At 61.1% G+C, this 55,633-nt stretch carries 55 protein-coding genes and 2 pseudogenes (1 of these 57 cut by a window edge); 33 read left to right on the top strand and 24 right to left on the bottom strand.

All coding sequences use genetic code 11. The annotated features are described in order from the left end of the window. From HMPREF3155_RS00515 to HMPREF3155_RS00505, 3 genes are all read right to left on the bottom strand, one after another. Window positions 1-724 carry the start of a hypothetical protein gene (locus HMPREF3155_RS00515; RefSeq protein ID WP_070432315.1) on the bottom strand. Its footprint begins 1,292 nt before the window's first position, so only the first 724 of its 2,016 coding nucleotides appear in the window; its start codon is at window positions 722-724; its stop codon lies beyond the left edge, outside the window. A 132-nt stretch (window positions 725-856) separates the two neighbouring features. Beyond that, window positions 857-1,513, bottom strand: a complete 657-nt coding sequence (locus HMPREF3155_RS00510; RefSeq protein WP_012715319.1) for a LuxR C-terminal-related transcriptional regulator — start codon at window positions 1,511-1,513, stop codon at window positions 857-859. Beyond that, the gene (locus HMPREF3155_RS00505; protein ID WP_070432314.1) at window positions 1,510-2,208 is read right to left on the bottom strand and encodes a sensor histidine kinase; all 699 of its coding nucleotides are present in this window, start codon (window positions 2,206-2,208) and stop codon (window positions 1,510-1,512) included. Before HMPREF3155_RS00505 ends, HMPREF3155_RS00510 begins: the two co-directional genes overlap by 4 nt. A gap of 110 nt (window positions 2,209-2,318) precedes the next feature. Here HMPREF3155_RS00505 and HMPREF3155_RS00500 point away from each other — a divergent pair, with 110 nt between their 5' ends. From HMPREF3155_RS00500 to HMPREF3155_RS00490, 3 genes are read left to right on the top strand one after another with little or no spacing between them, the layout of a single operon-like run. Continuing rightward, on the top strand, window positions 2,319-3,005 hold the full coding sequence (locus HMPREF3155_RS00500) for an ABC transporter ATP-binding protein (RefSeq protein ID WP_062037107.1): 687 nt from the start codon (window positions 2,319-2,321) through the stop codon (window positions 3,003-3,005). Further along, the gene (locus HMPREF3155_RS00495) at window positions 3,002-4,402 is read left to right on the top strand and encodes an FtsX-like permease family protein (protein ID WP_062037110.1); all 1,401 of its coding nucleotides are present in this window, start codon (window positions 3,002-3,004) and stop codon (window positions 4,400-4,402) included. Before HMPREF3155_RS00500 ends, HMPREF3155_RS00495 begins: the two co-directional genes overlap by 4 nt. A gap of 49 nt (window positions 4,403-4,451) precedes the next feature. Then, window positions 4,452-5,330: a S41 family peptidase gene (locus HMPREF3155_RS00490; protein ID WP_246815046.1), complete on the top strand. Its 879-nt coding sequence runs from the start codon at window positions 4,452-4,454 to the stop codon at window positions 5,328-5,330. 15 nt (window positions 5,331-5,345) lie between these two features. On the opposite strand, the gene HMPREF3155_RS13175 is transcribed toward HMPREF3155_RS00490, so the two are convergent. The 3 genes from HMPREF3155_RS13175 to HMPREF3155_RS00480 form a co-directional block, all read right to left on the bottom strand. Continuing rightward, a complete protein-coding gene (locus HMPREF3155_RS13175) occupies window positions 5,346-5,855 on the bottom strand; it encodes a DUF559 domain-containing protein (protein ID WP_235591242.1) in 510 nt (169 codons plus the stop codon). A gap of 12 nt (window positions 5,856-5,867) precedes the next feature. Next, window positions 5,868-6,179: a hypothetical protein gene (locus tag HMPREF3155_RS13170; RefSeq protein ID WP_235591243.1), complete on the bottom strand. Its 312-nt coding sequence runs from the start codon at window positions 6,177-6,179 to the stop codon at window positions 5,868-5,870. Window positions 6,180-6,374: 195 nt separating this feature from the next. Beyond that, complete coding sequence (locus HMPREF3155_RS00480) at window positions 6,375-6,848, bottom strand: inorganic diphosphatase (RefSeq protein ID WP_062037114.1); 474 nt, start codon at window positions 6,846-6,848, stop codon at window positions 6,375-6,377. Between the two features lie 116 nt (window positions 6,849-6,964). On the opposite strand from HMPREF3155_RS00480, the gene dacB reads away from it, so the two are divergent. From dacB to HMPREF3155_RS00415, 13 genes are read left to right on the top strand one after another with little or no spacing between them, the layout of a single operon-like run. Then, complete coding sequence (gene dacB, locus HMPREF3155_RS00475; RefSeq protein ID WP_070432313.1) at window positions 6,965-8,239, top strand: D-alanyl-D-alanine carboxypeptidase/D-alanyl-D-alanine endopeptidase; 1,275 nt, start codon at window positions 6,965-6,967, stop codon at window positions 8,237-8,239. After that, complete coding sequence (gene tilS, locus HMPREF3155_RS00470) at window positions 8,229-9,236, top strand: tRNA lysidine(34) synthetase TilS (RefSeq protein WP_062037121.1); 1,008 nt, start codon at window positions 8,229-8,231, stop codon at window positions 9,234-9,236. Before dacB ends, tilS begins: the two co-directional genes overlap by 11 nt. A gap of 12 nt (window positions 9,237-9,248) precedes the next feature. Then, on the top strand, window positions 9,249-9,836 hold the full coding sequence (gene hpt / locus HMPREF3155_RS00465) for a hypoxanthine phosphoribosyltransferase (protein ID WP_070432312.1): 588 nt from the start codon (window positions 9,249-9,251) through the stop codon (window positions 9,834-9,836). Window positions 9,837-9,862: 26 nt separating this feature from the next. Further along, window positions 9,863-12,205 carry an ATP-dependent zinc metalloprotease FtsH gene (gene ftsH / locus HMPREF3155_RS00460; protein WP_070432311.1) on the top strand — a complete coding sequence of 781 codons (2,343 nt, stop codon included), beginning with the start codon at window positions 9,863-9,865 and terminating at the stop codon, window positions 12,203-12,205. Then, on the top strand, window positions 12,195-12,785 hold the full coding sequence (folE, locus tag HMPREF3155_RS00455; protein ID WP_070432310.1) for a GTP cyclohydrolase I FolE: 591 nt from the start codon (window positions 12,195-12,197) through the stop codon (window positions 12,783-12,785). The genes ftsH and folE overlap by 11 nt, the downstream gene beginning before the upstream one ends. Before the next feature lie 2 nt (window positions 12,786-12,787). After that, window positions 12,788-13,723: a dihydropteroate synthase gene (folP, locus tag HMPREF3155_RS00450; RefSeq protein ID WP_070432309.1), complete on the top strand. Its 936-nt coding sequence runs from the start codon at window positions 12,788-12,790 to the stop codon at window positions 13,721-13,723. Then, window positions 13,723-14,097 carry a dihydroneopterin aldolase gene (folB, locus tag HMPREF3155_RS00445; protein ID WP_061924717.1) on the top strand — a complete coding sequence of 125 codons (375 nt, stop codon included), beginning with the start codon at window positions 13,723-13,725 and terminating at the stop codon, window positions 14,095-14,097. The genes folP and folB overlap by 1 nt, the downstream gene beginning before the upstream one ends. A 2-nt stretch (window positions 14,098-14,099) precedes the next feature. Further along, window positions 14,100-14,567, top strand: coding sequence for a 2-amino-4-hydroxy-6-hydroxymethyldihydropteridine diphosphokinase (gene folK / locus HMPREF3155_RS00440; protein ID WP_070432308.1), 468 nt, complete (start codon window positions 14,100-14,102; stop codon window positions 14,565-14,567). Continuing rightward, window positions 14,564-15,028, top strand: coding sequence for a DUF3180 domain-containing protein (locus HMPREF3155_RS00435; protein WP_061924713.1), 465 nt, complete (start codon window positions 14,564-14,566; stop codon window positions 15,026-15,028). The genes folK and HMPREF3155_RS00435 overlap by 4 nt, the downstream gene beginning before the upstream one ends. A 37-nt stretch (window positions 15,029-15,065) precedes the next feature. Continuing rightward, a complete protein-coding gene (locus HMPREF3155_RS00430; protein ID WP_070432307.1) occupies window positions 15,066-16,184 on the top strand; it encodes a DUF6779 domain-containing protein in 1,119 nt (372 codons plus the stop codon). Next, complete coding sequence (locus HMPREF3155_RS00425) at window positions 16,185-16,856, top strand: 6PGD fold domain-containing protein (RefSeq protein ID WP_210385626.1); 672 nt, start codon at window positions 16,185-16,187, stop codon at window positions 16,854-16,856. It begins immediately after the preceding gene. Then, on the top strand, window positions 16,853-17,620 hold the full coding sequence (locus HMPREF3155_RS00420; RefSeq protein WP_070432306.1) for a pantoate--beta-alanine ligase: 768 nt from the start codon (window positions 16,853-16,855) through the stop codon (window positions 17,618-17,620). The genes HMPREF3155_RS00425 and HMPREF3155_RS00420 overlap by 4 nt, the downstream gene beginning before the upstream one ends. A gap of 10 nt (window positions 17,621-17,630) precedes the next feature. Next, complete coding sequence (locus HMPREF3155_RS00415; protein ID WP_070432305.1) at window positions 17,631-18,545, top strand: 2-dehydropantoate 2-reductase; 915 nt, start codon at window positions 17,631-17,633, stop codon at window positions 18,543-18,545. A gap of 352 nt (window positions 18,546-18,897) precedes the next feature. Here HMPREF3155_RS00415 and HMPREF3155_RS00410 read toward each other — a convergent pair whose 3' ends face one another. Continuing rightward, complete coding sequence (locus HMPREF3155_RS00410) at window positions 18,898-20,988, bottom strand: PhoX family protein (RefSeq protein WP_070432304.1); 2,091 nt, start codon at window positions 20,986-20,988, stop codon at window positions 18,898-18,900. Between the two features lie 165 nt (window positions 20,989-21,153). On the opposite strand from HMPREF3155_RS00410, the gene lysS reads away from it, so the two are divergent. Beyond that, window positions 21,154-22,731 carry a lysine--tRNA ligase gene (lysS, locus tag HMPREF3155_RS00405; protein ID WP_062043275.1) on the top strand — a complete coding sequence of 526 codons (1,578 nt, stop codon included), beginning with the start codon at window positions 21,154-21,156 and terminating at the stop codon, window positions 22,729-22,731. 122 nt (window positions 22,732-22,853) lie between these two features. Here the strand turns inward: lysS and HMPREF3155_RS00400 are convergent. Both HMPREF3155_RS00400 and HMPREF3155_RS00395 read right to left on the bottom strand, forming a co-directional pair. Continuing rightward, window positions 22,854-23,927: pseudogene (locus tag HMPREF3155_RS00400) on the bottom strand (serine/threonine-protein kinase); the annotation flags it as partial. Window positions 23,928-23,970: 43 nt separating this feature from the next. Further along, window positions 23,971-24,411 (bottom strand): hypothetical protein, encoded by a 441-nt coding sequence (locus HMPREF3155_RS00395; protein ID WP_062037152.1) that lies wholly within the window; start codon window positions 24,409-24,411, stop codon window positions 23,971-23,973. A gap of 175 nt (window positions 24,412-24,586) precedes the next feature. Here HMPREF3155_RS00395 and HMPREF3155_RS00390 point away from each other — a divergent pair, with 175 nt between their 5' ends. After that, complete coding sequence (locus HMPREF3155_RS00390; protein ID WP_256374609.1) at window positions 24,587-26,011, top strand: MDR family MFS transporter; 1,425 nt, start codon at window positions 24,587-24,589, stop codon at window positions 26,009-26,011. Between the two features lie 7 nt (window positions 26,012-26,018). Here the strand turns inward: HMPREF3155_RS00390 and HMPREF3155_RS00385 are convergent, their stop codons facing one another. Further along, complete coding sequence (locus HMPREF3155_RS00385; protein WP_070432303.1) at window positions 26,019-26,645, bottom strand: hypothetical protein; 627 nt, start codon at window positions 26,643-26,645, stop codon at window positions 26,019-26,021. Between the two features lie 13 nt (window positions 26,646-26,658). Further along, entirely contained in the window at window positions 26,659-28,062 is a 1,404-nt protein-coding gene (locus HMPREF3155_RS00380) for a hypothetical protein (protein ID WP_083281212.1), read from the bottom strand. Between the two features lie 251 nt (window positions 28,063-28,313). Here HMPREF3155_RS00380 and HMPREF3155_RS00375 point away from each other — a divergent pair, with 251 nt between their 5' ends. Beyond that, complete coding sequence (locus HMPREF3155_RS00375; RefSeq protein WP_070432302.1) at window positions 28,314-31,034, top strand: ATP-dependent Clp protease ATP-binding subunit; 2,721 nt, start codon at window positions 28,314-28,316, stop codon at window positions 31,032-31,034. Between the two features lie 101 nt (window positions 31,035-31,135). Here the strand turns inward: HMPREF3155_RS00375 and HMPREF3155_RS00370 are convergent, their stop codons facing one another. Further along, a complete protein-coding gene (locus HMPREF3155_RS00370) occupies window positions 31,136-32,383 on the bottom strand; it encodes a lipase family protein (RefSeq protein WP_070432301.1) in 1,248 nt (415 codons plus the stop codon). Between the two features lie 195 nt (window positions 32,384-32,578). On the opposite strand from HMPREF3155_RS00370, the gene HMPREF3155_RS12400 reads away from it, so the two are divergent. Beyond that, complete coding sequence (locus HMPREF3155_RS12400) at window positions 32,579-32,749, top strand: DUF4236 domain-containing protein (protein ID WP_005529875.1); 171 nt, start codon at window positions 32,579-32,581, stop codon at window positions 32,747-32,749. Between the two features lie 47 nt (window positions 32,750-32,796). Continuing rightward, entirely contained in the window at window positions 32,797-34,065 is a 1,269-nt protein-coding gene (locus tag HMPREF3155_RS00365) for a threonine/serine exporter family protein (RefSeq protein ID WP_061924672.1), read from the top strand. Between the two features lie 9 nt (window positions 34,066-34,074). Here HMPREF3155_RS00365 and HMPREF3155_RS00360 read toward each other — a convergent pair whose 3' ends face one another. Beyond that, window positions 34,075-34,938 carry an HhH-GPD family protein gene (locus HMPREF3155_RS00360; protein WP_201057360.1) on the bottom strand — a complete coding sequence of 288 codons (864 nt, stop codon included), beginning with the start codon at window positions 34,936-34,938 and terminating at the stop codon, window positions 34,075-34,077. Window positions 34,939-34,985: 47 nt separating this feature from the next. Here HMPREF3155_RS00360 and HMPREF3155_RS00355 point away from each other — a divergent pair, with 47 nt between their 5' ends. Beyond that, entirely contained in the window at window positions 34,986-35,612 is a 627-nt protein-coding gene (locus HMPREF3155_RS00355) for a carbonic anhydrase (RefSeq protein WP_062037170.1), read from the top strand. A 71-nt stretch (window positions 35,613-35,683) separates the two neighbouring features. Continuing rightward, a complete protein-coding gene (locus tag HMPREF3155_RS00350; RefSeq protein WP_082778653.1) occupies window positions 35,684-36,421 on the top strand; it encodes a hypothetical protein in 738 nt (245 codons plus the stop codon). Here HMPREF3155_RS00350 and radA read toward each other — a convergent pair. Beyond that, entirely contained in the window at window positions 36,418-37,794 is a 1,377-nt protein-coding gene (gene radA, locus HMPREF3155_RS00345) for a DNA repair protein RadA (protein WP_061924661.1), read from the bottom strand. The two genes, HMPREF3155_RS00350 and radA, sit on opposite strands and share 4 nt — an antisense overlap. 106 nt (window positions 37,795-37,900) lie before the next feature. Continuing rightward, window positions 37,901-38,494, bottom strand: a complete 594-nt coding sequence (locus tag HMPREF3155_RS00340) for a hypothetical protein (RefSeq protein ID WP_061924658.1) — start codon at window positions 38,492-38,494, stop codon at window positions 37,901-37,903. A 219-nt stretch (window positions 38,495-38,713) separates the two neighbouring features. On the opposite strand from HMPREF3155_RS00340, the gene HMPREF3155_RS00335 reads away from it, so the two are divergent. From HMPREF3155_RS00335 to HMPREF3155_RS00300, 8 genes are all read left to right on the top strand, one after another. Further along, entirely contained in the window at window positions 38,714-39,298 is a 585-nt protein-coding gene (locus HMPREF3155_RS00335) for a CarD family transcriptional regulator (protein WP_061924655.1), read from the top strand. Further along, window positions 39,270-39,959, top strand: coding sequence for a 2-C-methyl-D-erythritol 4-phosphate cytidylyltransferase (gene ispD, locus HMPREF3155_RS00330; protein ID WP_061924652.1), 690 nt, complete (start codon window positions 39,270-39,272; stop codon window positions 39,957-39,959). Before HMPREF3155_RS00335 ends, ispD begins: the two co-directional genes overlap by 29 nt. Next, entirely contained in the window at window positions 39,956-40,438 is a 483-nt protein-coding gene (gene ispF / locus HMPREF3155_RS00325; RefSeq protein ID WP_061924649.1) for a 2-C-methyl-D-erythritol 2,4-cyclodiphosphate synthase, read from the top strand. The genes ispD and ispF overlap by 4 nt, the downstream gene beginning before the upstream one ends. A 79-nt stretch (window positions 40,439-40,517) precedes the next feature. Beyond that, window positions 40,518-41,951 (top strand): cysteine--tRNA ligase, encoded by a 1,434-nt coding sequence (gene cysS / locus HMPREF3155_RS00320; RefSeq protein ID WP_061924646.1) that lies wholly within the window; start codon window positions 40,518-40,520, stop codon window positions 41,949-41,951. Window positions 41,952-41,960: 9 nt separating this feature from the next. Further along, the gene (gene rlmB, locus HMPREF3155_RS00315) at window positions 41,961-42,908 is read left to right on the top strand and encodes a 23S rRNA (guanosine(2251)-2'-O)-methyltransferase RlmB (RefSeq protein ID WP_061924644.1); all 948 of its coding nucleotides are present in this window, start codon (window positions 41,961-41,963) and stop codon (window positions 42,906-42,908) included. 393 nt (window positions 42,909-43,301) lie between these two features. Further along, window positions 43,302-45,287 carry a hypothetical protein gene (locus HMPREF3155_RS00310; protein ID WP_070432300.1) on the top strand — a complete coding sequence of 662 codons (1,986 nt, stop codon included), beginning with the start codon at window positions 43,302-43,304 and terminating at the stop codon, window positions 45,285-45,287. A gap of 3 nt (window positions 45,288-45,290) precedes the next feature. Continuing rightward, window positions 45,291-45,917: a heme ABC exporter ATP-binding protein CcmA gene (ccmA, locus tag HMPREF3155_RS00305; RefSeq protein WP_061924635.1), complete on the top strand. Its 627-nt coding sequence runs from the start codon at window positions 45,291-45,293 to the stop codon at window positions 45,915-45,917. A 23-nt stretch (window positions 45,918-45,940) separates the two neighbouring features. Then, entirely contained in the window at window positions 45,941-46,537 is a 597-nt protein-coding gene (locus tag HMPREF3155_RS00300) for a helix-turn-helix domain-containing protein (RefSeq protein WP_141755992.1), read from the top strand. A 60-nt stretch (window positions 46,538-46,597) separates the two neighbouring features. Here HMPREF3155_RS00300 and HMPREF3155_RS00295 read toward each other — a convergent pair whose 3' ends face one another. The 4 genes from HMPREF3155_RS00295 to HMPREF3155_RS00280 are packed head-to-tail and all read right to left on the bottom strand — an operon-like array spanning window position 46,598 to window position 49,998. Next, the gene (locus tag HMPREF3155_RS00295) at window positions 46,598-47,398 is read right to left on the bottom strand and encodes a CE1 family esterase (RefSeq protein WP_070432299.1); all 801 of its coding nucleotides are present in this window, start codon (window positions 47,396-47,398) and stop codon (window positions 46,598-46,600) included. An 11-nt stretch (window positions 47,399-47,409) separates the two neighbouring features. Continuing rightward, window positions 47,410-48,366 carry a metal ABC transporter permease gene (locus HMPREF3155_RS00290; protein WP_210385625.1) on the bottom strand — a complete coding sequence of 319 codons (957 nt, stop codon included), beginning with the start codon at window positions 48,364-48,366 and terminating at the stop codon, window positions 47,410-47,412. Next, window positions 48,344-49,045: a metal ABC transporter ATP-binding protein gene (locus tag HMPREF3155_RS00285; protein ID WP_070432297.1), complete on the bottom strand. Its 702-nt coding sequence runs from the start codon at window positions 49,043-49,045 to the stop codon at window positions 48,344-48,346. Before HMPREF3155_RS00285 ends, HMPREF3155_RS00290 begins: the two co-directional genes overlap by 23 nt. Continuing rightward, window positions 49,045-49,998, bottom strand: coding sequence for a metal ABC transporter solute-binding protein, Zn/Mn family (locus HMPREF3155_RS00280; RefSeq protein WP_070432296.1), 954 nt, complete (start codon window positions 49,996-49,998; stop codon window positions 49,045-49,047). The genes HMPREF3155_RS00285 and HMPREF3155_RS00280 overlap by 1 nt, the downstream gene beginning before the upstream one ends. Window positions 49,999-50,116: 118 nt before the next feature. On the opposite strand from HMPREF3155_RS00280, the gene HMPREF3155_RS00275 reads away from it, so the two are divergent. Then, complete coding sequence (locus tag HMPREF3155_RS00275) at window positions 50,117-51,226, top strand: LacI family DNA-binding transcriptional regulator (protein WP_070432295.1); 1,110 nt, start codon at window positions 50,117-50,119, stop codon at window positions 51,224-51,226. A 115-nt stretch (window positions 51,227-51,341) separates the two neighbouring features. Here the strand turns inward: HMPREF3155_RS00275 and otsB are convergent, their stop codons facing one another. From otsB to HMPREF3155_RS00255, 4 genes are read right to left on the bottom strand one after another with little or no spacing between them, the layout of a single operon-like run. Next, entirely contained in the window at window positions 51,342-52,088 is a 747-nt protein-coding gene (gene otsB / locus HMPREF3155_RS00270) for a trehalose-phosphatase (RefSeq protein ID WP_061924620.1), read from the bottom strand. A gap of 20 nt (window positions 52,089-52,108) precedes the next feature. Beyond that, a complete protein-coding gene (locus HMPREF3155_RS00265) occupies window positions 52,109-52,606 on the bottom strand; it encodes a metal ABC transporter substrate-binding protein (RefSeq protein WP_235591083.1) in 498 nt (165 codons plus the stop codon). Continuing rightward, complete coding sequence (locus HMPREF3155_RS00260; protein ID WP_070432294.1) at window positions 52,603-54,033, bottom strand: alpha,alpha-trehalose-phosphate synthase (UDP-forming); 1,431 nt, start codon at window positions 54,031-54,033, stop codon at window positions 52,603-52,605. Before HMPREF3155_RS00260 ends, HMPREF3155_RS00265 begins: the two co-directional genes overlap by 4 nt. Window positions 54,034-54,038: 5 nt before the next feature. Further along, complete coding sequence (locus HMPREF3155_RS00255; protein ID WP_061924617.1) at window positions 54,039-54,386, bottom strand: hypothetical protein; 348 nt, start codon at window positions 54,384-54,386, stop codon at window positions 54,039-54,041. Between the two features lie 221 nt (window positions 54,387-54,607). On the opposite strand from HMPREF3155_RS00255, the gene HMPREF3155_RS00250 reads away from it, so the two are divergent. After that, entirely contained in the window at window positions 54,608-55,063 is a 456-nt protein-coding gene (locus HMPREF3155_RS00250; RefSeq protein ID WP_049063229.1) for a hypothetical protein, read from the top strand. On the opposite strand, the pseudogene HMPREF3155_RS00245 reads toward HMPREF3155_RS00250, so the two are convergent. Beyond that, window positions 55,064-55,633, bottom strand: a pseudogene (locus HMPREF3155_RS00245) (IS3 family transposase); the annotation flags it as partial. It lies immediately after the preceding gene.

Here is a 55,633-nt window from a genome sequence, read left to right as displayed (position 1 = left end):
GCCGGCGCCAGGGTGTTTCGTGGCGGACTGAAGGATCCAGGATAGGTTTTGATGCGCGCTGAGAAAGCGGCTCCCATGCGAATTCTTCGATCAACGGGTTGCGATCACTGAAGGAAAGCAGAATTTCTCGTGCTTCTTCGTAAGTATCGACAGTGAGTGTGCGGAATACCGGTTCAGTGGCCTCTGGAGGGAGGCTGGACCATATCAGTTCGAACTGGCCGCTTGCGCGCACGTGCATGGACATTTCGAGGCCGTAGCTTCGTTCTTCCGAGCCATAGTTGATTACCTGAATCCACGTCTGTTCGGACACCGGCAGGCGGAGTGCGTCTTCAAAGGCGCGATCAAGCATAGGTCTGCTGACCTGTCGCCACATAGTTCCCATGCAGTTCCTGATGGAGGAAAGGCCATTGCTGCTCGTGGGGATTCCAGTCGCATTAAAGAGGATGTCTGTGGTTCCAATGAAGACCACCAAGCCGTGGTAATACGCCAACAAAGCTAGCTTTTCTTGGAGCTCTAAATTGCTGGAATCCATCGTGACCGTGACGGCCGAATGCGCGGGCACATCCTGACCGAAGAGCTTGGAGAGTGCCGCCGATGCCTCTTCCATTTCTGGATCCGGCTTACGAAAGGAATCCAGCCCTTCCGTCTGAATTAACTCCAGAAAATAGTCATGGTCGGCAATCAATGCTTTCGTAAAGCGCACGATGTTGAGCTGCACGTCCATTAAGCGGGGTCCTTCCGGGGTGAGTTGGGCAAGGGCACGAACAAGCTTATGCGTCTTGAGTCACAGTTTTCTTGGGATCCTCTGGACGGTCTCTGTCAGGGCGCTCTTGTCGACGGTGGGCGGGCGCGGGCTTTAGCGGTGCGCTGAGAGGTACTCCAAGATTGCCTTGACGCGGCGGTTGTCTTCGCTGGGATCTAAACGCAGCTTGGTGAAGATATTGGAGACGTGCTTGGCCACCGCGGCGGAAGAAAGGACGAGCTCGGCGGCGATGTCCTTGTTGGACTTGCCGCGGGACATGAGTTCGAGCACCTCGCGCTCGCGCGGGGTGAGCTCACCCAAGCCGCTGCGCCCGGAGCTCATTAAAGCCTGAGCTACGGTGGGGTCGATGACGGTGCCGCCCTGGGCCACCACGTCCAGGCTGGAGAGGAAGTCCCGCACTTCGGAGACGCGGTCTTTCAGAAGGTAGCCGGTGCCGGCATCGGGGGAGTCGAAGAGCTCCACCGCGTATGCGGGGGCCACATATTGGGAGAGCACCATGACGGGCAGGCCCGGGTATGCGTTTCTTAAGTTCACGGCGGCTTTCAAGCCGTCGTCGCCCATGCCCGGCGGCATGCGCACGTCCGTGATGACGATGTCCGGAAGCTCATCGCGCAGCTTGTCCACCACCGCCTCAAGCGCCGGGGCGGAGTCCGCCTGGCCCACAATCGAATGCCCGCGGCGCTCCAACAGGCCGGCGAGGCCCTCGCGCAGAATGGCGGAGTCATCCGCCACGACGATTCTCAAACTCATTGGTGAACTCCTGACTGTCCGCGATCGAGAAGAAGGGGAATCGAGCACGCCAGCCTCGTCGGCCCGCCCGGGGGAGAGCTCAGCGTCATCTCTCCGCCGAAAGCGGCGAGGCGCTCGGCCATTCCCGCCAGGCCGTGCCCGGGGACGACCTGTGCGCCGCCGTGGCCCTCATCCACCACGGTGATGCGCAGCGAATCGTCCGAGGTCACCAGCACCGAGACTGGCGCGCCCGGCGCATGCTTGGCCGCATTCGTCAAAGCTTCCGTGCCGAAGAAATAGCCGCAGGCCAGCACGGAGGCGGAGAGCTCAGGCAGAGGATGCGGGGCGAAGACGCTGACGTGGGGGCCGTGGGAGGAGGCGGCGTCGGCAAGCGCGGCGACCAGGCCGTGATCCTGCAGCACCTGTGGGTGAATACCGTGCACCGTGGCGCGCAGAGAATTCAGGCCGCGGTCCACGTCCTGCTTAGCAGCGGTGAGGAGCTCGGTGAGGTCAGCGGGGGCGTCGAGAAGAGCCTCGCCCAACTTCATGCTCGCGGCCACGAGGTATTGCTGCGCGCCGTCGTGCAGGTCGCGCTCGATGCGGGCGCGCTCGACCTCGTAAGCGTCCGCGATGGCGCGGCGCGAGGCCGTGAGCTGCGCAATCTGCTGCGCCTGCTGCTGCTCGTGCGTGGTGGGTTGGGGCTTTTTACGGAACACGGTTCACAGCATAACGGGCGCCCCGAACTGCAGGGGTAGTGCTGGCACTACCTTAAAGAGCAACGCTAGGGCTGTTCTTTCCGCGGGCCCGGCACGGTGGAATGAGAGACATGGCAAAGACACTTTCCCTGACAGACATCACCAAGGATTTCGGCGGCGGCCCGGTGCTCGCTGGAATCTCCCTCGACATTGAACCGGGCGAGCTCGTGGCCGTCATGGGGCCGTCCGGCTCCGGCAAATCCACGCTGCTGCACTGCATGTCCGGCGTGCTGACGCCTACGCACGGCAGCGTGCGCTACGGCGACGAGGAGCTCTCCGCGCTTGGCGACGGCCCCCGCTCCCGCACCCGCCTGCGCAACTTCGGCTTCGTCTTCCAAGACGGCCAGCTGCTGCCGGAGCTGAGCAACGTGGACAACGTGGCGCTGCCCGCCATGCTCAACGGAGTATCGCGTGGGGCTGCCCGCAAGCGCGCGATGGAGCTTCTTGGTCAGCTTGGCCTTGGCGGTTTGGCGGATCGTCGCCCGGCGCAGGTCTCCGGTGGCCAGGCGCAGCGCGTGACCATCGCGCGTGCACTGGTGGCAAATCCGGGCATCGTCTTCGCCGACGAGCCCACCGGTGCGCTGGACCAGTCCACCGGCCACGAGGTGATGCAGATGCTCACGACCATCGTGCGCCAGTCGGGTGCCAGCCTGGTCATGGTCACGCATGACCCGAAGGTGGCCGATTGGATGCAGCGCCGCGTGGAGATTCGCGATGGCATCATTCACGACGACCGCCGCCTTGGGGTGATTCGATGAACACCGCGACCCTAGTTATGGACCTGCAGCGCGAATCTATTCGCGCGCGCTCAGGCACGGGAATCGTCTCGATGCTGGCGATTGTGAGCTTGACCATTGGCTCCGCCATCGCCTTCCTCGTTGCGGGTGGTACCTGGATGTTCTGGCAGCGCGCCCAGCACGTCGAGGATGCCGCCCCGGCACTCAAGGAGGCCTTCGGCAACGATATTACGGCCTGTTTTTATATCTGGTTCGCCCTAGCCCTTTTTGCCTGCGCGTTCATTCTTCCGGCGCTGTTTAACCTCACAGCCCAAGCAGCCGTCCTCGGTGCGTCCGGCAGGGAGCAGCGCCTGGCCACCCTGCGCCTGTTGGGGCTGAGCTCCCGGCAGGTGGAGCGCATGGCCATTGTGGAGACCGGCCTCCAGGCGGTGATCGGCATCGTGCTCGGTGGGCTGATCAGCCTGCTCGTCGCGCCGGTCTTCACCCAGCTGGATTTCCAGATGCGCCCCATCGCTCTGTCCGAGCTTCTCCTCCCGTGGTGGGGCTACCTCGCCGTGGCGGGTGTGCTTTTCCTGCTGGCCATCGGCGCCGCATTCGTCGGCATGCAGCGCGTGCGTGTGAGCCCGCTGGGCGTGGCCAAGCGTCAGATGCCCGCGGCTTACCGCTGGTGGCGCGCCATCGTCTTCCTCATCATCGTGGCGGCCGGTGGGGTTTTCCTCTTCGGCAAGGCGGGCCCGCCGACCGCCATGGTCATCGTGGTCATGTTCGGCATGCTGATGAGCATCAACCTCATCGCTCCCTTCATCCTGCAGCTCGGCGCGCACATCTTGTCCCTCTTCCCAGGCACCGCGCACTTCGTGGCCTGCCAGCGCGTGGCGGGCAATGCGCGCCCCGCCTGGCGGCGGAGTGCTGCCATCGGCTTCTTCGGTTACTTGGCGGGATTCCTCGTTGCCGCGCCCCTGGGCGCAGACGCTTTGGCCCTATCTCTGAAGGAAGACCCGGGGACGAACGTGGTGTTCAAGGACATCTCCACCGGTGTCTTGTTAACCCTCATCTTCGGCTTCACGCTGACCACCATGTCCATCATCCTGGGCCAGGTCTCCGGCATCTTCGAAGACAAGGAGCTCATCCGCTCCCTGGATCTCATGGGCGTGCCGCGCGGCTTCCAGTTCCGCTCCGGTGCCTGGACCGTCATGGGCCCGGTCGTGGGCTTGAGCTTCTTCGGCTTCCTCTTCGGCGGTGGCATCGCCTCGCTGATGTTCTTCTCCGGCCTCGATTCAAGCGACGTCGACGTGAGCGCTCGCCTGCTTATGGCCTTCGGCTTCCTGGCGGTGGGCTGGGTGGTCACGCTTCTTGCCATTGTCCTTGTTGAACCGTTGCGCGGCTACGTGCTGCGCACAGGAGGTCGAAAAGAATGAAAACTGTACTGAAAATTTTGGCGGACTCTTAGTCGTTGCCTTTATCGCGGTGCTCGCCGCCGTGTACTTCCTCGGCCCCTCCTATGGCGGGGCGCTCCTGGGCAAGCCCTATATTCTTTTCAACACCAGCGAAAAACGTATCAACACCGCGATGGTGGATACCGCAGCGTATACCGGAATCTATGGCGAGAGCGAAGAATTTCAGCGCGCCCGCGAGGCCTTCAAAGAGGACCCGACCAACGCGGAGCTCCTCGTTGCCGCCATCGATGCCGCCGGCGGCAAGCACTCCAAGGTCTTTAACACCGAGAAGGAAAAGGCCATCGACAACGCCGAGCCCTCGGTTTCCTTCGAGGACGGCATCCTGCGCGCCACCGTCCCGTCTATCGGCCGCCACGATGATGGCCAGGCCTATGCCGATACCTTGGCTCAAGGCCTGACTGCCCACCCGGAGGCCTGTACCGCCGTGGTGGATCTGCGTGGCAACGACGGCGGCGATATGGGCCCGATGTACGCGGGCTTAAGCCCCCTGCTGCCGGATGGCACCGCGCTCTCCTTCGTCAGCCGCATGGGCACATCTGACGTGGTCATCGACGGCAATTCCGTCACCGGCGGCGGCACGCCCACCACCACGTCGGGCGGCAAACTTGAGGTTCCCGTCGCCGTGATTACCGACGACGAAACCGCCTCCTCCGCCGAAGCCGCCCTCCTGGCCTTCCGCGGGCTGGACAACGTGCGCACCTTCGGCGAGCCGACCGCCGGCTACGCCTCCGCGAACGTGGTTCTGGATTACCCGGACGGCCGCTCGCTCATGCTCACCACGGCCAAGGACAAGGCGCGCACCGGCGAGGAATTCGCCGAGGACCCCATCGCCCCCGATGCCCCGGAATCCGAGCTCGATTCTTGGCTCGCTTCCCGCTGTGGCTCCTAAGCACGGTGCGGCTTCCTAGCCGCAACGCTCGCCTTCCCACCGCCAGTAGTGGTGCCACTTCCACGGCGGAGGAACGAACTCGCCCCGCCGTTTGATGACCGCGAGGACCTGGTGCACAGCGACGTCAAGGTGGTGCTCAATCGTGGCGGCGGTGAAGTGGAGGGGCAGGTAGCCGCGCTGGATGGCGTCGTTAAGCTTCTGGCGGTCGATTTCGAAGCGCTGCCGGTTCTCGCCTTTGTGATACGCATAGCCGTCCACCTCGATGGCAACCTTGTGTTCCTCTAGCACCAAGTCCCAGCGGTAGGGCCCAACCCGCACGTTGTTGCGGACTTTGACGTGGGGTTCAAGGCCCCGGGTGAGGTCGCGCTCCGGCTTGCTATCCGCCCCGACGATGGCCTTCTCCAACACCTCACGCGTGTGCTTGGGCAGGCGGCGAAAGTCCAGCTGCTCGGTCTCGATGCGCGAGCGCCCGTGTGGCCCAGCGAAGAAGGCCTCGATGAAGGCCACGCCATCCTCCTGCGCCATGGCCTCAATGCATTACAGCGGGCTGCACACGTTTACCCCGTTCATACTGCCCAGCGCCTTGGGCCGTGCCCGCCGGCTGCGGAAATACGTGCTTGATGCCATCGTTCCTGCACGCAGGAAGTGAAGCGGAAAAGTCAGTTCTTGGCCAAGATACTGCTGAGCGGCGGAATAGCCGTCTAAAGCTGAGTCCGGCCAGCGCCGCGAGACGACTTCAGCGAGCTCGCGCGGCGTTGGCACCGCAGATAAATACAGACCGCGGCAAATCTTGATTGCCTGCCCCTTAGCAGCGCGGCGAGTCCCCGCGCGTCCCTCGAAAATTTCCATGTGCCCCCGACGAGTACGTTTCTAACAAATAAGCCCCCAGAAACCGCTGTTTTCGGCCCCCTATTTGATCGAATCGTACGTCACGAACGAGGAGTTGTCGCGGTGACAAAGAAAAAGGACGTTTCGATCAACTAAGGCCTCTCAAACCCTCGGATTTTGAGCCCTATTTGATCGAAACGTCCCTAGAAACGTGAATTACTTGAAGCGAGCGATAGCCTCTTCGAGGATCTTCTCCGCCTCAGCCTTGTCGCCCCAGCCAGAGCCGGTAACTTCCTTGTTCGGCTCCAAGTCCTTGTAGTGGACGAAGAAGTGCTCGATCTCGTCCTTGATGGAATCCTCAACATCGTTGATGTCCTGGTAGCGCTCCCAGCGAGGATCATCGATGACGCAAAGCAGCTTGTCGTCGCCGCCGGCCTCGTCGGTCATCTTGAAGACGCCGAGGACGCGAGCCTCAACAACAACGCCCGGGAAAACTGGCTCCGGCAGGATAACGAGAGCGTCGAGCGGATCACCGTCCTCACCCAGGGTGTGGTCGATGAAACCGTAATCAGCCGGGTATGCCATCGGGGTGAACAGGTAGCGGTCGAGGTGAACCTTGCCGGTCTCGTGGTCAACCTCGTACTTGTTGCGGGAGCCCTTTGGGATCTCGATGGTTACTTCAACGCTCACTGCGTATTCCTCCATACAAATTGTGGGTACTGGGGGATTGCGGCCGAGAATATTCGGCATCATCAATCGCTGCCAATAGTCTACCGTGCCGCATTATCGCGCTAGGGTGAAAGGCGATGAAAGCGAAGCATATGTGGTGGACGGGCACGGCCGTGGTGATGGCCGCTGCCATTGCAGGCACGGCTGCACTCGGGGTAAACATCCAGAGCGCCTACAACAATTTGGACCACGGGACCCCGTATTCTCAGCCCACGCCGGCGACACCTTTGCAGGTTGCCCAGCCCGGTGAGGTGGATTTAGAAGCGCTGAAGGCCCGCCTTGATTCCCAGGCTAAGGACCCCGCGTTGGCGACGTTCGGCGCGCAGGTCATCGACACCACCAGCGATGAGGTGGTGTGGGAGCGCGACGCCCAGCGCCCGCTGACGCCGGCATCTTCCACCAAGGTGTTAACCCTTGCCGCAGCCACGTTGGCACTCGGCGAGGACGAACGGATCACCACGCAGGTCCTGCAGGGCGAGGAGGAAGGCACGGTTGTGCTGCGCGCGGCTGGCGACGTCTGGATGACCTCCGCACAGCTCGATGACCTTGCCGCCCAGGTGGGAAACGCTAAGCGCGTGGTGCTGGATACTTCCGCATGGGCAGGCCCGCAACAGGCGCCGGGTTGGGACCCCGAGAATGTCGACGAGGGCTTCGTGGCGCCTATGCAGCCCGCGATGCTTTACGGCGGCCGCCTCGGCGCCACGACTGGCGACGTCCCACGTAGCCACACCCCGGCCACGGATCTTGCGCATGCACTGGCAAAACGCTTAGGCACCGACAAAGTCGAGGAAGGCGATGCCCCGCAGGCCGGCGTCGTGCTCGGTGAGGTGCACTCCGCGCCGCTGGCCGAACGCGCGCAGGAAGCCGCGAAGCATTCCGACAACGTCATGACCGAGGCCATTGCCCGCGAGCTGGCCACGGCCCGTGGAAAGGAAGCTAGCTTCCAAGGCGCTACCGAGGCCACCCGCGAGGTGCTCGAAGAAAACGACATCGACTTAAACGGCGTGAATATTAAGGACAACTCCGGGCTGTCCACCGAGAACCGCATCCCGGCGGCAGTGCTGACGCGCATCGTGGACATCGCCGCGACGAACGACGCCCTGCGCCCCCTGCTGGGTTATCTTCCGCTGGCCGGCGGCGAGGGAACCTTGTACGAGCGCTACGGCGATTCGCCTGCCCGCGGCTATGTTCGCGCCAAGACTGGCACGCTGACCGGCGTCTCTGCGCTGGCTGGTACCGCACAGGGCCAGTCCGGCCGCGTCTATGCCTTCGCCTTTTTGGTCAACGACGGTGACATCTTGGCCGCCCGCAAGGCCCAAGACGCGCTGGCCAGCGTGCTACATGAGTTCTAAATACGCGGCAAAGCCCTTCTGGCCGCGAGTTTCGCCAAACTTTCTGGCCTGCCGCCGCGCGGTGGTGGAGTGGGCGCAGGAGGCAAAGCCACAAGAGAGCATAGCCGTGGGGCTCTCTGGCGGCGCCGATTCTTTGGCACTGACCGCGGCCTTGGTGGCCGAGGGCTTCGAGGTACAAGCCCTGTGCGTCGATCATGGCCTGCAGCCGGGTTCTGCCGAGCAAGCCGGGAAGGCCGCCGGCCAAGCAGAAAGCTTGGGCGCGCGGGCAGAAGTACTGAAGGTGGAGGTTGCAGATCGAGGCTCCCTGGAGGCCGCCGCGAGACTAGCGCGCTACCAGGCTTTCGCCGGTGCGACGCGGCTGCCCGTGGCCGTGGCGCATACCGCTGACGACCAAGCCGAGACCCTGCTGCTTGGCGCGCTGCGCGGCAAGGTCGCCGGCATGCTGCCTGCCGCCGAGATTGAGGGCGTGCGCGTGGTGCGCCCCCTGCTGCAGGTCCGCCGCGCGCAGACGCTTGCCGCCTGCGAAGAGCTGGGTCTTGCGGTTTGGCATGACCCGCAAAACCGCGATACCTCCTTCCGCCGCGTGGCGCTGCGCCGCGAGATCATCCCGCAGCTTTCCCAGCTGATCGGGGGAGACGCCGTGCCCGCACTCGCCCAGGCGGCGGGGGATGCCGCGCTTGACGACGCCGCGTTAAGTAACGCGGCGTTGAGTAAGGCGGCGTTAAGCAACGCGGCACCGGGAAGCGAAGGCCTCGACGCTGCGGAGTTGGCAGCTCTTAGCGAACCGGTGCGACGGCGTATCCTGGCTGCGTGGCTGCATGAGCAGGGGGCGGAAGTAACCCGTGAGGTGCTGCGCGGCGTCGGCAAGCTGTGCACCAACTGGCACGGACAGGGAGGCGTGGCCGTGGCGCCGAGCCTGAAAGAGCAAAAAATCATGGGGCAGAGGTTGGAAGTAAGAAGGGTTGGTGGCAAACTGGCACTATTGCCCGGTCACTAAAGGAGCGCAAGCGTGCACGACAAAAAAGATTTCAACGTCCCAGCAAATGCTTACGGCAAAGACGTCGAAGCCGTCCTCATTGGCGAGGAAGAGCTGCAAGCACGAATCCAGGAAATGGCGGATAACGTAGCCGCTAAATATAAGGACGCAGAGGAAGAACTCATCCTCGTTTGCGTGCTCAAGGGAGCCGTTTTCTTCATGACGGACTTCGCGCGCAAGCTGTCTATTCCTTCCCAGATGGAGTTCATGGCGGTTTCTTCCTACGGCAACGCCACCTCCTCTTCCGGCGTGGTCCGCATCTTGAAGGACCTTGACCGCGACATCGAAGGCCGCGACGTTCTAATCGTTGAGGACATCATCGACTCTGGCCTCACCCTGTCCTGGCTGATCCGTAACCTCAAGGGCCGCAACCCGCGCTCCCTCGAGGTGGTCACCTTGCTGCGTAAGCCGGAGTTCATTCGTGCCGAGATCGATCTGTTCGATGTTGGATTCGATATTCCGAACGAGTTCGTCATCGGCTACGGTCTCGACTACGCGGAGCGTTACCGCGACCTGCCTTACGTCGGCACCTTGCATCCAGACGTCTACACCAACAAATAGGGATTACTAGGTACAAATAGGTACTAATGAAAAACAAGAAACTCCTTCGCTACGGCGGAATCGCAGCGCTTGTACTCGTAGCGCTTTATGCATTCACCTTCTTTACCAACGATGCACGCAACTACGTCCAGGTGGAGACATCCGTAGCGGTCAAGCAGCTGACGGACAAAAACGTCGCTGAGGCGCAAATCGACGACCGCGAACAGCAGCTGCGCCTCAAGCTCAAAAAGCCAGTGACGGTGGAAGAGCGCGAGGGCGTCGAAGAAATCATCGCCAAGTACCCGGCCCGCGCCGGCGAACAGATCTTTAACTCTGTTAAGGACTCCGGCGCGGAGAAGTACCAGACCAAGGTCACCCAGGAATCTTTCCTGGGCTCGATGGTCAGCTTCCTGTTGCCGATGATCATCCTGTTCGCGTTCCTGTTCTGGTTCATGTCCCGCATGCAGCAAAACGGCGGCGGGATGTTCGGTATCGGCGGCTCCAAGGCCAAGGAGCTGACCAAGGACATGCCCACCAACACGTTCGAGGACGTGGCTGGTGCCGATGAAGCAGTGGACGAGCTGCAGGAAATCAAGGATTTCTTGGACGATCCCGAGCGCTACCATGCCCTCGGCGCGAAGATTCCGCGCGGTGTTTTGCTCTACGGCCCTCCCGGCACAGGTAAGACGCTGCTGGCCCGCGCCGTTGCGGGCGAGGCGGGAGTTCCTTTCTTCTCCATCTCCGGCTCGGACTTCGTGGAGATGTTCGTCGGCGTGGGCGCTTCCCGCGTGCGCGACCTGTTTAAGCAGGCGAAGGAAAACAGCCCGTGCATCATCTTCGTCGACGAGATTGACGCCGTGGGCCGCCAGCGTGGCTCCGGCACTGGCGGCGGACATGACGAGCGCGAGCAGACCCTGAACCAGCTGCTGGTGGAGATGGACGGCTTCGGCGACCGCGAGGGCGTCATCCTCATCGCGGCCACCAACCGCCCAGACATCCTGGATCCGGCGCTGCTGCGCCCGGGCCGCTTTGACCGCCAGATCCCGGTCACGAACCCGGACCTGGCCGGCCGCGAGCAAATCCTGCGCGTGCATGCGAAGGATAAGCCGCTGGCCAAGGAAGTCGACGTCACCCAGCTGGCCAAGCGTACCGCCGGTATGTCGGGTGCGGACCTGGCTAACGTCCTGAACGAGGCAGCACTTTTGACCGCCCGCATCGGCGGCAATGTGATTACTTATGACGCCCTCGAGGAGGCCACCGACCGCGTCGTCGGCGGCCCGCGCCGCCAGGGCAAGATCATCTCCGAGCACGAGAAGAAGGTCACCGCGTACCACGAGGGCGGCCACACCCTGGCTGCCTGGGCGCTGAAGGACATTGAGCGCGTATATAAGGTCACCATTTTGGCCCGTGGCCGCACGGGTGGCCACGCGATGACCTCCCAGGAAGACGACAAGGGCATGTACACCCGCGACGAGCTCTTCTCCCGCTTGGTCTTTGCCATGGGCGGCCGTGCTGCCGAGGAGCTCGTGTTCGGCGCGCCGACAACCGGCGCCTCCTCTGATATTGAAAACGCCACCAAGATCGCTCGTTCCATGCTGACCGAGTACGGCTTCTCCCCGGACCTTGGCACCGTGAAATACGGCAAGGAGCAGGGCGACCCATTCGGCTACGGCATGGGCGGCGGTTCCATCGAGTACTCCGAAGACGTGGCTACCCGCATCGACGAGCAGATGCGCTACTTGTTGGATCGCGCGCATCAGCAGGCCTACGACATCTTGGCGGAGCACCGCGACTACCTGGATAAGCTCGCGGAGATGCTGCTGGACAAGGAGACCCTCCGTCGCCCCGACCTGGAGGGCATCTTTGAGGGCATCGAGCCACGCGCGGCTTTCGACGTCTTCCCGAACGAGGACGATCGCTTCCCGCGCCAGGCTGGCCGCGAGCCAGTCAAGACTCCGGCCGAGTTGGCCAAGGAACGCGGCGAGGAGCTGCCACCGCGCATGACTTTGGTTGAGGCTTCCCGTGCGGCACGCGAGCGTCGCCTAGCAGGCCAGGACCCACAGCCCACCGGCGAGATTGGCTTCAACTTTGGCCAGCACGCGGGCGACAAGATCGATAGCGAGAAAAACACTGTCTTCGCACCAGAAGAAAAACAAGCCGAAAAGCCGGCACAGCCTGCTCCGGCTCCCGAAACTCCCGCTGGCCAGGCCCCGAGCGACCGCCCGACCACCGAAATTCCCCGCGTCGGCAGCCGCCACGCCAAGCCGCAGCCTGACCGCGACCAGTGGTCCAGCTTCGGCGAGAACCAGCGTGCCAATAACCCGTACAACGCGCCTCGCTCTGGCAACCAGGGCCAGGCCAGTCCCTACAAGGATTCAGATGAGCAATAACATCCCCGCCAGGGGCGAATTTGATCAGGCCCGCGCGGAGGCAGCGATCCGCGAGTTGCTCATCGCAGTAGGGGAGGACCCCGACCGCGAGGGCCTGCAGGAGACGCCAGCCCGAGTCGCGCGCGCTTACAAGGAAGTCTTCGCCGGCCTGCACGCGGACCCAACCGAGGTCCTGCACAAGACCTTCGCCGAGGAGCACCAAGAACTGGTCTTGGTGCGCGATATCCCGATTTACTCCACCTGCGAGCACCACCTGGTGCCTTTCTACGGCGTGGCGCACATCGGCTACATCCCGGGCCCAGACGGCCAGGTCACCGGCCTGTCCAAGCTAGCCCGCCTGGCCGATATGTACGCCAAGCGTCCGCAAGTCCAGGAGCGTCTGACCTCCCAGATTGCCGATGCCCTGGTGGAGGTCCTCCACGCGCATTCTGTCATCGTGGTCATCGAATGCGAGCACCTGTGCATGGCCATGCGCGGCATCCGCAAGCCTGGCGCTACCACCACGACCTCGGCCGTCCGCGGCGGTTTCAAGTCCAATGCCGCTTCCCGCGCTGAGGTAATGAGCCTTATTAGGAGCTAGAAATGACTGTCAGTGACTTGACCGTCCCGGGCCGCACGCTGGTCATGGGAATCGTGAACGTCACCGAGGATTCTTTTTCTGACGGCGGGCGGTGGCTCAACATCGACGCCGCGATTGAGCACGCCCGCGAATTGGTCGCGGCGGGTGCAGACATCATCGATGTTGGCGGCGAATCCACCCGCCCCGGCGCAGTCCGCGTGGACGCGAAGGACGAGGAAAACCGCGTGGTTCCGGTCATCCGCGCGCTGCACGAGGAGGGCATCAAAACCTCCGTGGATACGATGCGTGCGTCGGTGGCGGCGGCGTCGGCAAGCGCGGGCGTGGACCTCATCAACGATGTCTCCGGCGGGCTTGCGGACCCTGACATGCTGGCCGTGATGGTCGATAGCGCGCTGCCCGTGTGTCTGATGCACTGGCGTACCGTACAGTTCGGCTCCGCCGCCGGCAGTGCGGACCATGGCGGCGATGTCGTGCGCGACGTGCACGAACGCCTAGCGCAGCTGAGCGACGCCGCCCTTGCAGCAGGCGTGCGCGCTGACAACATCGTCCTGGATCCGGGCCTGGGCTTTGCCAAGACTCCGCAGGATAACTGGGCGTTATTGAAGGCACTGCCGAGCTTCCTTGAGGGCGAGTTTCCGATTCTCGTGGGCGCTTCCCGCAAGCGCTTCCTCGCCGCCATCCGTGAGGACCGCGGCGCGGAAGCCTCGCCCGTGCTCGCCGATCCCGCCACCGCCGCTGTCACCGCAATCTCCGCGCAAATGGGCGCGTGGGGCGTGCGCGTGCACGAGGTCGGCGTCTCCCGCGATGCCGTCGACGTCGCCGCCGCGTGGAACGCTGGCTTGGCCTATTCTGGCGGCGTAAACGCCACCCGCAGCTACACCAACGGCGCTGCGTCCGGCGCCATGTCCGGGGCTGTGTCTAAGGAAGGAAACCGCTAATGGCAGACCGCATCGAACTGACCGGCCTGGAGTGCTTTGGCTACCACGGTGTCTTCGAGGAGGAAAAGCGCGAGGGTCAGCCCTTCCTGGTGGACATCACCTGCTGGACTGAGTTCCCAACCACCGATGACCTTGCGAACACCGTAAGCTACGCCGAGCTTGCCGACGTCGCGGCGGACATCGTCGAGGGCCCGTCGCGCGATCTCATCGAGACCGTGGCCAACGAGGTGGCCGATACCGTGATGCAGCGTTATGACCTGCTGCATGCGGTCGAGGTGACCATTCATAAGCCGAAGGCGCCGATTCCGCGCACCTTCGCCGACGTCGCCGTCGTGGCGCGTCGCTCGCGAAAGAGCATGCGAGGAGGCAAGTGACGATGCGCGCGGTACTTTCGATTGGCTCCAACATGGATGACCGCCGCGCATTGCTGCAGACGGTCTTCGACGAGTTCGCCGCGGAAACCGTGGTGGCCTCGCCCATTTATTCCACCCCGCCGTGGGGTGTTACGGACCAGGATGAGTTCCTTAACGCGGTGCTCATCGTGGACGTAGAGGAGAGCCCATTGGAGTTGCTGCGCCGCGGCCAGGCCCTTGAGCAGGCCGCCGAGCGCGTTCGCGTGCGCCATTGGGGTCCGCGCACCCTGGATGTGGACATCGTGCAGGTAGAAGGCGTGACCTCCAGCGACCCGGAACTGACGCTTCCGCATCCTTATGCCCACGAGCGCGCCTTCGTGCTGGTGCCGTGGCTGGCTGCGGACCCAGATGCGCGGCTTGGCGATACCCCGGTTGCAGACCTCATCGCTGCGCTCGACCCGGCCGAGGTAGAGCAGGTGAAGCTGGTATGAAGCGGACGTCGATAGGCTGGCTTGTCGGAGTAGGGCTATTCGTTGCCGCTGCGGCTGCGATTTTGACCTCCCGCTTTTATGGCTCCATGCTTGCCATCCCGGCGACTGTCTCCATTTCCCTGTGGGCCGTGACGGCCGTGTGTGTCTTTTTGACGTGGAAGGTGCGCCAAGCCAAGAGCAAAGAACACGGTATTGGTCTAGATAACTCGCAGCTCAATCCCATGACCATCGCGCAGTTTCTGCTCGTGGGCAAAGCCTCGGCGTGGACCGGCGCCATCGTCGGCGGCGGCTACTTGGGCATGTTGGTCTATGTGCTTCCTCATGCGAATGAGCTGGTGGCCGCCGCTAGTGACCTTACGGGCGTGTTGACTTCCGCCCTCGGCGGCATCGCCATGGCAGTGGCTGGCGTGGTCTTGGAACGCCACTGTGAGGTTCCGCCCGACGCGCTGGGTCAGACTTAGTGGGCTAATTAAAGGATCGGACTGTAAATTGGTTTCCATGACTGCTCCGACCCCTGAACCACAGCAATCCGCCCCCAAGAAAGCAGACGCCGGCTCGATTGGCCTTATTGCACTGGTGATTTTGGCCGTCATCGCCAGCTTGGTCATGCTCATTTCGGGCTCTGCTAGTGCTTTGAAGCTGGCGCTCATCGCCGCATTGTGGGCGGCTGTCCTGGGCTTTTTCATGGTGGTGCGCTACCGCCGTGAGGCCGCGGAATCGGCCGCGCTGCTGGAATCTGAGCGCGCCCGCAAGGTCGAGCCAACCCAGGGTGATTCCGACATTATGGAGGAAATTCGCCGGGAGCTGGCTTCCATCCGCGCCCAGATTGAGGAGCTGTCTGGCCGCGAGTTCACCTATGAGCCAGCCGCGCTGCACGCAGAGGCACGCCGCATCATGGAGCTTGAGGAAAAGACCCGCGAGCCAGAGGTCAACTTCACCCAGGCTTCCAAGGGTGCGCCAACTGCCGACGCCGTCGCCGGCCGCCTCGGCTCCCAGCCCAGCGCCCGCACCCCGCAGCACAACCCGCTGGATGACATCATCTCCCAAAAGGTCCAGCAGCGCGGCCAGCAGACTCAGCAGTCCCAGCAGGCGCAGGCCCAGCAGTCCCAGCAGGCGCAGCGCCAGGCCCAGGAGCGCGCCCGCCAGTCCTTTGGACGCCCGACCTTCCCAGCACAGGGGCAGGCACAGCAGGCACAACAGCCGCAGGACCAGCAGGCGACTGCCCAGCAGCAGCCGCAGGCGAAGCCGGCCTCCGCAAAGCCGAGCCAGCACTTCCCAGGCGGCCAGCCGCAGAAGTCCCCGCAGTCGACTTTCGACACCGCTTCCTTCCAGACCGTGCGCTGGGATGGCCAGCAGTCCTCCCACTCCAAGCCGGCAGAGACCAAGTCCGCGCAGGCTAGCGGCCACCACGCTGCCAACGCCGCGCAGTCTGCTGGCGCACAGCAGGGCCAACAGGCGCAGCCGCAGCCGCAGCCGGCAAGGGCGGCGCAGCACGCTAGCCATAAGCACCGCGCGCCGGAGCAGGAAGGCTCCCGCGGCCGTCGCCGTAGCGACGAGCCACGCGAGGGTTCTGTCTCAGTGGCCGAGCTCATGGCCGCAATGAAAAAGAAGAAGTAAATGCGCGCACCGCGGATGCGCGTCGCGCTCTTCGGAAACTCACAAGCCGGCCAGCTTCTCGCTGAGGAGATGCGCATGGTCGGCCACACCGTGGAGCCGCTCACAGAACTAACCGAGCTACAGGACTATCAAGCACTCATCATCGCGCTTGGCGATGCCCGCTTGGAGCAGGCCGTCGACATGCTCGAAACCTACGTGCACGACGGCCTCATCGTGTTTCACACTTGCCTTTCCCGCGGAGTGCAGGTGCTCGATCCCTTAGAGACCCGCGGCTGCGTCGTCGCCGCCATCGCGCCGTGCCATGCGCGCCGCTGGGCCACCACGACCATCGATGAGCTTGGCCAAACCATCGCCGAGCTGGTGTTGGGGGAGTTCCAAGCCAGCGGGGCGTCGCTAAGCGATAGCGAAAGGCCCGCGTTTGCCGCCCGCGTGTACTATGCCCAGATGATGACCGAGCTGGCCGTGCGCGCGAACGAGGACGTCTTCAGCGAGACTCTGGTCAAAAGCGCCGAGGCCCTCGAAGCGGCCGAAAGCGCCGAAATCATCGCGGCGTATCGGGGCATCACCGAACCCGGAATGCGCCGCGCCTTCGTCGAAGCGGCCCGGCGATTCGGCGAGGTCTTTCGCCGCGAAGAACTAGAAATGTGGGCGCTACAGGAGGAGAACCGATGAACATCGTCGAGGACATCGAACGCATTCGCATGGTGGGCAGCGCCTACCGCAAGACCGGCCGCCGCGTAGTCCTGGTTCCCCTTGGTCGCGGCGTGCACGCGGGGCACCTGGCGCTGGTGCAGGCCGCCCGCCGGATTCGCGGCGCGGTGGTCGTCGTGGCGCTCACCGACCTGCAGGATGCACAGCTGCTTGGCGAAGTCGACGTCGTCTGGCATGCGCCCCAAGCCCCCGAACGCACGCGGATCGTGCCGCAGTGGCATGGCATGGAGGACATTAGCGCTGAGCTAACGCGCATCATTGGTCTGATTGGTGCGCTTGCGCCAAGCGACGTCGTCATGGGCGAGAAGGATTACGAGCTGCTCGTCGCGACCCAGCAGGCGTGCACCGACCTGCACCTGGGCGTGCGCGTCCAGGGCGTGCCGGCGGTACGCATGGCTGATGGCGTGGTGATGAGCCTGCGCAATGCGGACGTGGCGCCGGAGGCTCGCGAGCAAGCTAGTGCGTTGTCGGCGGCGCTGACCGCGGGTGCCTATGCGGCTGAATCTGGTGCTGAGAAGGTACTTGAGGTAACGCGCGAGGTGCTGGCTGCTGCAGGTGTGGAACCGGAGTACTTGGAACTGCGCAGCCGTGACTTGGGCGAGCCGCCGGCTGAGGGCGACGCGCGCCTCTTTGTCGCGGCCACACTCGGCGGGGTGCGGCTGATCGATAGCGTCGGCCTGCCATTGGGTATCGGTTTCCGCAATTTGGAGAACCAAGATAGCTAGTCTGGAACCCATGAAGATTGGATTTCTGGGCGCAGGCGCCATTGGCGGTTACTTTGGCGGCACTCTTTCGCAGGCAGGCCACGAGGTGGGCTACGTAGCCCGCGGCAAGACCCTGGAAGCCCTGCGCTCGGGGCTCACGCTTATCGACGCCTCTGATAACGAAACCTTCATCCCCTCCCCACCGGCGGCGGAAACGTTTGCCGAGCTAATTGAGCAATTGGGCGGACTCGACGTGGCCATTATCGCCACGAAAGCGCTGCCGGGGAATGACACTTTCGGCCCAGATCCGGAATCGCTCACGGGTATTCCCGTGGTGACCACCCATAATTCGGTGGAGATTCCGTACTTGGCTGCAGCGCATTTCGGTGAGGAAAATGTGCTGGCTGGTGTTGCTCGCGTCTTCGCGACCCGCCTGGGGTCGGCGAAGATTAAGCGCAACCCCGGTCCGTTGAGCTTGGCATTCGGCCCGATGGCGGGCTCGATTCCGGTGGGGCAGCAGTTGGCCGCTGCCTTGAACGAAGCCGGCGCGCGGGGCAAATATCATGCGGAACCATTGGTCGATGTGTGGGCCAAGGCCATGTTCGTAACCACCACGGGCACTTTGGGCGCATTGGTTGACCGGCCGATTGGTTACCTCATCGACGAAATCCCGGGGCAGTTGGAAGCCTTCATGCGCGAGGTCGAGACCGTCGCTCGAGCGTTGGAGGTCGCGCTGCCGAATAACGTGGTGGAGCAGACGATGGGTTTCGCCCGCGAACAGTATCCGCAGGCCACGACATCAATGCAGCGTGATATCAAGGACCGTTTGCCCAACGAGCTCGATGCCCAGGTCGGCGCCATTCGCCGGATGGGCCAGCGCGCTGGAGTTGCGACCCCGCTCTTTGACTTTGCTCAGGACGTGTTGGAGGCCCAGCTCCGCAACTAGCGCGACCACCCTCACTGAGCAAGCACTCAGGCCTGGAACTGCACCCCTGGAAACCCCAGACCTCCTGTTCGCGGTGCGCTGTCATTTTTCGCGCCCGGACCGCGACCTTGAGGTCTTGGTATCCAGGCCTGGGTAAATGGAAAGTGGTGGAGTAGCGGCGAGGTAGTGCGCGCCACAAATGCAAATGGTGAGGTCACCCCGTAACCACTGCGGCCTGTGTTGGCCAGTGTGATTATTGTTGGGTGACCTCACCATTTGTTCCTCACCATTTAGTTAGGCAGCAGCCAAATGGTGATGTGGTGGCCAAATGACTAGGCAGCGGCCAAAGGCGAGCGGCGAAAAGGAGAGCGAGCTAGTTAACGCCAATCTTGCCGTCTTTCCATACCACGACCACGGCCGGGCGCGGGGTGGACTTGCCACCGTCAGGCCAGTGGGAGGTCGCGGCGTCGAAGGTGGCGTCGTCAGCCTCGCCCGGGTGCTGGACGTTGACCATGACGCGGTCGTCGTCAACGATTGGGCCACAGGTCTCTGCGCCGGCCGGAACCGTGAGGAAGCACTTCAGCTCACCGCGGGTATCGCCGCTGGTGGTGACCGCATAGAGGCCGTCGTTGCTGTCCAGTGCGTTGCCGTCAGTGGTAATCCACAGGTTGCCGTGGTTGTCGAAGGCCAGGTTGTCCGGGCAGGAAATCGGGGAGACCTTGGACTTATCGAAACCGCCGAAGTAGGTGTTGGCTTCATTCGGGTCGCCGCAGACCAGGAAGAGGTTCCAGGTGAAGGACTCGCCGACGTGGTCATCGTCAATTTCCATGACCATGCCGTTCTTGTTCTCCTTGACTGGAGCCCATTCCTTGGCATCTTCCTTGTTCTTCTTGGCGTTCTCGCCGGTAGCGCCGCGGTAGGAGTTATTGGTCAGCGCCACGTAGACCTTGTGGGAATCCGGGTGGACCTGGATGTCCTCAGGGCGGTCCATCTTGGTAGCCCCCACCTTGTCAGCAGCTTCACGGGTAAAGATCGCAACCTCTTCCGCGCTGAAGCCATCAACGTGAGATTCAAACTTGTTGTTCTCCGTGTCAGAGGTCAGCAGCTTGACCCACTTGCCCTTGCCGTCGAAGGCGCCGTCCTCAGGCAGAACGCCCGAGCCGTCGATTTCGTCCTCAGGGGAGTTGCCCTCCATCACGGCGACGTACAGGGTGCCGTGGTCCAGGATGGAGAGGTTGTGCTCGATGTTGCCCTCTTCGTACTTCTTGGTGGAGATGAACTTGTAGATGTATTCGAAGCGGGAGTCATCGCCGGAGTAGCAGACTACGGTGCCGTCATCAGCGATGTGGATGTTGCCTGCCTCGTGCTTGAAGCGGCCCAGCGCGGTGTGCTTGACCGGAGTAGAGGTTGGGTCCAGCGGGTTAATCTCAACGATCCAGCCGAAGCGGTTTGGCTCGTTTGGCTCCTTGGAGCAGTCGAAGCGGTCGTCGAAGCGCTCCCACTTGCGGGCGGTTTCCTTGTCCTCAATACCGAAGCGCTCCAGCGACTTCTTTGCCTTCTCGTCCTTGATATCGCCAGCAGCGAAGTACTGGTCAAAGTTCTCCTCGCCAGAAAGCATGGTGTTCCATGGGGTCACGCCGCCGGAGCAGTTGTTCAGCGTGCCGCTTACGGTCTCACCCTTTGGATCGGCCTTGGTCTTGACCAGGTCGCTGCCCTTAGCAGGGCCAACCAGCTGGAACGGGGTAGTTGCGGTAATGCGGCGGTTCAGCGGGCCGAACTCGCGCTTGAGCTCGCCGGTATCGCCAACCTTGGAGACCTCCAGGATGGTGTGGCCGTGGCCAGCCCAGCCGATCTTGACCTGCTCTTCGGTGGGGTTCTCCGGGTCATAATCCGGGAACATCATCGGCTCAGTGGTGTACTCGTGGGAGCACATGTAGACCAGACGCTCCGGGTTGTCCGGGTGCTCGATGAGGCCCGCGAAGTCATTGTTGAAGCCGAACTGCTTTTTCGCAGCTTCCGCAGTTTGCTTATCGACGTCGAATTCCGGTGCCCCCTCAATCACCGGGTCACCCCAGGCGATGAGCACTGACTGCTCGTAGCCCTTCGGTACAACGACCTCGTCCTTGGTGTTTGGCTGGACCGCATCGAACTGCATGCCCTCTGCAGAGGTGAGCTCGACCTTGGCATCGGTAGTCTTGCCGGCGCCTGCGTTGCCCTCGGAGTCACCCGGGCCCGCGCCGTCGCCAGAGCAGGCGGCCAGGGCTGCCGAACCGCCTACTGCAACCACGCTGAGGCCGCCCGCGCGCAGTGCGGTACGGCGAGAAAGCGGGGTGGTGAAACGGTCACCGAAGTAGGAGTTGTTGGAAGGGTTATCGCATTCGCCCAAGCAGGCGTTGCCGCACTTGTAGGTGCAGGTCAGCGAGGAACGCGAGGAAGTAAAGAGGTTAAGGCCTTTGAGTGCCATTATGTGATGCTCCTGATTTCATGTTTTAGGTCATGAGGTTTGCCGGAGCTTATATAAGCGCATCTGCATTTACAGCCTGTGTAATCGAAATGTCATTTGAATGAACACTCGTTAAACGGGTACGAGATCGCACTGTCTTAAGGGGATCGACTACCCTAGACAATCGTGAGCGAGCAGAAGAATACCCCCGAAGTAAACGACGTCCCTGAGCAGCTGCGCATCCGCCGCGAAAAGCGCGAGCGCCTGCTGGCTGAAGGCACCGAGGCATACCCGGTCACCGTTGACCGCACCATCGCCATGAAGGACCTTCGCCACAAGTTCCAGGTCCTGGCAGAAGATCAAGAGCCGGGCCAGGAAGCCGACGTAACCTACCTGCACGCAGGCGACGAGACCGAGGTCGAGCACGCCATCGCCGGCCGCCTTATCTTCATGCGCAACACCGGCAAACTTTGCTTTGCCACCCTGCAGGACGGTGACGGCACCCAGGTACAGGCCATGCTTTCTTTGGCCGAGGTCGGCGAAGAGCAGCTGGCTGCCTGGAAGTCCGACGTTGACTTGGGGGACTTCGTCTCCGTGCGCGGCCGCGTCATCGCTTCGCGCCGCGGCGAGCTTTCCATCATGGCCACCAAGTGGACCATGGCGGCGAAGTCCCTGCGCCCGCTGCCCGTTTCCTTCGCGGACATGAATGAAGAGACCCGCGTGCGCCAGCGCTACAACGATCTCATCGTGCGCGAGGAGGCTCGCAAGAACGCGATGACCCGCGTGAAGGTCATGCGCGCGCTGCGTAACTACATGGAGGATCAGGGCTTCGTCGAGATCGAGACCCCGATGCTGCAGACCTTGCACGGTGGCGCGGCAGCTCGCCCGTTCGTGACCCACTCCAACGCTCTCGACATCGACCTTTACCTGCGCATTGCGCCGGAGTTGTACTTGAAGCGCGCCGTCGTTGGCGGCATCGACCGCGTCTTCGAGATCAATCGCAACTTCCGTAACGAGGGCGTCGACCGCTCCCACTCTCCGGAATTCGCCATGCTCGAGACCTACGCGGCCTGGGGCGATTACAACGATTGTGCTCGCACCACTCGCGAGTCCATCCAGGCTGTGGCCGAGGCCGTCTTCGGCTCCCACAAGGTCACCCTGGCTGATGGCACCGAGTATGACTTCGGCGGCGAGGAATGGCCGGAAATCGAGATGTACCCATCCCTGAACGAGGCGCTTGCCCGCAAGTTCCCGGGCCAGCCGGAGGTCACCATCGACTCCACCGTGGAAGAGCTCAAGGAGATTGCCAAGGTCATCGGCCTGGACGTTCCAAAGAACGGCGGTTGGGGCCACGGCAAGCTGGTCGAGGAGATTTGGGAAGTCCTGTGCGAGGACCAGCTCGAGGGCCCAATCTTTGTCAAGAACTTCCCGGTTGAGACCTCCCCGCTGACTCGTCAGCACCGCTCCATCCCGGGCGTTACCGAGAAGTGGGATCTCTACGTCCGCGGCTTCGAGTTGGCCACCGGCTATTCCGAGCTGGTGGACCCGGTTATCCAGCGCGAGCGTTTCGAGGATCAGGCCCGCCTGGCCGCCGGCGGCGACGATGAAGCCATGGTTCTCGACGAGGACTTCCTGGCCGCCATGGAGCAGGGTATGCCTCCAACAGCCGGTACCGGCATGGGCATGGACCGCCTGCTCATGGCACTTACCGGCCTGGGCATCCGCGAGACGGTTCTCTTCCCAATCGTGAAACCGGAAAAGTAGACGGCTTTAGCAGGCTGGAATCTCGGCTGCGGATTCCAGCTCGCCCCGATAGAAAATCACAAAATTCGAGTGTTTTCCGTCGGGGTAGAATCCGGTGAGGTCGTCTGCATAAGCCACGACCTCTAAGCTGCAGCGATCGCCTTCCTTGCGCGCACTACCCCGCCCAGGGGAGGCTTTTTGAAATCGCTGCGCGCGTCGGAGGAGGCAAATTCCAGCACGCTTATCTGCTGGCGCGGGCTGGAGCAGCTTATCGACGCCTCCATCGGCGCCTCCGCTGCCACCTCCTGCGGGTTGCATTTCAGGCCTTCCCAGCCGGTGCCGCCTTCCTTCTCGCCCACAATTTGGGGATATTCTGCTGCGATTTCCTTTTGCGTTCCGCTCCAGTCTTCTTTGGCTAGGTAATTCCATGCACCGGCCACGCCGATGCCGCAGAGACCGAGTACCATCGCGGCTAGAAGCCATTTGCGCGCTGTACTCTTGCGCCGCGGGGTAGCGGTGGGCGTGGTCAGCTCCTCGATGAACTCCTGTGCGCTGGTATAGCGGCGCGCCCGATTTTCCGCGAGAGCCTTGTGCAGCACCGTGTTGATGTGCTCAGCAAAGTCTTGGTTGCGCGGGCCTAAGTCCTGCGCGGTGATTTCCGGAATCAGGCGCGAATGCGCCCATTGCTGCTGGTTGTAGTGCTCGCGCAGATTCTCCAGTGTGAGCATTTCTAGCGCGATGAGTGCGAGGGCATAGCGATCGCTCGCCGCGGTGGCGGAGGGCGCCTTTGCGCTAAGCGACGTCGGATAGAGCTCCGGTGCCAAATAGGCATCCGTGCCCACGCGCATGCCCTCGGAGGTGATGCGATTATCCTCTTCGTAGAGCACAATACCGAAGTCTGTCAGGACCGTCGCCGAGGGGCGCGGATCATCGGGGACCAGGATATTTGCGGGTTTCACATCGCGGTGGACAACCGGCGTGGGAAGGCTGGCCAGGTAGTCCAATGCCTGTGCGATAGGTTCGAGATAGATAGCAACCTCGGCCAAGTCGAAGTGGAGCCCTGCGGCCTTGCGGACCTTCAGGACGTCGTAAAGCGTGCCGCCCTCTACGTAGCGCATGACAAAATAGGGCAAACCTTCCGTCGTGCCGCCGGTGTAAACCGGAACGATGGCGGAGTGGCTGAGGTGGCTCATGCGCCGCATCTCCGCGCGGAAACGCTCGCGTGCATCGGGGCTGGGGTGGCCTTGATGACCTTGATGGCTACGTCGCGTTCCAAGTCCTTTTGGCGCGCGTAGTACACGCGCCCCATGCCGCCCTCAGCGATGAGGCGGATGTCGGTGTAGCGCTCGTCGATTCCTCGGCCAGTTCCTTGGTAGAAGGAATCACCACGCGCGGCACGGCGCTGGGATCCTTGAGAAGCGGGCGCGCGAGAGCTTCGAGCACGCGGCGCTGCTCGTAATTGGGCTCGAAAGTATTCCGGGTAAATTCTGCGTTTGGCAGGCTATCTACCTCGGGTTCTGTGACAGGGGTGCCCTGCACGAGCTCTAATTCATAGCGCATCATCTTGGTGGAAAAACGCAAAAGCGAGGAGCCAAGTGGAATGATGGCGGTGGTTTGGGGAACAACGCGGATAGGAGAATAAGCGCGGTTGCTGGTCGAAGACATCGTGACGGTCAGGAAATTGCCGATGTTTTTGACCAATCACACTCCGTCCGATTCGAAGAAGTGGAGAAAATGGCGGTGTACGGCTAAATCATCTTTCCAACTACATTGCCGCACTCGGGAGAACTCCCCAGATCGCCTTTGAAGTGTCTTTTCTCACAAACGCCTGGTCTTGCTGCAAGATGCGCGCGGGACTGCCCTAATCTCTGTCTTCGTGTCCCAAAATTCTTCTGCTCCCGATTCCTTGTCCCGCGACGTAGTTATTAACCTCACGATTCTGGTCTTGGGCGCCATGATTATGATCTTGAACGAGACCTCGTTGTCGGTGGCATTGCCTGCCGTCATGGCAGACTTTTCCATCCCGGCGACGGCGGCGCAGTGGCTGACCACGGGTTTCATGCTGACCATGGGTGTGGTCATTCCCACCACGGGGTACCTGCTGGAGCGCTTTAGCACCAGGCAGATCTTCTTTGCTTCGACCGGACTCTTCCTCGCCGGCACCGTGATTGCGGCGCTGGCGCCGGCTTTCTTGGTCTTGCTTGCTGGGCGCGTGGTCCAGGCGGCGGGCACGGCGCTAATGATTCCGACGTTGATGACGGTGGCTATGACCCTGGTTCCGCCGCAGCGCCGTGGATCGGTGATGGGCATCATCTCGATTGTCATTTCGGTGGCTCCCGCCCTGGGCCCCACGGTGGGCGGCGCGATTGTTAATGCTTTGAGCTGGCACTTCATCTTCTGGGCGATGGCTCCGCTGATGGCGTTGCTGGTGGTAGCGGGCATGGCCAAGCTTGTCGACGTCGGGGAAAGCCGCGATACCCCGCTGGACCCATTGTCGGTGGTGCTTTCGGTATTCGCCTTCGGCGGGCTGGTCTACGGGCTTTCATCCATCGAGAAGATGCTGGAAGGCGGAGGCCTGGTGGAAATTATCGCCACCGTGGTGGGCGTGGTTGCTTTGGTTGTCTTTGCTAAGCGACAGCTAGCGTTGGGCAAGGAAAACCGCGCGCTGATGGACTTGCGCCCCTTCCGCGTGCGCAATTACACGATTGCCGTGGTCATCATGCTCGTTTCCTTTGGGCTGATGCTGGGCTCGGTGACGGTTTTGCCGATTTACCTGCAAACCTCCCTCGGCGTTTCCGCCTTGGTTACTGGCCTGGTGGTGATGCCGGGCGGCCTGCTGCAGGGCCTTGTCTCGCCATTTGTGGGGCGCATCTATGACTCTCATGGCCCGCGCCCGTTGATGATTCCTGGCGCCATCCTGCTGGTGTTGGGGCTTGGCGCGATGGCAACGCTGGGGGAGGGCTCTCCGGTGTGGCTTGTGGTGGTCATGCACGTGACCTTTGCGGTGGGTATTGGCCTTATGATGACTCCGCTAATGACTACGGCTTTGTCCTCGCTGCCGAATGAGCTCTACTCGCATGGCTCGGCAATCATGAACACTCTGCAGCAGCTTGCCGGTGCGATGGGCACGGCCTTCCTAGTGGTCTTCTTGACCCGCGGCACTGTTGCTGGAATGGAGGCGGGCATGGACGAAGCCGCCGCCACCGCACAGGGCACGCACTGGGCATTCTTGTTCGCGGCCGTCGCATCGCTTGTGGCACTCGTGCTCGCGCCGATGCTGCGTCCGGTTCCGCAGGATTAGCCTCTAGCTAGCAGGGGGAGAGGAACTCCGCACGGTTGGAGAGGATACGCGGGTTGCCACCCAGGCGGGAAGCTGCGGAACACAGAGCATCGGTATCGAAGCCATAATCGATGGCCACCGGGTAGACCTTGCCCTCTGCTACCTCGCCGCGCACAGATGGGCAGATACCTGGGTTGTAGTATTCCGCGCCGGGGTAGGCAGCGACTGAGCGCTCAAGCTGTGGAAGGGCCTCTTCTGGGCTGCCGGCCACGACGGAATCGACGATGAGCACGCCGTGGCCGTCGCAAGCCACGGTGGCGGGATTAAATCCAGCGGGCAGGCCCGGGTTGGACTTAGTCGGGGCAGGAGCCGTGTATTCCTGCGTGACCGTCTGCTCCACGGTCTCGGTTATGGTTGCAGCTTCTTCAGATTTCTCGCTCTCAGTGCGTCGGCTGCTTTTAGAATTCTCATCCTCTTTCGCGGTGCTCTCAGTTGTAGGGGCTTCGGCAAGTGGGGCTAGCTGGGACTGCGCATTTTCTTTGGCACCGCCTAGCATTCGCATGGCCAGAACACTGCCACCTACCAGTGCAATAAGTGCTAGGACTGCGACGGCAACCGCGATGTAGATGGTCTTGTTTTCCTGCGATTTATCCATGGTCGCTGCTCCTTTAGGCGCACAATTGCATCTTTAGGCGCGCGTTCTCCGCGTCTGCGCCCCAGATAATGAAGGCGGACTGGGTGCCAGGCACTGCCATGTAATAGGTCGGCTCCTCGGCGTTCGGGGCTTCGAAGCTCTGGACGGTGCACTGACCATTGGAAAGCTCGGTGGGATCAGAAGGCAGGATGGCGTCGCGGGCTTCCACGGATTCGTAGGAGGCGACAGAATAGCTTAGGTCCTCGCCCTCACAGGTGATCTTCGCCAGCTGGCCTTCCTCCGGCTCGCGGTGGTGGCACTTGGTATCGCCATAGCCGGAGGTGCCGCTGCGCGAGCCCAGCAGGCCAGGGTAGGCCTCTGCGAGGTTGCTTTCATCATCGTTCCAGCCCGGGTACTGCTTGAAGAAGAAGATGCCGGCGGCGGCGAGAACGACCACTGCCAGTGCGGCGCACAGCGCGATGAGGCCGGTCTTCTTGCCAGAGCCGGACTTCTTTTCTGCAACCGGTGTAGCAAATTCCGCGCCGTGTGGTTGGCCCTGCATCTGCCCCTGCGGCTGGCCTTGTGGGTAGCCTTGCTGGAACCCCTGCTGGTACTGGCCTTGCTGCATCATCGGCTGCTGTTGAGGCATGTACTGCGGTGGCATCTGCTGCTGCGGGGCCTGCTGCGCTGGCTGAGGCTGCGTCTGCGGGTGGGTTTGCTCGCGGGTTGCCGCAGCTTGCGGGCTGGCGAACTGGGAAGCAAAACCTGCGCCTGCGGCACCAGCTGCTCCCGCTGCAGCGACGCCCGCTGCAGCGGTACCCGTGGAAGTAGAGGCGTGACGCAGGGCGTCGATAACCGAGCCAGCCGAGTTGAACTGGGAATCTGGTTTGAACTCCGGATGCGCAGATTTAATGAGCTCCGCAAAGCGCTGCGTGACCTGCTCAGCGGTGACGTTGCCCACGCCCGGGCCTGCCGCACACAGCACCGCATTGCTGCGCGAACCCGTAACCATGATGCGGCGCGGATGCAGCGCATGCATGGCAAAGCCCGCCTGGTTGTTCTGCAACAGGTAATCCACTGCCTCGGCCAAAGGAGTAAAAACTGAAAGCGCCTCGGTCTTGGTGAGATGCTGCGCGCCTAGGCCAGAGCCGGTGAAGGTAGAAAGCGGCTCGCCGGAAAGTGCGGCGCGCACCAGAAAGTCCTGGCCCTTTTCTGTGGTTCCGGTGCCGACGAGCGGGGCGATGGAGCGATGGTGGACGTCGGAAAGCGCGGAGGCTTGCTTAACCGCACCGCGGTGGTTGGGCTCAAAAAGCTCGACCGTCATTGGCTTATTAGAGGAGTCCACGACACCGAAAAGCGTGGAGACCGGGGATTCGTCCATTACGGAAAGCTGACGAAGTTGATGCTGAGTAGAGAAGAACTCAGGGAGCTTTTTCACAGGGATTCATCCTTTAAAGGCAAGCGGTATAGGGTGCGTTTCTTAATTAAGAGTAACGGCCAAACGGACATCGCTAAGCGAAAAGGGGCATACAAGTGGCATAAACTTCCTGTTCGCTACCGGCGTACAGTGGTGTGAGCAGGGGAAATGGGTATATAGATGGGTGGGTTTAAAAAACGGCGAATTGCATGTCCAGTCAGCGCGTTAGAGTGGATGACACATTATTAGCGAAAGCATAGAGGTATAAGGCAATGTTCGAGAGGTTTACTGACCGTGCTCGCCGCGTCATCGTTTTGGCGCAGGAGGAAGCACGCATGCTCAACCACAACTACATCGGCACCGAGCACATCCTGCTCGGCCTCATCCACGAGGGTGAAGGCGTTGCCGCAAAGGCCCTCGAGTCCATGGGCATCTCGCTCGAGGACGTGCGCCGCGAGGTTGAGGAAATCATTGGCCACGGCTCCCAGCCGCACACCGGCCACATTCCGTTTACTCCACGCGCTAAGAAGGTCTTGGAGCTTTCCCTGCGCGAGGGCCTGCAGATGGGCCACAAGTACATCGGCACCGAGTTCCTCCTGCTCGGCCTCATCCGTGAGGGTGAAGGCGTTGCTGCGCAGGTGCTGATCAAGCTCGGTGCTGACCTTCCACGCGTGCGTCAGCAGGTTATCCAGCTGCTTTCTGGTTACGAGGGTGGCAATGGTGAAAATGACGGCCAGTCCCAGGGCGGTCCCGTCGGCGCTGGCGCCGGCGTTGGTTCTGGCGGCCGCACCGCGCCGTCGGGTTCCGGCGAGCGTTCCAACTCCCTGGTGCTGGACCAGTTCGGCCGTAACCTCACCCAGGCAGCCAAGGACGGCAAGCTTGACCCAGTTGTCGGCCGCGAGTCCGAGGTTGAGCGCATCATGCAGGTGCTTTCCCGCCGTACCAAGAACAACCCGGTCCTCATCGGTGAGCCGGGCGTTGGTAAGACCGCCGTCGTTGAGGGCCTGGCTCTCGACATCGTCAACGGCAAGGTCCCAGAGACCCTGAAGGATAAGCAGCTTTACTCGCTGGACTTGGGTTCCCTCGTTGCAGGTTCCCGTTACCGCGGTGACTTTGAGGAACGCCTGAAGAAGGTCCTGAAGGAGATTAACCAGCGCGGTGACATCATCCTGTTCATCGATGAGATCCACACCCTCGTTGGTGCAGGTGCCGCAGAGGGTGCTATCGATGCTGCTTCGCTGCTGAAGCCAAAGCTAGCCCGTGGCGAGCTGCAGACCATTGGTGCAACCACGCTCGATGAGTACCGCAAACACATCGAGAAGGATGCCGCACTGGAGCGTCGCTTCCAGCCGGTCAAGGTGGACGAGCCATCCTTGGATGACACCATCCTGATTCTCAAGGGCCTGCGCGATAAGTACGAGGCACACCACCGCGTCTCCTACACCGATGAAGCACTGAAGGCTGCGGCATCGTTGTCTGACCGCTACATTAATGACCGCTTCCTGCCGGACAAGGCAGTTGACCTCCTCGACGAGGCCGGCGCCCGCATGCGCATCAAGCGCATGACCGCGCCGGAAGGCCTGCGTGAGGTCGATGAGCGCATCGCCCAGGTGCGCAAGGAAAAGGAAACCGCCATCGATGCTCAAGACTTCGAGAAGGCAGCTGGCCTGCGTGACCAGGAGCGCAAGCTCGGTGAAGAGCGCGCGGAGAAGGAAAAGCAGTGGCGCTCTGGCGACCTCGAGGAGATCGCCGAGGTAGGCGAGGACCAAATCGCAGAGGTTCTGGCGCACTGGACCGGCATCCCTGTGCTCAAGCTGACGGAGAAGGAATCCTCCCGTCTGCTGCACATGGAAGAGGAGCTGCACAAGCGCATTATTGGCCAGGACGATGCCGTCAAGGCCGTCTCCCGTGCTATCCGCCGTACCCGTGCAGGCCTCAAGGACCCACGCCGTCCTTCCGGCTCCTTCATCTTCGCCGGCCCGTCCGGCGTTGGTAAGACGGAACTTTCCAAGTCCCTGGCTAACTTCCTGTTCGGCTCTGATGATGACCTCATCCAGATCGACATGGGTGAGTTCCACGACCGTTTCACCGCGTCCCGCCTCTTCGGTGCTCCTCCGGGATACGTCGGCTACGAAGAGGGTGGCCAGCTCACCGAGAAGGTTCGCCGCAAGCCATTCTCCGTGGTTCTCTTCGACGAGATCGAGAAGGCCCACAAGGAGATTTACAACACCTTGCTGCAGGTCCTCGAGGATGGCCGCCTGGCCGACGGTCAGGGTCGCATCGTGGACTTCAAGAACACCGTTCTGATCTTCACCTCGAACCTGGGCACCCAGGACATTTCCAAGGCCGTGGGCTTGGGCTTCACCGGCTCCTCTGAGAACGACTCTGATGCGCAGTACGAGCGCATGAAGAACAAGGTCAACGATGAGCTGAAGAAGCACTTCCGCCCAGAGTTCCTGAACCGCATCGACGAGATCGTGGTCTTCCACCAGCTCACTCAGGAGCAGATCGTCGAGATGGTTGAGCTTCTCATCGGCCGCGTGGAGAAGCAGCTGGCTGAGCGCGACATGGGCATCGAGCTGACTCAGAAGGCAAAGGACTTGCTGGCAAAGCGCGGCTTTGACCCAGTCCTCGGTGCGCGCCCGCTGCGTCGCACCATCCAGCGCGAGATTGAGGATCAGCTCTCTGAGAAGATTCTCTTCGGCGAAATCGGCGCCGGTGAAATCATCACCGTTGACGTGGAGAACTGGGATGGTGAGTCCAAGGACAACTCCAAGGCCACCTTCACCTTCACGCCGCGTCCGCGCCCGCTACCGGAGGGCACCTTTGAGGATGACCTCGCTGACGCTGAGGTGCGCGAGAACGAGGAAGAGACTACCGCTGCAGATTCCACCGACACCCCGGATATCCTCTCCAGCGACGTCTTGCCAGAGTCCAATGATGACGACGGCGAGGGCAACCCACCAGCAGCTGGTGCTGGCCAGCCACTCTAAGGCTCGCCGCTAGCTGAAAAGCAAAAGGGGCGCCTGCGTACAACATGAGTACGCAGGCGCCCCTTTCGTTTTCCTTCTTCTAGGTTCGCTAAGTTTCTGCTCTACTCCGCAGAATCTGCTTCGGTGCTTAGGGTCTCTTCGAGCCAATCGATTGCTGGTTCATATTGTCCGATAAGACCTGCGATGTGGCCGCCGGCAACGCGGGAGGAGAGTGCACCGCCGCGGTCTTCGAGGGTTTCTACTTCACCGCCGAGCTCTTGCCAGTCGGTGGCTAGCTGCATTGCTTGGGCGTGGTCCACGATGTCGTCGTTGGGTGCGCTGCCCACCAAAACCTTGCCGGCCGGGCGCAGGTTGCCGATGCGTTGTGCTTCCAGCACGGAGCGCACCCGCTCATCGGAGGTGATGAACTCGCTCATCGAAATTCCAGTGTCGGTGAGCTCGGACAGATCCGTCATGGACCAGCGCATCGAGGAATCCACGATGCAGGAGCGGGAGTTTTCTTCCAACCAGTGCTTGCCCTTGGCGTTGAAGTACTCGTCGACCGCGGCGGAGAAATCCTGCGAACGGGCGCTAAATCCTTCAATGGCATAGGCCAAGTTCGGCCCAAGCCGTGGGGAACCGGCGAGCACCTTCACTAGGTCTGCCGGAGGAGCGCCCGCAAAAGTCGCACGCAGGTCTAGCTCCGGCGCATATTCCGGAACGAGCTCAGCCGCAGCGGCTGCAGCACCGCCACCCTGGGAATAGCCAAAGAATGCGACGGGCCCAGATGCGGCGGCCCGTGCGGCGTCGATAAGCGCGTGCCCTTGCTCAAGCCGGTTGGCATAGGTGTGCACACCCGGGGTACCCAAACCAATGTAATCCGTGATGACCAGGCGCATTCCGCGGTCCAGGAACTTGGAATACAACGGGGATTCATAGTTGACATTGATGGAAGACCCCAACAACGAGACCGGGCCTAAAAAGCCCTTGCTTCGCGAAGGCGCACAACTATCCGCCATTCCCCGGGTGCCCGGAGCCATCACCACCGTGGGAGCCTCACCCGGGCCTTCCCACTGCTCAGTCGGCTCCATGACGGTGCCCGAAACATAAGTGGGAGTGCCATCTTCAAGCCGGGAGGAATAAAGAATGCGTTCGACCCCGGGCGCTATGTTCTCGCGGCGCAGCACGGTGCCGGGCTCAGCATTGGCGACGCCCTCGGGCTCATCTTCGTAGAAATCCGCCACGAGGGCGCTGCTGAGCGAGGAACCCGCCATAGAGGAGCCAGAACTCAGCGCAGCCTGAGCCGGCATGCTCGGTGCAAAGAGGAGCAAGCTGGTGACAGTAGGGGTAAGAAGGCGCAGGAAATTCACGGATTCCAGTCTACTGGCATGGGGGATTTTCTCCGGGCTGAGGCGTGCGATTGCGGCTTTGCCGCCCTAGATGCCAAATCGTGACCGAATCTGCGGGCGTTGTCCCGTCGATTTGGCATGTAGGCACATTGAGTAGGGCGCTAAGGCGCCGCAATGCGATAGCGCGCTGAGACCACCGCGCTAAACTGTATAGCCATGGGCATTCAATACCGATCTCGTAAGAAAACCGGCAAGAATAGCTGGATCAACATCTCCGGCTCTGGGGCATCCATGTCCACCAAGGTGGGGCCGGTGACCTTCAACTCCCGCGGCGGCATGTGGATCAACCTGCCTGGCGGGCTGAACTTCCGGGGACGCTGGCGCTAAATTACAAGGTCGCAACCATGGAAGAACCTACGAGTGACTATGTCCGCATGGGCATTGAAGCCGACGTTGTGCTGCGCCTTGGCATGCTGCTTATGGGCGCCGGCACGTCGGGCTATCGTGCGCTGCGCGGAATGAAGCGCGCGGCCCGCGCTCTAGGCTTTTCCCGGTTGGACGCCAACGTAGGCGTTACCCAAATTACGTGCACCTTCCATAAGGGGCGAGCTTTTCGCACCGTGGTGGCGCAGCAGCATTCGCCAGCTGTCGACGCATCTCGTATCGAAGCCCTTGAGGATCTCACCCATAATCGCCTCTACGCCGGCATTACTGCGGAAGAACTCGATGCTTTCCTCGATGACATCGAGTCTCACGTGCGCAAGCGCTGGAATGGTTTTACCTTGGCCACTGCCGCGGGCGTGGCCTGCGCTTCCTTCTCAGTGCTTAACTATTTCCAGTCCTATGTTGTCTTCTTGGTCGCGCTCGCTGCCTTTTGCGGGCAGTTTGTCAGGTGGGCGCTGCATCATAAGCACGTGCACCAGATCGGCTGCATTGTGGCAGGTGGCGCCACGGCGAGCTTGGTCTACTTCCTGAGCACCGAGCTTTTGTCTATTGCTGGCTTAGCCAATCCCACAGACTTCTCCTCGGGCTATGTAGCCGCAGTACTTTTCCTGATTCCCGGCTTCCCGCTGTTTTCCGCGCTGATTGATTTGGCGCGCTTTGACTTTGACGCCGGCATGGCGCGGCTTAGCTACGCACTGACCGTCATCATCGCGGCTACCTTCACGGTGGCCATGGTCAGCTGGTTCACGGAACTTACCCCAATTGCGCCGCCACCTGTGCCCGATGCCAGCTGGTACGCAGCCGCCATCCTGGCTAGCTTCTTAGGCATCGCCGGCTTTGCCTTCCTGTTTAATTCCTCGCGGCGCATGGTGATTGCCGCCGCAATAGTAGGCACCGTAGCCAACATGGTGCGCTTGGGCATCCTAGAGCTGGGAGTGACCAGCTACTTCGCAGCTTTCGTGGGCGGCACGATCATCGGTCTGCTGGGCGGGCGCGTGGCGCGCACCATGCATCTGCCACGTATCACCACCACGGTTCCCGCCGCAGTCATCATGATTCCCGGCGCAGCGATGTTCCGCTCTGTCTATCACTTGAATGCCGGCAACATGGATCAAGCGTTGTCCAATCTCGCCACAGCCTCGATGGTTGTGCTCTCCATCGGCTGCGGCCTTATCTTCGCGCGCCTGCTTACTGATAAAGACTGGTCGCTGGGCCGGCTTATCGATTTCTCGCGCCAACCACACGATTCGCGCTACTAAAACGCCGCATTAATGGGGCAGGTGGAAAAGGCCCTGGGAATCTTGCTCCGCGAGGCCGTCGTCAAGCAGCGAAGCCAACGACCGCGAGCGTTGCGCCGCATCGGACCACACCACATCGATTTTGCTCTTCGGCACTGGGGCATCGGCGCCGCGCAGGACATCCAGAATCAGCCCACGCACCTGGCGGTCGGTGCCTTGGAACTTCTGCACGCGTTTTTTGGCCCTAGAAAGCTCGGCCTCACTAGGCTGCGGGCAGCCCGCTAGCTGCCAGGCACAACCTTCGCGTAGCGGGCACCCTTCACAATTGGGGGCCTTTGCCGTGCAGACCAAAGCACCGAGTTCCATGAGCGCGGCTGAAAAGCGTGGACCATTTTCTGGCGGGAGGAGTTTTTCCACGGCGGAAAGTTCCTTCTTCGAAGGCTGCGGCTGCAGGAAGCGGCCGTCCACGGCGCGCGCGTAAACTCGGCGCACATTGGTATCAACCACCGGCACGTTGCGCTTGTAGTGGAAACAAGCCACCGCCCGCGCCGTGTAATCGCCGATGCCGGGCAGCTTCAGCAGCTTCTCGACGTCGCTTGGCACCGGCTTTTCACCTATGGCCTGTGCACACTCCCACAAGCGCAACGCGCGCCGGGGATAACCCAGCTTGCCCCACGCGCGCAGCGCCTCCGCGCGGGAGGCCGCCGCGAAGTCGGCCGGGGTAGGCCACCGCTGCATCCATTCCTCCCACACCGGAGCCACACGTGCGACTGGAGTCTGTTGGCTCATGACCTCACTGAGCAGGACGCCCCACGCGGAGGTGCCGGGGCGGCGCCAGGGGAGGGGACGCTCGGCTGAATCAAACCAGTCCAAAAGAGCAGCGGTGTTAATCATCGGGAAACAGTGTAAGCCAGCCTGCGTTCAGGACTACAGTTGAATCCATGCCACTTTCAAAAGTCCCGAAAGATCCCCAAAAAGTTTGGGAAGCCCTACAAGCTGGAAACGAGCGCCTGGTCAGTGGAAACGCTATCTCCGTCAACACTGAGTCGCGCCTCCGCGCCCGGCTAACCCGAGGCCAAGACCCGCGCGTCATCGTGCTGGCATGCTCCGATTCGCGCGCCCCGATTGAGCACGTATTTAACATCGGTTTCGGCGATGCCTTCGTCATTCGTACCGCCGGCCATATCCTGGACAACGCGGTGCTTGCCTCGCTGGACTATGCCTTGGAGAACCTAAACGCCAACCTTCTCGTGGTGATGGGTCACCAGTCCTGCGGTGCGGTGGGTGCGGCCTCGGCGTTCCTGAACGGAGATATCAACCTGCCGACCGGGCTGCAGCGACCCATCATTGAGAAGGTCGCGGCTTCGGCGCTGCAGGCCAAGCGCCAAGGCCGTGAGACTAGGCCCGATTTCGAGCGCGAGAACACGGCCCAAACGGTCTCTCAGATCATCGCTGATGTGCCGGCGGCGCGGCGGCTTCTCGACGCCGGCACGCTCGGCGTTGTCGGCCTGCGCTACCTGCTGGAAGATTCCAGCGTGGAAACTGTGGTGCGCCACGGCGTGGACTAGGGCCATTTAGGCCTAGACACGCGGCGAGGGCTGGTGCAAGTTTGTCTGTGTCACCCTTTAAAATCGGAAGCGTGACTGATAACCGACGCAAACCCCTGCCCCAAGAGATCTACATGCGCCGCCGCGTTGCTGCGCTGATTGGACTTTTGGTGCTCGTCGGGCTGCTCATCTGGGCAGCGACCAGCATGTTCGGCGGCTCCGATGAATCGGTGCCTACCGCTGCTACCAGCGCCCGCGGCTCGGAGGCTGTGCCGGAGACCAGCAAGACGAGCGCTGCCCCAACTAGTGATGCGGCATCGAGCAGCGTAAGCGCCGCGCCGAGCAGTGCGGAAAGCAGCGCCGACAGCAGCGCTGCAAACCCAAGCGAGTCTTCGCCTTATCCGGCGCCTAGCGCGGGCGCGGAGCCGGCTAAGAATACCTGCGCCTTGGAGGACTTGGAGATCGTAGGTACTGTCAGCCAACCTAGCTACAGTGAGGGCGAGTACCCAACCTTCTTCATGGAAGTCAAGAACCCTACCGCCGCTGATTGCGTGATTGACCTAGATAAGGACATCCTGCGCTTTGAGGTCTATGACCTTTCCACCAATGAGAAGAAGTGGGCTGATACTGACTGCTTCCCGCCGGTGGATACTGGTGAGGTCACCTTCGAGCCAGGCAAGCAGCGCACCTTCCAGGCTGATTGGTCCCGTAAAATGTCCCAGCCAAACCAGTGCAATGACCGTGCACCGGCCCCGGTGGGTGGCTACTTCATGCACGCAGTTATTGGTAACCACGCCTCGAAGGCAGAAACCTTCAACCTCGATAGCTAGCGCAAAAGGGCGATGGCCTCGCCCAAAGTTCCAGCTTGCAGCACCCGTATCCCGGCGGCATCCACCTTGCCCGCCGGGACGATTGCGTTTTCATAGCCCAAGCGCGCGGCCTCGCTCAAGCGGCGATCCAGGTTGGGCACGCGGCGCAGCTCGCCAGCCAGGCCCACCTCACCGATGACCACCGTCTTGGGCGGTAGCGGCTTTTCATGCAAAGAGGACCAGGTGGCAAGCGCTACGGCAAGATCCGTGGCGGTCTCCTGGATGCGCACGCCGCCCACGGTGGCGACGTAGGCGTCTTTGTCATTAGTGCGCTCTCCTGCGCGTGCCTGCAGAACCGCCAGCACCATGGGCACGCGGTTGGAGTCCAATCCCGTGACCACGCGGCGCGGGTTCTTTGCCACTGGATCCACGGTGAGCGCCTGAACCTCCGCGAGCATGGGGCGTACACCGTCCATGGCAACGGTGACCGCGGAGCCATCCGGCGTGCTCCCGCGGTGGGAGAGGAAGAGCCCAGAAGGATCTGCTACCTCGCGAATGCCGCCGGAAGTCTGCTCGAAACATCCCACTTCATCGGTGGCGCCGAAGCGGTTCTTGATGCCGCGCAGCATGCGTAGGCTGGACTGCCTGTCACCCTCGAAGTTCAACACCACGTCAACCAAGTGCTCGAGTACGCGGGGACCTGCAACGTTGCCGTCCTTGGTCACGTGACCCACAAGCAGCACCGGAATGCCGGTGGACTTTGCCAGGGTGGTTAGCGCTGCAGTGACCGCGCGTGACTGGGCCACGCCGCCCGCTACGCCCTCGACGCCTGCCGCATGCATGGTCTGTACAGAGTCCACGATGATAAGGCTGGGCTTGAGTTGTTCAACGTGGCCGAAGACTACGTCCAAGTTAGACTCGGCGGCTAGGTAGAGGGTCTCGTGGAGCGCGTCAGTGCGCTCGGCACGCGCCCTTACCTGGCCCGCTGACTCCTCTGCGGTGACATATAGCGCCGTGCGTTCGAGCTGCGCCCACCTTGAAGCCACCTCCAGCAGCAACGTTGACTTACCAACGCCGGGCTCGCCGGCCATGAGCACAACCGAGCCTGGAACGATGCCTTTGCCCAAAACTCGGTTTAACTCGCCGATACCCGTGTTGATGGTTTTAGTAGCACTCGCTCCAATCTTGGTGATGGGCTGCGCCGGGCTGGAAGGCGTTAGACCCTTGACCATCTGCCCGGTCACCGCAGCCGAGGCAGCCGTGCCCTCAGAAGCAGCCGGGGCGGATTCCTGCAGCGTTCCCCACGAGCCGCAATCTGGGCAGCGGCCTAGCCACTTCGGAGAGACGTAGCCACACTCGGAACAGGTGTGGATTGGACGAGATTTCTTAGCCATGCCAGTAACTCTAAAACACCCGTCGGACACGAGCGCCAACGAGAAACCCCGCACTTAGAAGTGCGGGGTCGAAGGGTTAATTAAAAGGCTTATTTCACCCGGAGGCTTAGTGGTGAGATGCCTCAGGGGATTCGGTGGTAAAGCCCTCGGTGGACTCAACGTCGCGGTTGTATTCACCGGACTTCAGCGGGGAAGCGGCAACAGCTGCGTCCACCTCGATGGTGCCGTTGTTGAAGGTGAAGGTAACCGGGCGGGAGCCGGCGTAGCCAAAGTCCTCATTCTCGAGGGAGGTCTCGACGTACTGAACGTTCTTGTTCTTCTTGTCCTTCTTCAGCTCTTCCAGGTTCTTGGCGGAATCAGCGATGATGGACTGGTCACGGGCCATCGGCTTCGTGGAGCCCAACTCTACGTCCTGGCCATCGACGGAAACGGACTCCAGGGTGACGTCAGAAACGTCGTAGCCCTGGTTGACGGCAACGAACTTCAGGGAAGTCTCACCGGAATCCGGCTCAACCTGGATTGTGACGTCGCGGACTGCGACAGCGCCGTCCTCGGTAGCAGCGGAGGAACCATCGACAGCCGCAACCTTCTGGGAAGTTTGAGTGATGTGGCCTGCCGAGCAGGAAGCCAGAGCCAGCGCAGACAGGGCGGTTACGGAAATGATGGCACCGCGACGAGCGGCGGTCTTCAAGGGCTGCACTTTGAGGGTCCTCCATAGATTGCGATCACAAAGCTTATCAACGCTTTAGCCTAGTACCTTTCCGCCCCAAGTACACAGTTTCCTCTAAACCCGTTGGGTAGGTGGCGGGGTAATACGGGGGTAGACCATGGGCGTCGACAAGCGCAAAAGCTCTACGTGCTAAACTGGTTGCCCTGTATGCGTGCCGCGCGAGGCACGAACATTAAACAAGGAGTGGGAATGGAATTTAAGGTCGGAGAGGTCGTCGTCTACCCGCACCACGGTGCTGCCAGGATTACTGACATTGAGCAGCGTGAGATGGGCGGCGAGACCCTGGAGTTCCTCGTCCTCCAGATCAACCAGTCTGACCTTGTGGTTCGAGTGCCTTCGAAGAACGCCGAGACCGTTGGTGTGCGTGACGTCGTGGGCAAGGAAGGCCTCGAGCGCGTCTTCTCCGTTTTGCGTGAGCTCGACGTGGAAGAGGCCGGCAACTGGTCCCGCCGTTACAAGGCAAACCAGGAGCGCCTAGCCTCTGGTGACATCAACAAGGTCGCGGAAGTAGTTCGTGACCTGTGGCGCCGTGACCAGGATCGCGGCCTGTCCGCTGGTGAGAAGCGCATGCTTACCAAGGCTCGCCAGATTCTCGTGGGCGAGCTCGCGCTGGCTTCCCCGGTCGATGAAAAGAAGGCCGACACCATGATGGAAGAAATCGATGCCACCATCGAGCGCCACCGCGCTGCCGGCATCGTGGAGGACAAGTCCATCACCACCGATATCGACAACGACATCGATCTCGATGACCTCTCCTTCGACGACGAAGACTAAGGTCTACGGCCTCATCGCGGCCGCAGGCATGGGCACCCGCTTGGGCGCCGAATTGCCGAAGGCTTATGTTGAGCTGGAAGGCCGCACTTTGCTGGAGCGTTCTGCGGCGGCCATGGGGGAGGTCTGTGACGAATTGATCGTCACCGTCAGCCCCGAGATGGAGGAGCACGCACGCGCCCTGCTGCCCGGCGCTCACTTGGTCCACGGCGGCGGCGAGCGCGCCGACTCCGTATGGGCTGGTCTCCAGCACATCCCCGACGATGCCATCGTCCTCATTCACGACGCCGCCCGCGCGCTAACCCCGCCCGAGATGATCGCGCGCGTTGCCGAGGCCGTGCGCAGCGCCCCCGCGGTTATCCCGGTGTTGCCGGTCGCGGACACCATCAAGGTCGTCGACGAGCACCGCGTCGTATCCACCCCGGACCGTTCAAAGCTGCGCGCGGTCCAAACCCCGCAGGGCTTCCGCGTGGCTAAGCTGCGCGAAGCGAACGAAGCCTACTTCTCAGGCCAGCAAGAATTCGTGGCCACTGACGATGCCAGCCTGATGGAATGGTTCGGCGTCCCCGTCACCACCGTTGAGGGCGACCCACTAGCTTTCAAAATCACCACGCCCATCGATCTCACGCTGGCCACGGCGATTTTAAACAAGGAGCTCTCATGACCCAGCCCATCATCCCGCGCGTAGGCATTGCCACCGACGCCCACCAGATTGAGGAAGGCAAGCCCTGCTGGATTGCTGGGCTGCTTTTCGACGACGTCGATGGCTGCGAGGGCCACTCCGACGGCGACGTGGTTAGCCACGCGCTTGTCGACGCCCTCTTGTCCGCCTCCAACCTCGGTGACTTGGGCTCGTTCGTGGGTGTTGGGCGCAAAGAATACGACAACGTTTCGGGCGAGCGCCTGCTGCGCGAGTGCCGTGAACTGCTTGAAGAAAATGGCTTCGTGATTGGTAACGCCGCAGCTCAGCTGGTGGGACAAACCCCGAAGATGGGCCCGCGCCGCGAAGAGGCCGAGCGCGTGCTCAGTGAGATTTTAGGCGCTCCCGTTTCCGTCTCCGCTACCACCACCGACCACCTGGGATTCACCGGCCGCTCCGAAGGCCGCGCCGCGGTGGCGACGGCGGTGGTCTGGAAACAGTAATTCCCGGGAAAGGCGCGCGTGGAAGGCGCATCGCCGTGACTTAAAGCAACCGCAAACAGCCAAGCGCCCATAGCCTAGAATGGTCAGGGTGAGTAACCTACGCATTTATGACACCGCCACCCGTAGCCAACGCGATTTCGTGCCCGTTAAAGAGGGCCACGCCTCGATTTACTTGTGTGGTGCCACCCCGCAGGCACAGCCGCACATCGGCCACCTGCGCTCCGGCGTAGCCTTTGATATTCTGCGCCGCTGGCTCATGGCGCAGGGCCTGGACGTCGCCTTCGTGCGCAACGTCACCGACATCGATGACAAGATTCTCACCAAGGCCGCCGATAATGGCCGCCCCTGGTGGGAGTGGGTTTCCACCTACGAGCGCGAGTTCACCAAGGCCTACAACACCCTGGGCGTCCTGCCGCCATCGGTAGAGCCACGCGCCACGGGATTCGTTACCCAGATGGTGGACTACATGCAGCGGCTTATCGACGCCGGCTTTGCCTACGCGGTATCTGACGATACCGCGGGGGCAGACGGAGCAGGTTCCGTCTACTTCGACGTCCAAGCCTGGGTCGCGGCCGAGGGATCTGACTACGGCTCCCTGTCCGGCAACCGGGTCGAGGAGATGGAGCAGGGCGAAGACCCAGAGGCTCTCAAGCGCGGAAAGCGCGGGCCGCAGGACTTCGCGCTGTGGAAGGCCGCCAAACCCGGCGAGCCTTCTTGGCCTACCCCGTGGGGCCGTGGACGCCCCGGCTGGCATTTGGAGTGCTCGGCTATGTCCACCTACTACTTGGGCGGCGAGTTCGACATTCACTGCGGTGGTCTCGACCTGCAGTTCCCGCACCACGAGAACGAGGTCGCGCAGTCCCATGCCGCCGGCGATAAGTTTGCCAATTACTGGATGCACAACCACTGGGTGACCATGGCCGGCGAGAAGATGTCCAAGTCCTTGGGCAATGTCTTGTCGGTTCCCAACATGCTGGAGCTCGTCCGCCCGGTCGAGCTGCGCTACTACCTGGGCTCCGCGCACTACCGCTCCGTGCTGGAATACTCCGAGGCAGCCTTGACCGAGGCCGCTGCCGGCTACCGCCGCATCGAGGACTTCGTGAACAAGTTCGACGACCTCGTCGTAGGAGACTGGACCCCGGCCTTCGAGGACGCCATGAACGACGACATCGCCGTTCCGAAGGCACTGGCCGAGATTCACACCAATGTGCGCGCAGGCAATAAGGCCCTGGGCGCTGGCGATGAGGCTCAGGCACGACGAATCGCTGAGTCTGTTCGTGCCATGGCCGCGGTGCTGGGCTTTGATCCTTTGGCTGAACAGTGGAAAGATGGGGCGTCGACAAGCACTGCGGATACAGCGCTGGACGCACTCGTCCAAGCAGAACTGGAGCGCCGCACTCAAGCCCGCGCGGAGAAGGACTGGGCCACTGCGGACGCCGTCCGCGACCGCCTCGCCGCAGCTGGCATCACCATCACTGACACTGCCGACGGCCCCACCTGGTCGCTGGCCTAAGGAGAATTCATGGCACGTACGCACGGCCGCGGCGGCGCGGGCATCCGCAAGACAAACAAGAAGGGCGCCACTAAGGGCAGTGGTGGCCAGGTAAAGAAGGGCCTTGAGGGCAAGGGTCCAACGCCTAAGGCAGAGGATCGCGTCTACCACGCGAAGCACAAGGCCAAGCTGGAGCGCGAGCGCCGCAACTCGGGCCGCCACCAGAAGGAGACGGCGGAGATGGTCGTCGGCCGTAACCCGGTTGTCGAGTGTCTGCACGCGAAGGTGCCTGCTACCTCGCTGTACATCGTGCAGGGTACCCGCAACGATGCGCGCCTGTCGGAGGCCGTGGCCATTGCGAATTCCCGCAACATTCCTATCCTTGAGATTCAGCGTCACGAGATGGATCGCATGACCGGCAACGGTTTGCACCAGGGCATTGGCCTGCAGATTCCGCCTTATAAGTACGCGGACTTCCATGACCTGATGGACCGCGCGAAGGACGCTGGCGAGCCGGGCATGTTTGTCATTCTGGATAACATCACCGACCCGCGTAACTTGGGCGCGGTTATCCGCTCCGTTGCGGCGTTCGGCGGCCACGGCGTCATCATTCCGGAGCGTCGCTCCGCGTCGGTGACTGCAGTGGCGTGGCGTACTTCCGCGGGTACCGCAGCACGCTTGCCCGTCGCGCGCGTGACCAACGTGACCCGCACCGTGCAGGAATTCCAGAAAGCCGGCTACCAGGTCGTTGGCCTAGACGCCGGCGGCGAGCACACGCTCGACACCTACACGGGTGGCAAGGATCCCGTGGTCATCGTCATCGGCTCTGAGGGAAAGGGCATCTCCCGCTTGGTCCGCGAGAACTGCGATGTCATCATGTCCATCCCGATGACCGGTTGGGTTGAGTCCTTAAACGCATCCGTTGCTGCGGGTGCAGTGCTTTCGGAGTTTGCTCGGCAGCGTCGCGCTGCGAAGTAACACGTAATTTGGAAGGCGTCGCGTTGTGCGGCGCCTTTTTGCTTGCCTCCAATGCGTCTGCTGGGCAGCTACCGCCGTCCTGGTTGCAAATGCCCAGGGCTGGAAACCCAGACCTCCTGCTCGCATTTTCACGCGCTTGCCGACGCCCTGCAATCCACCAGAGAGCTGCGGATTGAGGCCTGGGTATTTGCGCGGAGTTGATGAATCTGCGAAAGGTAACTTTTGACACTTGAACGCGGTTTAGGGGCAGCGTATATCTTTTAGTAGCGCGCGCTATAAGTTCAGATTCTTCTCAAGAAAGGAATGCTTATGAAAGTGAGCATGTCTAAGCAGGCAACAGCTCCCAAGAAGTCCTCTGGAAATAAGTCCTACTACCGGCACTGCTAAGGCTCGATGAAAACTTCAGTCAGACTACTAACCGTAGGGATTTTGCTCTCTACGGTTATTAGCGCATTCATTGCCTTTGTCGGAGCCAGCCTCTTATCGACTCTGGATTACCGGCTTGGCAACGAGTTTGTCCAGATCGAAGACTTCAAACCTGACAGTCACACAGAAACACTGTTTCCTGAGCTTTCTGAATTTGCGCGGGACTCAGGATTTGACGTATCGATTTATTACGCCTCGCTAGCTGATTCGGATGGTGAGGTGCGAATCTACTCCTCGGCTCTGCCTTCAGGTGCAGCTAACTTTGAGTCTCAAAAGTTTCAGAGGGGCGAAAAGCTTGTTTGGTATCCATTGTCGGAAATTCCGACTAAGGAACCGCGCCAAGTTTTTTACATTAAAGGATCGGAAAATGACGCTCGAGACCTAACGACATGGTTGGAGGAGCGCGGGTATTCCGTGACAGGGCTCCAGAACTTGACTTGGAGCATCGTCATGACTTCGTCGCTGCCTTTGTTGGTCGCGGCTGCGTTTCTACTCGCGCTCGTGTTGGGTGGCGGGCACTGCCTAGTGCGGGCTCGCGAAATCGGCATTCACAGACTTTTGGGGCTAAAGCTATCGCAGACGCTAAGACTTGATGTAACGCGGCTTGCCAAGCAAACATGGCTACCATTTTTTCTTGCGATCATTTTTATTGCGGCGGCGTTGTATCTTTACAACGACTGGGCAGAAGCGACGTTGTTTTGGGCCTTTTTCGGCGTTTCTGTGTTGCTCGAATGGGGCGGTTTGGCGCTGGGCTATGTGTTCGGGCAGTTATTGGTTCGAAATATTTCGATCCCGCAGGCCATCAAAGGCAAGGTTCGGGCGCGTCCAATTACCTACGCTCTGTATGCTGTCCGGCTATTGGCACTCTTGACAAGCCTGACGGCACTTTCGCAGATGGTTGATACCGGTGCTGAGGTGTCCGCGCGAGAGGAATTGCAACCGTATTGGAGCGAGCATGCCAATGAGCAAGAGTTTGCCCTGAGCTCGAATATCACTCCGGATGAAAAAGAACAGGCTGCAGCTGCAGCGCCCTTGCGTCAGGCGGACCGCGAAGGAAAGCTACTCTTAGCGGATCCTTTTTGGCTTACCTGGCCGACTCAACTGGAAGCCCCGGTTATTCTCAGCAACCATCGTTTCGCCGTTCAAGCTGGTGTTGCCCCTTCTGAAGAAGACGTAACCGTTTGTGCTCCCGTTGCCCTCAGTGAAGAATCCAAACAGACGATTATTGACTCCGTTGCATTTGAAGCCGAACTCGCGAAGAAGAAAGTTCCAGATTTTAACTGGAAAGAGGGTTGTTCGCTTGGGCAGGTCTTTTCCTATGACGTTGAGCTGCGGCCAGTAATTACTGACCCCATTGTGGTCTCGTTACCAGTGGGGCTTGAAGCTATCGGTGACCGGAATTTACTCGCGAAAGCCTCGCAGAAAGTCCTCCTTGCCATCGAGCCAACTGTCGTTGGTGAGCTGAAAGATGGGACGGTGGGCAAGGTGCTTGCCACGGCACAACCGCATGCTGATTCCTGGCGATCGTCCCTTGAGGAAGCGAGAGATCAATTCAGCCTTTGGTCGTTAAATACGGTCGTAGCGATATTACTGGTTTCCTTTTTAATCGTCGCGGGGCTTTTCAGTTTCCAGGTGGCGTTCCGGCGAGAGCTCTATGTTTCCTTCATTTGTGGGCGCAGCCCGTGGAAGATGTGCAGGAAGATTCTGCTGGCCGAGCTATTCTTTTTCGTTACCACCATTGGCTGGGTTTTGTATCGTTTGCGCGAGCATAAGGAACAACTGGAATCGCACTATCCATCAACGTGGTCGATGGGGTTTGAAAACAGGTGGTCCACGGCAACCGTTCTTGCTGTCGTCGCATTTTCGATCGTGTGGATGTGTATTTCAATCGGTTTGACCTGGTGGATTAGTGCGCGAAATCAAATGCGCTGGGCAGACAGCGAGGGAAATTAGGATATGGAAATTCAGGTTGAAGACCTTCACTACAGTGTGAAGGGAAAAATGATTCTTTCCGGCCTTACGCGGTCTTTTGCGGCTGGCCGGGTGACTGCATTAACCGGCGTCTCCGGAAGTGGGAAAACCACCCTGTTGAACCTCTTGGGCGGTCTGATCTCGCCGGACAAAGGCTCAATCATGTGGGATGGAAACAACATTGCATCGCTATCGGCAGGTCGACTGCGCAAGTATCGACGCGAATGCGTTGGGTATCTTTTTCAAGATTACGGCTTGGTTCCTGACCTCACCGTTGTCGACAACGTGAAGCTCGCAGCCAGTAACGTTTCGCGCCGTGCTTTCGATGAGGCGCTAGACAGCGCTTTGGCGCAGGTCGGTTTACGAGGCTATGAAAAGCGTGTGGTCAGCGGCTTGTCGGGCGGCGAACAACAACGAGTAGCCTTGGCGAGGATCCTCATTTCTAAGCCCAAAATCGTATTGGCGGACGAGCCAACCGGTGCGCTTGACGAGGACAATGCTCAGCTGGTTGTTGAACACCTCCGTGCTTTCGCTGACCAAGGCGCCGTTGTCGTCGTCGCGACGCATTCCAAGCATGTAGCTGACCAAGCAGACTGCGAGGTAACGCTTTAGTGTGGCGATTGAAATACTCGGATATGCCGTGTCTGCTTGCAGGCATCCGAGACGATGAGCAATCGATACTCGATGAGCTAAGACGTTACTTCCTCTGGCCCCAGGTTGAATGTGTGTCCACTCAAAGGGAGCTGCTGAATGCATTGTCTGGCTCACAGGAGCAATTGCTGGTGTTGTGCGAGCGCAAAGACTCGGCGACCTGGGTATGGGATATACAAGAGTTAAAGAGCAGCGATTTCATTTACTTGGTGGATTATTCACAGCATTCGCGTGAGAAGCTTCAAACGGCAATCAATTTGGGCGCGTCTGCATATTGCGTCGTTACCCGGGAAGCTCGCTCCGGCCATGGGGGCCTTAAAATAAGTTGTTGCTTTGAAATAAACGGCGTAGCTGTTGGGACAATGCCTGAACCAGATATGCAGCGAAACCTCGAGCGACTGTCCGCAATTCAGCTTCGAATTTTAAACGGAATTGTATGTGGGCACTCAAATTATGGCATCGCGGAGGAAACACATCTTTCTGTGCCGATGATCAAGAAAATAGTTTCCCAGCTGCTCGACATCTTTGCTGCAGAGAACAGAGTCCAGTTAGCCATAAAAACCTTACCCGCTATGGGTTGAGCTGCCATCCTGTTGCAAATGCCCAGGGCTGGGTAAGTAGCGGGGAGGCGAGCCGCGGGGCTATAAGCCGAAGAAGTCCTCCACCACCTGGGCCGCGATGAAGCTATCGGTATTCGGGCCCAAGCGCGCGTCGAGCTCGTTGCCCGAGGGGATGACGTGGCCCACGCCTTCCATGGTCCACAGTTCGACGGGGTTGTCACCTTCCCAGGAATGCAAAGACACATCAGAAAACGGGCGGGTTACCTTGGCCTTAGAGCAACCGTTCATCGTGGCGAAGCGCTGCGCAGTCCACAACGCGGAAGTAACCTCGCCGCGGGAGCTATTCGCGAGGCCAGCGTGGCCGCCTTCATAAGGCGCTAACGGGTCCGCAGTGCCGTGCATCATGAGGATTGGGGTGGGCGTATAGCCCTCGGGGTTAGACGGCGCATGGTTAGCGCCGCTGCCCATCGTCGAGGCGAAGATGCAGGCACCGTCGAGGAAGCCCGGGGCATCGAAAAGCAGGCGAATTACCATCTGCCCGCCGTTGGAATAACCGCAGGCGAAGGTGCGCTGCGTGCCGTATTCCTCCTGTACGGTGGCGGCGACGTGTTGGAGAAAGGCGACGTCGTCAATGCCAAGCTCACGGGCCTTGACCGGAAGCACCGCGCGGGCGTCGTTGAAGTGCCTATCCACGCCGTCGGGGTAGACAACCACCGTGCCCGTGCGGGCGGCGAGCTCGTCGAAAGTACCGTTTGTAAAGCGCCGCATCACGCTGCCATTTTGCAGCGAACCGTGGAGGAAAAGCAGCAGGTTCGGACCGGGATTTTCCGGCGCGACGACGGTGTACTTACGCTTGAATCCCTGAAATTCCACGATGGTCATGGAACAAAAGTTTAGTCGGGGTGAGCGCAGGTTTCGTCGTGCGTGCTGGTGTGGTGGCGTTCGGCATCGCTGCGGCCCTCAAAATGGGACTTCTTAACGCGTGCTGCTGCGATGTCGTCGCGCACGGCACGGCGGTTGCGCAGCCAGCCGATGAGACGGCAAACCAGGTAAATGACAAAAGAAATCGTGGTCACGAAGACCGAGACCGGCAAGCCTGGTGCTAGCGAGAGGATAAGGCCACCCACGGCGGCGACCTCGGCGAAAAGCGTGGACCACAGCACCGCGCGCACCGGCGAGGAGGTGATCTGCACCGCCGCTGCGCCTGGCGTAATCAGCAGCGCCATGACCAACAGCGAACCGACAATCTGCACCGACTGCGCCGCGGTAAGGCCCACCAGAATGGCAAAGCCTACGGAGATAGTGCGCACCGGTACGCCGGCTGCCTGCGCCATGACCGGGTCGGCGGAAGCGAAAAGCAGCGGGCGCCAGAAGAGCAACACGACGCCCACGATGATGACGGTAGTCAGCGCCAGCAGCCACACCGAGGCTGCGGAAACACCCACGATCTGGCCGGTCAGCAGCGTCATCGCCGTATTGGAATTGCCCGGATAGAGATGCAAAAACAGCACCGATAGACCAAGGCCAAAGCTCATCACCACGCCAATCGCGCTGTCTTGCTGGCCTTTCAGCCCCAACACCGCCAGGATGATGGCGGCCACGATGGCACCCGCGATGGCACCGAAGCCTAAGTTAAATCCGAAAAGCAGGGCAGCCGAAGCGCCCATCAGGGCGAGCTCAGACGTCGCGTGCACTGAAAAGGACATCTGGCGCAGCACGATGAGTGAGGTCATCACACCAGAGAGGATGCCCAGCAGCGCGCAGGCCCACAGAGAAGACTGCACGAAATCGACGCCGAGCAGATACTGGGTGTCTTCGAAAAACTTATTAGACAACGATGAGTCTCCCATCGACCTCGATGACGTTGACCTTGGAACCATACAGCTCAGACAAGACATCCGAGCGCATAACCTCATCCACAGCGCCAAACATGTGGCCATGCGGGGCGATGTAGAGCACCTTGTCCACCACGCCTAGCACCGGGTTGATGCCGTGCGTCACGAACAACACGGAGGTGCCGCGTTCTTTGCGCCAGCGGTCGAGCTTTTCCACGGTCGCTTGCTGGCGGGCAGGATCGAGCGAGAGTAATGGTTCGTCGGCAAGGATGAGCTGCGGGTCATTGGCCAGCGCCTGGGCCTGCCGGATGAGCTGTTGCTGACCGCCCGAAAGCTGCCCCACGCGGCGCTCGGCGATGCCGGTGGCACCCACCTCAGCGAGGAGTTCGTCGACGCGGGCGCGGGAGGGGCGTCGCTTAGCGATGGCCCCGTGTGCCAACGACAGTGAGACCAAATCCCGGGCGCGCATGGGAAGATCCTGCGGAAACATGCGCTGCTGCGGAATGAAACCAACCCGCGAATTGACGTCCACGCGCCCTCCGGTGAGCTGGCGCGTGCCCAGGATGGTGCCCAGCAAGGTGGACTTGCCCACGCCGTTTGGCCCCAAGACGGCGATGAATTCGCGCTTGTCGACGCCCAGGTTGAGCCCCGACCACAGCGGTTCCACGGCCGCTTCATGAAATTGAACCAGCACTAAGCTGCCTCGATGTGGTCCACGGCCTGCTCGTAGTAGTCGAGGAAGTTCGTGTCCTCTGGTGGGGTCTCGCCGATTTCCACGATAGGGATGTGGCGCTCCTCAGCTGCCTTGTGGATGCGCGAGGAGATATCGGTCTCGGTCTGTGGGTTATAAATCAGCAGATCGACCTTGTCTTTCTTGATGGCCTCTAGGAAGCGTGCGAGGTCGGCGGCAGTCGGTTCGCCCTCAGACACGGTGGCCTTGCGGAAGCCCTCCGGCGTCACGTCCAAAGCAGGGGTGTACTTCATGATGTAGTCCGCAATCGGCTCGGTCTGCGCATAGTTGAGCTTCGGCAGCTTCTCGACACGCTTCTTAATGTCCTCGACGCGCTCCAACAGCGGGTCTGCAGATGCCTTGGCCTCTGGGTTGGCCTCATTGACTAGGTCGGCGACCTCGGTGGCCACTTTCTCGATGGCGGCAGCGTCGTACCAGACGTGCTCGTTGCCCTCGATGTTGGTGACCTTGGAGGGCTCCTTCTTGGCGATGACCTTGGCCTCTGCCGCGGTGACGACGTCCGGCTCTTCGTCGAGCTTGCCGTGGTCGGTCAGAGGGAGGGCGTGGATGATCTCGTCCTGGTTCTTTACTGCCTGGTACAGCCAGGAATCGTATCCGCCTCCGCCGACGATGAGGACGTCGGCTTCGTTGGCCTTAGCGATGTCTGCCGCGGTGGGCTCGAAGTGGTGCGGGTCGACGCCGTTGCCCTTGACGATTGGCTCGACCTCAATCTTGACGTCTTGCCTCTGTGCGGAGTCGATGACTTCCTGGGCCACATCTGCCCAGATGGAGGTGGAGGCGACGACCTTGATGGTGTCCTCGTCGGCGCTATCGGTGCTGGAGCAACCGGCCAGGGTGAGGCTGCCTGCACACAGGAGAGCGGCGGGCGCAGCCAGGGATTTAAGGGAAAAACTCATGCCCTCTAGTTTGCGTTTGTTGAAAATTGTTGTCAAATGGAAATGTATTGAAAATCCGCTCGCTAAAGAGCTTGCCTGAAGCGCGAAACGCAGAGGTGAACAGGGTAGGGTAGCCAGCATGGTAAAACGCAGCCAGAATCGGAAAACGCTAGCCTCGCTGGCTGCTGAATTGGGTGTTTCGCGTACCACCGTTTCCAATGCATATAATCGCCCAGACCAGCTGGCCCCAGCCACGCGCGAGCGCATTCTCTCCGCGGCCGCAGCCCACGGCTACACGGGCCCCGACCCCACCGCGCGCAGCCTGCGCACTCGCCGCGCGGGCTCCACGGGGGTCCTCCTGACCGAGCACTTGTCCTACGCCTTCGAGGACGCCGCCTCCGTTGATTTTCTAGCCGGCATGGCAGAGGCATCCACGGGTGCCGCGACCACCCTAACTCTGATTCCCGCAGGGCCCGACGCCCCTTCCGACGACGCTGCCGCCCTCCTCACCCGCGCCGCCGTGGATGGCTTCGTTATCTACTCGGTCTCGTCCGAATCCGTGGAAGCGGCGCGAACGCGTGGTCTTCCGCTGGTGGTCTGCGATCAGCCCAAGGACTCTGGCCTTCCCTTCGTGGGCATCGATGACCGCGAGGCAATCAAGCCCGCCGCCCGCGCGTTGCTCGCGGCCGGCCACCGCCGCATTGGCATCCTGTGCATTCGCCTCCACCACGAGCGCATCGATGGTTTCGTAAGCCCGGAGCAGGTCGAACGCGCAGACATGCACGTCCAACGCGACCGCGTGCTGGGCGCTCTCGATGTATTTGCACAGGCAGGCATTGGCGAGATTCCCATTGTCACCCGCCACATCAACGATGCGAGCACCGCGCGCGCTGCCGCGGAAGAGCTGCTTGCCGCGCGCCCTGAGCTGACCGCCGTGCTGTGCACCACCGACTCGATGGCGCTCGGCGTGCTCGGTGTCTTGCGCGATGCTGGCCTCGCGGCACCGAAAGACCTCTCCGTGACGGGGTTTGACGGCATCACCACCGCCTTGCTGGCGGGGCTTACTACCGTGGTCCAGCCGAATAAAGCCAAAGGCGCGGCGGCAGGCCACATGTTGGCCGAGCATATCGACGCCGCGCTTTCCGAGACTGCCCCAGCACACGACCATAAGCTGCTGTCCACCCGCTTCAACGAGGGGACCACGGTGGGCTCGCCGCGCGAGCAGCATTTATTGGATTGGCGGCTCTAGTCGGCACACTTTGCCAAATATTGCGCCAAAACTTGCCGAAATCAGCGCCTTGTTTGGCAAAATGTACCGCGCTTGTCCCGTTTACCGCGCTTGCCCCGTTTACCGCGCATCACGCTTAAGCGCCGAGGTGAACCGCGCGGGCCGCAGCGAGCTCCTCCAAGAAATCAGACACAGCCGCAATATCCGGAACGCGGTGTGCGGCTAGCGTCTCGCCCTCGCCAACCTTCACGCCCAGGTCTGGTGGCTGATTCAAAACCGCGAATCCGTCTTCGTCGGTGACGTCGTCGCCCAAGAAAACCGTGGCCGTGGCGCCGACGCGCTCGCGCAGCTCGGAAATCCATGAGCCCTTCGTGGCCTGGGTAGCGGAGAACTCGATGACAGACTTGCCGGCAGTCATGGGGAAACCGGCTGGGTCGAGTGCGCGGCCAGCAGCGTAGGCCTCGGCGGCTAGCTCTGGGTCTGTAAGCTCCAAGCGGCGCAGGTGGAACACGCGCTGGAAAGGCTTAATCTCAATTTCCGCGCCAGGAAAGCGCTCCATCAGCTCACGGATTTCTGCTTCCTTGCGGTCCAAGTGCGCCTGGGCTTCCGGCGAAAGGGAAGAGTCCTGCCACGAGGACTCCGCGCCGTGGGAGCCGCCCAACAGAACCGGCTCGCGCAGCGGGAAGACGCGCTTTAGCCCTTCCAGGTGGCGCCCAGAAAGCGCCGCTACCGTGGTATCCGGCAGCTTCGCCAGACGCTCCAGGGCAGCCAACGACCGCGGCTCGGCGTGAACCGCATAGATGTCATTGGCAAAACCGGCGAGGGTGCCATCAAAGTCAGAAACTACGGCCAGATGCTTGGTTGCTGCGAGCTTTTCAATCATGCCCTCATCCTAAAACAGCCCTAAAGCGAGACCATGCGAATAGCGGGGGAGTCCACCTCGGCGGTATCCAGAGTCAGAACCAGCTGATTATTCGGGTTTAGCCGAACCTCAAAATCATGGTCTTCCGCCAGCAGATTGCGTAGCAGATTATCCGCCCATAGTGCCGAGCCGGTGCAATCGTCGGGACGGGTATCCATTCGCACCTTATCGATGTGCATGGTGTCCGCGTCGCGGATATTGGCGGCATCCTCGGCCTCGCTGTAGGAGACCTTGGCTTGGAACGGCGCACAGCCAGTAGAGCCCACAATGGAGGATTCGCCGAAGCTCATTTGTGGCACCGCCTTAGCGGTCTGCGGAATCGCAGAAGGCTCATCCGGCTTGGTGTAGATAGCCACTACTTGCCAGTCCTTGCCCACGATTCTCTCGTCACCGCGTGGCTGCGGCCCTGAATCCTCGGAGCCGCAGGCGCTAAGTGTCATTGATGCGGCGAGAAGTGCCGCTGTAATTACTCGCTTCACTTGTTCTTCGCTGCTTTCTCTAGGGCGCTCAAAAAGGCGCGCGACCATACATCCACGTCGTGTTGGACCACCTGTGCGTGCAGGTCGAGCATGTGCTGGCGCATGGTGTCGGGTGAATCATCAAGCGCCTTCAATGCGCTGAGCAGGGCGCGTTTGATGGACTCTATGTCGAAAGGATTGCATAGGTTGGCCTGCTTGAGCTCCGCGGCGGCGCCGGCAAACTCGGAGAGCACCAATGCACCGCGGCCGTCGTCGTGGCAGGCCACATACTCCTTGGCCACCAGGTTCATGCCGTCTTTGAAGGGGGTGACCAGCATGACGTCGGCAAGCCGGTAGTACTTGCGTAGCATGTCCTTGTCCACTGCGCGGTGCACGTAGTGGACCACTGGCCGCCCAATCTGGCCGAAGCGCCCATTGATGCGGCCTACGGCTTCCTCGACCTGCGAGCGGGTCACGCGGTAATGGTCGATGCGCTCGCGCGAAGGCGTGGCAATTTGTACCAGCGTAACCTCGCTCGGATCCAGCGCCTGCGACTCCAGCAGCTCCTCGAAAGCTTTGAGACGCTGCAGGATTCCCTTGGTGTAGTCCAGCCTATCGACGCCCAAGATGACGCGGTGGTGGCCGCCGAATTCCGCACGCAGCTTGGCGACGTCGCGGTCCTCCGCCTTACTGAACCGCGTCATGTCGGAGGACTTGATGGAGATCGGGAACGCGCCCACGCCAACGGTGCGGCCATCGACCTTGATGCCGGCAGTGATGTCGCGGGTGCTGACCTCACCCGTGACCTCTAAGCCGAGGCGAGTGGCCAGCTCTAAGAAGTTACGGGCGTTGGATTCGAGGTGGAATCCGATGACATCGGCGCCCATCAACCCGCGGACGACCTCTTCGCGCCATGGCAGTTGCAGGAAGAGATCCGCAGAGGGGAATGGAATGTGTAGGAAGAAGCCGATGGTGAGATCGGGGCGTAGTTGGCGCAGAATGCCTGGCAGCAGCTGCAGCTGATAGTCCTGTACCCACACCGTGGCGTTGGGCGCTGCGACCTTGGCTACTTCCTCGGCAAAGCGCAGGTTGACCTCGCGATAGGAGTACCACCACTCGCGCTTGTACTGCGGGGTGACGATGAGGTCGTGGTAGAGCGGCCACAGGGTGGCGTTGGAAAAGCCTTCGTAGAAGCCCTCGTAATCCACGTCGGTCAGCTTGACCGGGTGCAGCAGCACACCGTTTTCGGTGTGGAAGGGTTCCGGGGCGTCGTTTGTGATGCCTGGCCAGCCCACCCAGCAGCCTTGCTCGGCCTCCAGCACTGGCGACAAAGCAGTAACCAAGCCGCCAGGCGAGGCCTTCCAGGTGCGGGTGCCGTCCGGTTGGATCTCCAGATCCACGGGGAGGCGGTTGGCCACCACCACGAAGGAATTGTCGTGGCCAGACACTGTTCTTAGGCCTTCTTCGTGGTCTTCTTAGAAGCCTTCTTGGCGGTCTTCTTTGTGGACTTCTTGGTCGACTTCTTCGTTGCCTTCTTGGTGGTCTTCTTCGAAGATTTCTTGGTTGTCTTCTTCGAGGACTTCTTAGAAGCCTTCTTTGGCGCAGCATCTTCCTGCTCTGCAAGAACCTTCTTGTGTACCAAGCCATCTGGCTCGACGCCGAGCATGGACATCAAGGTCACGCCATCGAGGAAGTCCTCAGCATAAGTAGCGACGATGCGGCGCGCAGCGCGGGCGGTCTCCTCCTCGACTGCATTGTTCTGGTCTGCAGCGGGCTGAGTGTCAGTGACCTTTGGTGGCACGAAGTCCTCCTGAACGAGTTGTGAAAGCTTTCAGACCGCATATTCTACGCCATGCGGCCGTGCGGTGCGGATTCGGGGCTATGTGCGCAGAGATCTATTTTGTGGGCCTGGGTTATGGCGCCGGGCACGGCGAGGATTTCGCCCTAACTGCCAAATCGGTGCCGTGCAGGGAAGGCGAGTTCAGGTGGTGAATGCATCTATACAGCTAGGAGGTTGTGTAGATGTCAAGTGATAAGAGGCTGTGTGAGCGGTACGTGGAGGCGTATCTGCATGATGCGCGTCCGATGTCGGTGATCCTGAAGGAGTTGGGGGTCTCGAAGGCTACGGCGAAGGTGTGGCGTCAGGCTGAGGGCCTTAGCCGTGGTCAGCGTCAGCGGAGTCTGACTGAGAATAAATTCAAAGATCAGTACCAAAAGGTCGTTGCTCTTGTAGAAAGCGGCCAGTCTGCGCATAGCGCACTGAAAGAGACTGGTTTCCCACAGACTGCTTACCGATACCTTGCCCAAGACGGTATCGAACTCGCTAATACCAGTCGCGGTGGAGCCATACAACGCGAGCGGGATCGCATCGCTAAAGCTTTGAAACTTGTTGACGCTGGAAAAAGCTATAAACAGGCTGGCCAGGTGGTTGATCGCTGCGGGGCCCGACCCCCGGAAAGTGGACACATCGGGGGCTAGCTATGCTGCTGTGGTCAGTATAGCCGAAGTCTCGGCTTCAAAGACATCAGGAGCTACGAGATTGCACCAGGAGTGCCGCCTGCGCGTGTTGTAGCGCATGCACCACCGGAAGACTTCCTGCCGGCAGATAATGGGATTGTCAAAGACTTTCCTATCACGCAAGACTTCCCGCTTTAAGGTGGCGTTAAAGGATTCTGCTAGGGCGTTATCGGCACTCGTTCCAACCGCGCCCATGGACTGGCGCACACCTAACGACGAGCAGTAGTTCCTAAAGGCTTGTGAGGTGTACACGCTGCCGTGATCGGAATGGAATACAGCCCCGTCAAGACTGCCACGCACACCGTGCGCGTGGGCTATTGCATCGACGACCAGTGACACTCGCATGTGGTCTGCGAGTGCATAACCTGCAAGTTTTCGTGAATAGGTGTCAATGACTGTGGCAAGGTACATGTTTTGCCTCCCCTACACGGCAGGTAAGTAATGTCACCGACATACACACGATTTGGCTCGCCAGCTGTGAACTTGCGGCCTACTAGATCTGGCATGACACGGTGACCAGGCTTGCGCCGG

It is taken from the genome of Corynebacterium sp. HMSC06D04 (assembly GCF_001807315.1).
Taxonomy (GTDB): Bacteria; Actinomycetota; Actinomycetes; order Mycobacteriales; family Mycobacteriaceae; genus Corynebacterium; species Corynebacterium simulans.
This window is presented reverse-complemented; position numbering and strand designations above follow the sequence as displayed.

Bases quoted from the DNA above. Each gene is read 5' to 3' on its own strand.
- HMPREF3155_RS00375 (WP_070432302.1), top strand. From the start codon at position 28,314: ATGTTCGAGAGGTTTACTGACCGTGCTCGCCGCGTCATCGTTTTGGCG.
- HMPREF3155_RS00365 (WP_061924672.1), top strand. From the start codon at position 32,797: ATGGGCATTGAAGCCGACGTTGTGCTGCGCCTTGGCATGCTGCTTATG.
- HMPREF3155_RS00335 (WP_061924655.1), top strand. From the start codon at position 38,714: ATGGAATTTAAGGTCGGAGAGGTCGTCGTCTACCCGCACCACGGTGCT.
- cysS (WP_061924646.1), top strand. From the start codon at position 40,518: ATGGTCAGGGTGAGTAACCTACGCATTTATGACACCGCCACCCGTAGC.
- ispD (WP_061924652.1), top strand. From the start codon at position 39,270: ATGACCTCTCCTTCGACGACGAAGACTAAGGTCTACGGCCTCATCGCG.
- HMPREF3155_RS00500 (WP_062037107.1), top strand. From the start codon at position 2,319: ATGGCAAAGACACTTTCCCTGACAGACATCACCAAGGATTTCGGCGGC.
- HMPREF3155_RS00360 (WP_201057360.1), bottom strand. From the start codon at position 34,938: ATGATTAACACCGCTGCTCTTTTGGACTGGTTTGATTCAGCCGAGCGT.
- HMPREF3155_RS00385 (WP_070432303.1), bottom strand. From the start codon at position 26,645: ATGGATAAATCGCAGGAAAACAAGACCATCTACATCGCGGTTGCCGTC.
- HMPREF3155_RS00430 (WP_070432307.1), top strand. From the start codon at position 15,066: ATGACTGCTCCGACCCCTGAACCACAGCAATCCGCCCCCAAGAAAGCA.
- HMPREF3155_RS13170 (WP_235591243.1), bottom strand. From the start codon at position 6,179: ATGGAAATTTTCGAGGGACGCGCGGGGACTCGCCGCGCTGCTAAGGGG.
- folP (WP_070432309.1), top strand. From the start codon at position 12,788: ATGACTGTCAGTGACTTGACCGTCCCGGGCCGCACGCTGGTCATGGGA.
- HMPREF3155_RS00280 (WP_070432296.1), bottom strand. From the start codon at position 49,998: ATGAGTTTTTCCCTTAAATCCCTGGCTGCGCCCGCCGCTCTCCTGTGT.
- HMPREF3155_RS13175 (WP_235591242.1), bottom strand. From the start codon at position 5,855: ATGGCGCAGGAGGATGGCGTGGCCTTCATCGAGGCCTTCTTCGCTGGG.
- HMPREF3155_RS00295 (WP_070432299.1), bottom strand. From the start codon at position 47,398: ATGACCATCGTGGAATTTCAGGGATTCAAGCGTAAGTACACCGTCGTC.
- HMPREF3155_RS00435 (WP_061924713.1), top strand. From the start codon at position 14,564: ATGAAGCGGACGTCGATAGGCTGGCTTGTCGGAGTAGGGCTATTCGTT.
- HMPREF3155_RS00355 (WP_062037170.1), top strand. From the start codon at position 34,986: ATGCCACTTTCAAAAGTCCCGAAAGATCCCCAAAAAGTTTGGGAAGCC.
- ftsH (WP_070432311.1), top strand. From the start codon at position 9,863: ATGAAAAACAAGAAACTCCTTCGCTACGGCGGAATCGCAGCGCTTGTA.
- folE (WP_070432310.1), top strand. From the start codon at position 12,195: ATGAGCAATAACATCCCCGCCAGGGGCGAATTTGATCAGGCCCGCGCG.
- HMPREF3155_RS00300 (WP_141755992.1), top strand. From the start codon at position 45,941: ATGCCGTGTCTGCTTGCAGGCATCCGAGACGATGAGCAATCGATACTC.
- otsB (WP_061924620.1), bottom strand. From the start codon at position 52,088: ATGATTGAAAAGCTCGCAGCAACCAAGCATCTGGCCGTAGTTTCTGAC.
- HMPREF3155_RS00510 (WP_012715319.1), bottom strand. From the start codon at position 1,513: ATGAGTTTGAGAATCGTCGTGGCGGATGACTCCGCCATTCTGCGCGAG.
- HMPREF3155_RS00495 (WP_062037110.1), top strand. From the start codon at position 3,002: ATGAACACCGCGACCCTAGTTATGGACCTGCAGCGCGAATCTATTCGC.
- HMPREF3155_RS00310 (WP_070432300.1), top strand. From the start codon at position 43,302: ATGAAAACTTCAGTCAGACTACTAACCGTAGGGATTTTGCTCTCTACG.
- folB (WP_061924717.1), top strand. From the start codon at position 13,723: ATGGCAGACCGCATCGAACTGACCGGCCTGGAGTGCTTTGGCTACCAC.
- HMPREF3155_RS00290 (WP_210385625.1), bottom strand. From the start codon at position 48,366: ATGGGAGACTCATCGTTGTCTAATAAGTTTTTCGAAGACACCCAGTAT.
- tilS (WP_062037121.1), top strand. From the start codon at position 8,229: ATGAGTTCTAAATACGCGGCAAAGCCCTTCTGGCCGCGAGTTTCGCCA.
- HMPREF3155_RS12400 (WP_005529875.1), top strand. From the start codon at position 32,579: ATGGGCATTCAATACCGATCTCGTAAGAAAACCGGCAAGAATAGCTGG.
- HMPREF3155_RS00410 (WP_070432304.1), bottom strand. From the start codon at position 20,988: ATGGCACTCAAAGGCCTTAACCTCTTTACTTCCTCGCGTTCCTCGCTG.
- dacB (WP_070432313.1), top strand. From the start codon at position 6,965: ATGAAAGCGAAGCATATGTGGTGGACGGGCACGGCCGTGGTGATGGCC.
- HMPREF3155_RS00420 (WP_070432306.1), top strand. From the start codon at position 16,853: ATGAACATCGTCGAGGACATCGAACGCATTCGCATGGTGGGCAGCGCC.
- HMPREF3155_RS00425 (WP_210385626.1), top strand. From the start codon at position 16,185: ATGCGCGCACCGCGGATGCGCGTCGCGCTCTTCGGAAACTCACAAGCC.
- ccmA (WP_061924635.1), top strand. From the start codon at position 45,291: ATGGAAATTCAGGTTGAAGACCTTCACTACAGTGTGAAGGGAAAAATG.
- ispF (WP_061924649.1), top strand. From the start codon at position 39,956: ATGACCCAGCCCATCATCCCGCGCGTAGGCATTGCCACCGACGCCCAC.
- HMPREF3155_RS00275 (WP_070432295.1), top strand. From the start codon at position 50,117: ATGGTAAAACGCAGCCAGAATCGGAAAACGCTAGCCTCGCTGGCTGCT.
- HMPREF3155_RS00250 (WP_049063229.1), top strand. From the start codon at position 54,608: ATGTCAAGTGATAAGAGGCTGTGTGAGCGGTACGTGGAGGCGTATCTG.
- HMPREF3155_RS00415 (WP_070432305.1), top strand. From the start codon at position 17,631: ATGAAGATTGGATTTCTGGGCGCAGGCGCCATTGGCGGTTACTTTGGC.
- rlmB (WP_061924644.1), top strand. From the start codon at position 41,961: ATGGCACGTACGCACGGCCGCGGCGGCGCGGGCATCCGCAAGACAAAC.
- radA (WP_061924661.1), bottom strand. From the start codon at position 37,794: ATGGCTAAGAAATCTCGTCCAATCCACACCTGTTCCGAGTGTGGCTAC.
- folK (WP_070432308.1), top strand. From the start codon at position 14,100: ATGCGCGCGGTACTTTCGATTGGCTCCAACATGGATGACCGCCGCGCA.